Genomic DNA, 47,257 nt, shown 5'->3' on the forward strand with positions numbered 1-47,257 from the left:
GGCCTAACGCCGCGGCTGTTGATCGCCGCCGCCTTGCACCCGTTGCGCGGTTGGGGGAACGTCCGGCAAAATGATTTCGCCGGCAATTTCATGCTTCCACATCGGACGCCCCGACTGCACGCTTCTGGCGTCCAGCAAGCAATGCACAATGCGGATGCCGCCGGCCACGTTTTCAGGACTTTCGACCAGGCTGATGCGCTTGTCACCGACGTCGTAATAAGCCAAGGGGCGCGGTATTCTAATCGCTTGTGGAACGCGGTCCACGGCAACGGTTGCCGTTCCACTTTCGACATCGACGCGCGCCTGGCCCGATTCGATTTTCCGCGCCGCGGCAATGGCTTCCTGCGTGGGAGGCACACCGTTGGCAAAGGTCACCCCCTTGGCAAATTGCCGCTCGGCACGCCAAGTGAGGACCATTTCGTGACCGTCAATGGCGGCCACCGAGTTGAACGAAAGGCCAATGCCGCCGTCGACCGCAATCCAATCGGGCAGGACGATTGGCTGCGTGTGCTTGATCAGTTTTCCACTGGGCGCATCGAGCACGACAATATCCATCGTATTGATTTGTCCTTGGCCGCGCGGCGCTTGGGCAAGCAATTGATCGCCGTCGAGAGCTAATGGATGAAGCGCCTCCTTGCTCTCCCAGATGGCTTGGCCGCTTTCCAGATCGACGGCTTCAACGCCATCGTTCATACTGGAGACATAAGCGATTTTGCCCGCTGTATCGGCAATACCGCCGGGAATGACCACCCAGGGAGTTGACACTGCGGCATTGGAGTATTCATCGGCCACAACCGCCGAAGTTAGCCCGCCCAGAGCGATGACTAGAAGCGCCGCGAAGCCTGCGATAATGATTCGTTGACGAGCTGCCCGCGCTATGCAATGTGTATTCACGACGACATCCTCCATGCAGGTCGTGGCGATTTGATCTTTAGCCCATGGCCTCCGGCCGCGGATAGCCATCCGTTTGAAGGGGCGAATTTTAGCGAGAGTTAGCGATATCCCAAAGGCCAGCTTGATCGACAAATTCCGGCACTTCGGCCGTTTCCACCCGGTGCAAAGTGCTTTTTAAGGGGTCGAAACTGACAGCACGGCGGCCGGCTGCCCATTCGCGCCAGACCAACTGCGGAAATATCCACGCATCGCGGAGATAGCGTTTGGCCAAACGACGGGGTTCTCCCAGCAGGCGATGCAGCCATTCCAGGCCTACGCGCCGCATCCACGCCGGAGCCCGCGGTTTTTCGCCGGCCAGAAAATCAATGGTTGCCCCCACGCACAGCGCCACCGGCGCCGCAATTTGGCTGCGATGTGCATGAACCCACAACTCCTGCTTGGGCGCACCCAAACCAATAATGAGCACGTCGGGGCGAGCCTGGGCAATGTGTCGAAGAATTGCGGCGTTTTCGGTCGGATTTTTTTCGAAACCCAGCGGCGGACTATAAGTGCCGACCACCGTCACCGCCGGCCACTGCTGCTCGATATTTTGAGCCGCCCGCTCCGCAACGCCGGGCGCGGCGCCCAACAGAAACACACGCAGCGGTGAAGGGTCGAGCACGTAGGCGCGGGCTTCGGCATCCACTGTTTCAAACAGTGCCGGCACCAAATCGCTGCCGGGCACGCGTTCCGGGATGGGTCGATGCAGCAATTTTGCGGCGGCCAACACGGGAAAGCCATCAGCCAGCACCAGTGAAGCATCGGCATAGGCCCGCTGCAATCCGACGTGTTTCTGAAACATTACGGCGTGATCGACGTTGGGCGTCACCACGTAGTGGCAGTTTCCGTCACGATTTTGAACCCAATCGAGCAATTGTCCAACAGCATCGGGCATACGGAGGGCATCGAGCTTCATCCCGAATAAATGGACGGTGCTTTTCGTTGTGCGAATGCCGACGGTTTTCATTGTTTCGCAACTTGGTAGACTCATCGTTGTTTCTCGGCTTGGCGTTGGTGCATCGTTTTCCACGCTTGATGTTCTCATCGCTTGAGCGCGCTTCGATAGATTTCGGCCACACCGGCGGCCATGGCGGTATCGGAAAATCGCTCCGCGTGACTGGCCACGGCGTTGGCTCGCAGCGATTGCCAGTCGTGCTTCCCAGTGACAACCGCCGCGATGTTGTTGGCCAATTCCCCGGCGTTGTTCGGTTCTGTCAGCAACCCGTCGTGGCCGTGGCGAATGACATCGGCAATGCCTTCCACGCGGCTGCCGATAGGGGGCACGCCGGAAGCCATGGCCTCAAGCACAGCCATCGGCATGCCTTCCGGCAAGATGCTGGGCAAAACCAGCAGATCAAGCTCGTCCAGTTCGCTGTTGATGTTCTGCCGAAAACCGCGCCATTCAACGAGATTGCCAATGCCCAGCTCGCAGGCCAGTTGCAGCGAATGTTCCTGATACTGCGGCGTTTCAAAGCCGCCAATGACACGCAACTTCACCGGCATCCCCTGGCTGTTCAAAATAGCCAGCGATTCCAGGAGCACTTCTAATCCTTTGCGAGGACGCAAAAGTGCGACCATGCCCACGGTCCAACTATTTTTCGGTGCGCGACGGTTGGCCAAATTACTGCGTTTGGAGACGCCATTGGGAACAAGATGTACTTGTTCCGTAGCAACTCTCCAGCGGCGAATGTAATCTGCCGACGATGGCGATACGGCAATGATGGCTGCTACCCGGGTAAGACTTGCCCGTTCACAGTAGGCCGATAGCCGGGCCAGCCAGCCGCAGCCAACTTCAGTGGCCGTATGGCCATGCACATGATGTACCAGTGGCACGCCGGCCAGCCGCGCCGCAATTTGACCAATGAGCGCGGTCCGCGGCGTGTGCGTGTGGATCAAGTCGAACCGCTGGGCGCGCACAATTCGGGCCAGCCGCCAGGCCGGCCGCAAATCGAATCGGGAGCGCATCGGCAGTGAGAAGAGCGGCGTGTTTTGGCAGTGGCGATCGGTGGGAAAACGATCGGGCTTGATGCAGGCAATCGCCACATCGACGCCAAACTGCGGCAATCGCAGGGCCAACAAGTCTTGCACGCGCTCCGCTCCGGCATAATGTTCGCCATTGACGACGTGCAAAACACGCAGGATATCTGTAGCAGGGGGGGGCGGTGCATTGGCGGGGGCGCCATGCAGACATGGGACATTGCCATCAGGCAAATGCTCTGCAAACGGCACCTTGGTCAACGGCGTCTTGGGCAGTTCAAGCAGCGTCGGGCTCATGGGCATGGGGGTTCCTGCTTATGGAAATCCGACAAGATCTGTGGACAAACCAACGCAAATCGTCTTTCCGTTCAATAGGCCCCCTTGCAAGTGATAACCTTCAGAGGCGTGCGCACGAGGAGCTTAAAATCGGTCCACAGATTTTGGTGGCGCAGGTACCAGATATCCATTCGCACCCAATCTTCGAAGCCGATTTCGCTGCGGCCGCTGACTTGCCAGAGGCAGGTTAAACCAGGCTTCACGGCCAGCCGTCGCCGCTGCCAGGCCTTGTATTTGGCCACTTCCTTGGGGACCGGCGGGCGCGGCCCAACCAACGACATTTGCCCCAACAGCACATTGATCAATTGCGGCATTTCGTCGATGCTGGTTTTTCGCAACCAGCGGCCGAGGCGCGTCACACGGGGATCACAACGGTTTTTGAAAATCGGTCCGTCTTGCTCATTTTGCACTAAATGTTGCAGTTTGTCGGCGTCCAATCGCATGGTGCGAAATTTGAACATCCAGAAGCGTCGGCCACACTGCCCCACACGCTCCTGCCGGAACAATGGCCGGCCCCGGGTTGTCACGACCAGCACGGCAAAAACGGTTAGCAAAATCGGCGACAACAGCACAAGCAATGCTAATGAGCCGACAATGTCCAAGGCTCGCTTCGCAGTTTGATATTCCGGCGATAAATTCCCTTCGGCCCAAATCAGCGGCATTCCGGGAATGTTTGCTTCTACAGCCAGCCGCTGCCGCGATGGCAATTGCCGGGGCACGAATAATCTTGGCCGAGCGGCGGGGATGTGCTGGTCGGCGGTGTGCGGTGGAGATAAAACCGCCACGGTGCCTGCATCGTCGTTCATGAGGCGCTGAATGGATGGCTTCCATTGGCCGAGCTGCCTACTCATACGCTTCAACATGCTTGCTCCTTGGATGACTGCGTAAGGGGAAGTTTGGGCAATCATGAATCCAGAATTGCGGATTCGGCATGTATCCACTCAAAGGCAAAGAGCATGCCCAAGGTGCGTTTCAGAAATCCGCTGTCGGTGTAAACGTTGATGTAAAAAGCGGTTGCGGATTGAAGCCGCCTTGAGCTGGCAGCGTTTTAGATTGTTCCGAGCCACCTCACTGTTTCCGCCAATCAACGTGCTGTTGCCGCCCGGCAACATCTTGGTGAGGCCAAATTCGCAGCCGCTTCAAAGCGATTGAGCCGCCAGCACCGGAACTGGTTTTCTTTGATGTAGCGAAGAATTTTCTTTTTTCGTATTGATTGGGACCGCGTTTGCCGCCAGGCCGGAAACGATCGCGGCGGCCAGAAACATCAGTAGATTAGCGCCATCCATGATGTTTGTATCGTGGAACAACGCGGTGGGCAAATACGCTGCCACGAGCGCCATAAACATGATGCCGGATTGTCTCACTGCGGCCGAAGTGCGGGGGTCGCGATAAATTTTCCAGGCACTGTGAAGCCACAGCAACAGCAAGAGCACAAACAAGCACATGCCCACTAACCCGGTTTCCACCAACAGCGCCAAAAACGCATTGTGCTGCACGTAGGGAATCACTTTTTCCAATGGGAGACTGCTGTTGGAACGGTCAGCCAAATAGGGGAGTTTTTCGCGGTCGTACTGGCCGAAGCCACAACCCCACAACGGCCGATCCAAAAACATTTGATAGGCGACTTCCGCCAGAATGGGCCTGAGCTCGGCCGATTCCTCCGACGCGGCGGCATCTAAATTCACATCGCGTTTGATGTTCCACATGCTGTCCCATTTGGCGGCGAATAGAGTGATTGCTCCCATCGCGCTCAGACACAAAAACAAACGCCGCCACGATCGGGGAACGCTAAAACCTATGAATACGGCGAGACCCAATCCGCCGCCGATCCAGGAACAGCGGGTGAGTGTGGCGTATACCGCTGCCAGGGTTAACGCCGTAAATGCTAATAAGATTAATTGACCAAGGCGGCCCAGCACCGACCAAAAAGTTAGCGCTGCCAGCAGGCCGGCCATCAGATAAATCCCCATTTCGGCCGGATTTAAAAACGGCCCACGCGCGCGACCGAAAAACTCCGTTGTCGGTGAGCAGATGTACGATGGAAACACAGCCCACCACTGGCCCGTGCTTTCGGCCAAAGCGGTGAATGTTAAATAGACGCCGAACAGGGCCAGTGCGCCCCAAGCGCGGCGGACCGTACGATCGTCTAACGGCGATTGCCGCACGATCCAATAAATCATGGCTGGCATCAGCCAGTAAAAAATCCAGTGGGCCGCCGGCGTGGAAGTGGCAGAACCTTTCCAATTGTGAGTAAAGGTGCTGATGCCCAACATAACCAGCAAAGCCAACAACACCCAGTCGGCGCGTCCGGTCGGTTTTGGATCATTGAATCCCCAGCGGCGATGCACGATGTAGGCGATCGCCATTAATCCGATCAGCCCACGATCCGCGCTCAGAGGGAGTCCGCCGTCGGCATGCCAAAACTGATAACCGAAGCAAGCGCTCACAATCATCACGGCTAAGCAACCACCCACTAGTGAGCCGCGCAGCACAAACCAGCCAATCCAAACCAGGGCGGCACAAGCGGCAACGATTGTTAAAAAATCCATCGGCACGTGCTTCCTGAGGCCGAAAGCAAGTTTGCCGCCGCCGCTGGTTTAGCGAACTGGCGTCAACTTTCTCAAAGCCTGCTTTAAGGATAGATCGCGGCCACCGATTTCATGCTCCGACGTGAGTTCTCGATGAGAGGCAAACTTACGAACAGGATGTCCATTGCCCTCAACAGGCGAAAACTCTCCACAGGCCAATGGCGGAATCTCGGCGCCTACCAGAGGCTGCGATTGGGTCGCTTGTCGCACGGCTTCCGATTGTGTCGGATTTACCGTGAGAAACACGATGCCCAAGCCCAAGAGCAAACCGCCCAATATGCCGCCCAATACGATGGTCGTCTTCCCAGGCCCAACGGGCGAATCTCCGGCGACCGGGGCGTCGATAGCGGCAATCAAACTGGCTGTCAGAGCAGCCGCTTGGCTGGCTCGTGATTCGGCCAACTCTTGCTCGGCGGTCTTCAGAATGTCGGCCCGCTGATTACGCTCCGCCACCAGATTGGCGTATTCGGCCCGCATGCCCGCTAAGGTGCTCAATCGCTGCCGAGCGTCGTTCAACTGAGATTTCAAAAGATCAGCCCGAGCTTGGGAAAGTCGCAAATCGGATTGCACGCCGACGATGGCCGAATCGATTTCGGCCCGGACTTTGTCGGCAATTTCCTGTTCGGCAATTTTGGCCGCGACAACCGACGGATGGTCGGCCGTCAGGTTGCCCAGCAGTTGCGAGGTGCGGAGTTGGGCATCGACCAAGCCGTCTTTCAAACGGCGCAGTTCGGGCTGGGCCTCCAACAAGCGATTCGGGGCCGAAGCCAGCGACCGGCCATCGGTTTTTGAGACTTGCAGCAGAGAGAGCAATTCTTGATTGCCGTCGATGGCCTGTTGGGCTTGCCGCAATTCTTGATCCATTTCGTTGATGGAACGGCGCAATGGGCTGTCGCCACCGCCCAGATCGTTGAGCATGCGCAATTCGCCTAGATCGGCCCCGACGCGGCTTTCGATTGCCGTTAATTCTTCGGTGGTGCTATTCAAATCGGTCTTGGCCAAATCGACGGTTTTGCTTAATTCGGCGATCAGACTTTGCGCTTTTTGATTGCGCAGCTCCTGCGATCGCAACTGTAGTTGCCGACAAATTGCGGCGGCCAAATCGACGGCTCGCTGGCGATTTTCCGCTTCGACATTCAAATAAAACACTTCGGTCTTTCCGAATTCGGCTCCTTTGGGCGGCACCAACTTCACGTGGCCTTGCAGCGCGGCGACTGCCGCATCGGTCGGCCAGGACGGGACATTTTTTGATTTTGAATCGGGACCCACTTCGGCCAGCGCGGCGCTTAACACCGAACGGCTGTGGGCCAATTCCAGGATGGTTTCCTGCGTGGTTTTCATGTCGTCGGGCTGCTGAAATTTTCCGGGACGTGCATTGGCGCCCATGGCTTCGTCGCGGGCCATCAACGCTTGCGAAGCTTCCCACGAGACCGGGCGCAACACGGCGTACACCATCGCTAACAGCGGAACCGCCACCAAGGGTGCAATCCAGCGCTTCGGATGTTCGCGCAAAATGCGAAACACTTCGATGGGGGTGATAACTGGCTTGTTGGTCGGCGACATGGGAAGAGTCCTGTGCGGGCTGCTTGGCGAGGGATCGATGAAGCCAACAGGCAAAACACCTGCGGCGATGACTGAGGTAAGCAAAGCCAATGCCGACCATCGTGGAGTGTGTATTTCTGCGGTCGTAAAGAGTCGCAACTCGCGTTTCATCATCCCTTTGCGACGCAACTGGTCGGGTGCTGCGGTGGGTAAAGCGGCGTTGAAGCAAATCGGGCATGTTGATCAATGGCAACGATTTGTTTCCGCCACGCCACATACCGCCAAATTGCAACACCCGTCAATCGGCATGACCGCCGATGATTTTTGTCCACGCGCCGGCAAAACCATTTGCCTTAAACGCTTGGGCGCGGAATGTTTCAGTAATTGACCCGTTCGACAGCAGACCGGCACGGCCACTATGGGCGTACCGCGGCGCACGATATGCAATGCAGTTTGCCGACGCGGTTCCAGCCGTTCGGCTAATCCCCCGCGCACAAGCAATCTCGGCCGAGGCCCGGATCAGGAATTATTAACCGGACCGCAGTCCATGCACATCAACCGCCATTTCGATTTCGCTTCACTCTTGCCGCTGAAGGAGCGTTGGAACGAGCTTTCCGACGGCGTGCCTTTTCGAAGCTGGGAATGGGTAGAAGCCTGGTGGCGGCATTACGCCTGCCATAACGATGGCCGCCCCAAGCGCGATCACGAATTGTTTGTGCTGACCGTGTGGGACGAAAACAATCGTTTGGTAGCCATTGCGCCGTGGTACCGGCAGGTTTCGCGCAGTGGTGCGCGCGTAATCCGCTTTTTGGGCGACGGCGAGGTGTGCAGCGATTATCTCAGCCTGTTGTGTGACCGCGGCGAAGAACAGGCTGTGGCCGCCGCTTTGGCCGACTGGCTGACCATTCAAAATCAGAGTTCCGCGATTGCCGTTAGCCGTTGGGACCGCATGGAATTTATCGGCGTTTCAGACGACGATTTGCCGGTCAGGCTGCTGCTGGCTCAATTGCAGGAAGAGGGGAGCACCGTCCATCGCACCCCCGGGCTGAACACGTGGCGGATCACACTTCCCGGCACTTGGGAAGAATTTCTGATGGTGCTTTCCAAGCCTCACCGCAATCGCTTGCGGCGCGCCGACAAGAACTATTTTCAATCAGGCCTGGTGCAAATTCGTCGAGCGCAAACCGAGGATGACGTTGCTACGTGGTTCGACATCTTGGTCGATCTGCACCAGCGGAATTGGCAGCGACGGGGCATGCCCGGCTGCTTCGCCTCAGAACAGTTTTTAGCGCTGCACGGCGAGTTGTCCCGGCGTTTTTTTCACGATGGGCGAGCCACGCTGACTTGGTTGGAAATGGAAGGCAAACCGTTGGCGGTTGAATATCGGCTACACGGCACGGACATCATGTATGCCTACCAATGCGGCATCGATCCCGAACGATTGAAAGTGCAACCGGGCGAGCTGGCAAACATGGCCTCCATTCGAAATGCGATTGAACGCGGCCAACTTGCGTACGATTTTCTCCGCGGCGACGAACCGTACAAAGCCCATTGGCGTGCGGCGCCGCAGCCGATGTTTACGATCCGTGTGATTCCGCGGCGCGCTTCTTCCCGGCTGCGGCATCAGGCGTGGCTGGCTGGACAGAATGTGAAGCAGTGGATCAAAAGCGGCCTGGAACTGACGCGACTGCGAAAATCGGCATCTAGTGCACACCCACAGCAATCGCCGTAAGGAAACGACCATGAACCTTCGGCAAACTTTTCACCCGTTGCTTCTGGGTGGTTATTGCAACGCCACGTTGCCTTACCGGCGTTGGCTTCGCGCTCGGCTTGCGGCACAAGGGCGGGCGCCAATTCTCGTGCTGTTTTATCACCGCATTGCCGACGATGGGAGCCGACATTGGACGCACTCCAACCGTCTGTTCCAAAAGCAAATTTTCTGGCTCGAGCGACATTGCCAACTGATTTCGCTGGAAGAGGCCCAGCGCCGAATACGCTCCGGTTCCAACGACCGTCTGGCCGCCTGCATCACTTTCGACGATGGCTACTCGGAAAACTGTGAACAAGCCATTCCACTGTTAATTCGTCATGGAATCCCTTGCACGTACTTTGTCAGTTCGCGGCATGTGTTGGATGGGGTCAGGTTCGCACATGATGTAGCCAACAACGGTCGGGGAATTCCGAATACGATTGAGCAACTACGCTGGATGGCCAAAAGCGGCGTCGAAATTGGCGCCCACACGCGTACGCATGCTGATTTGGGCCGCGTCACCGACGAGAGCCAACTGCTTGACGAAGTGATCGCTGCCGGCGAGGAGCTTGAAGCCGCCGTTGACCAACCAATGCGCTATTTCGCGTTTCCATATGGATTGCCGCAAAACCTCAACGCACAGGCAGTCCAGCTCCTGCAGGAGCATGGTTACGAAGCCTTTTGTTCGGCTTACGGCGACTACAACTTTCCCGGCGACGATTCGTTCCACATTCGCCGCTTTCATGCGGACGACATGCTGCGGCTGAAAAACTGGGCCACCATCGACCCGCGTCACCTTAAGCCCACCTTTACGTTCGATTATCGGTTATCGGCACCTGAGTTGCCGTGCAGCGAGATGGCCGAAGCCTGATTTGAAATTACTGCTTTTTCCGCGGGATAGAAAGCGGCGGAAAGAAAAGCAACTGGTCGAACAACTTGTACCCGGTTGAGGTTCAAATGTCGGCGGTGCTCGATATAACCCATGACAAATTGCCCAATCCGCCGACTGCGGCAGCGCCACCGAGCCAGCCAGCGGTGAATGACAATGGTAAATCTGTTGTTCCCCGAGGCGGATTGCGCACCGATAGTTTAGCCGAAAGCGTGGTGGTGCTGCTTACCCTGACGGCGGTGCAGCGCTTTATCGGATTTGTCCGCGGCGTTTTGGTCTGCCGCTGGCTCAGCCCGCAAGACCTGGGCCAATGGGACATGGCTTTTGGGTTCCTAACATTGGGGGCACCCCTAGCCGTTTTGGGCTTGCCTGGCAGCTTCGGTCGTTACGTCGAATACTTTCGACAGCGCGGCCAATTGAATCGGCTGTTAAAGCGGACTGCGATTGTTTGCACCGCGCTGACCGCTGCGGTGGTAAGTGCGATCTGCATTGCACGACCGTGGATTTCGACCATCGTGTTCGGCCGATCCGACGAAAAGCAATTGGTGCTTGCGCTGGCCATTTGCCTGGCAATCGTGATCGCCTTCAATTACCTCACCGAGCTGCTGACCGCCCTGCGCATGGCGCGCGTCACGGCGGTGGTGCAGTTTTTTAACAGCATCATGTTTGCCGGTTTCGGCATATTTTTATTGTTTTCCTGGCGAACTCAGGCCGTGTCTTTGGTGGCCGCTTATGGCATTGCTTGTGCGCTGCAGGTCGCCTGGATGATTTGGTTTTTGCGCCGTCAGTGGCGTCTTGCTCCGCCGGAATCCGCCACAATTGTCGATGCCGACAGCGGCAAATTTTGGTCGAAACTATTGTCGTTTGCCGCCTGGGTATGGGTGGGCAATCTGATGTACAATTTGTTCGATGTGGTGGATCGTTACCTCATCATTCATACGTCCACCGTCGCAGATCCGCTAGCGCTGGTTGGTTCCTACCACAGCTCACGAATTGTTCCCTTGCTACTGGTGACCATCGCCGGTTTGCTAGGCACGATGATTCTGCCTCACCTCAGCCACGATTGGGAATTGGGTCACCGGCAACAGGTCTCCGCCCGGATGAACCTGATTCTGAAGCTGATCGGCCTGTTGCTGTTTGTCGGATCGATTGCCATTTTGCTGGCCGGCCCGTTCATGTTCAACGTGGCGTTCAATGGCAAATACGCGGCGGGCAGAGAAGTTCTGCCGTGGACATTAACGTTCAGCGTGTGGTTCGGCTTGATCAGCATCGCCCAATTGTATTTGTGGTGCGCGGAGCGCGCACGGTTGAGTTGCCTGGCACTGGGAATCGGCCTGCTTGCCAACATTGTCATTAATTTGATTTTGATTCCGCATTTTGGACTGCACGGCGCCGTATGGGCCAGGGCGGCCTCCAACTTATTAACCTTGGCGTTGATTTACCGCTTTAGCGCTTGGCTGGGAATGAAGATTGAACGCTCGCTGTTGATTGTATCGCTGTTGCCGCTGGCGCTTAGTTTTGGACCGTGGGTGGCAATATTCACGTTGATCGCCGTGATTGGTGCAGTCGGCGCTACCAATCAAATTCTCTCCCAGGCGGAAAAACAACGCCTGCTTGTAGTGTGGAACGAGTACATCAGCCGCATGCGCGCCTTTTGGAAAAGCAACTCCGCCAATAAGTTTGGTCCTCGTTTGGCGGCCGCTGATGACTCGCTGACTTTGGCTACGAGAGTTGATGCATACACTCCCGCCGATTCGGGTTACAGCCTTGGGAACAGCGATGTGTCTCATCGCGAAGTTGAATCGCCGCCGCCGCGACCGTTGCGCGTGACGTTTTACAGCACGTCCTTGCACGTCGGAGGTGCGGAAACATTACTATTCAACTTGATTCAACGACTCGATCGATCTCGCTTTGCACCCGAGTTGTGCTGTTTGAAAGAGTTGGGCGAATTGGGGGAAAAATTGTCGCGGGAAATTCCTGTGTATGCCGACTTGTTGCGGCACAAGTTCGATGTGCGCGTGTTGAGACGGCTTACAAGGCTGTTGCGCGAGCGGCAAATCGATGCCGTCGTCACGGTGGGGGCGGGAGATAAAATGTTTTGGGGACGGCTGGCGGCCCGCCGCGCCGGCGTGCCGGTGATCGTATCCGCGTTGCATTCTACCGGTTGGCCCGACGGTATCACCTGGCTGAATCGACGACTCACTCTGCTGACCGATGCGTTTGTGGCCGTCGCCAAGAACCATGCCCAACATCTCATAGAACGAGAGCACTTACCGGCCGATCGGGTATGCCCCATTCCGAATGGCGTCGACACAAGCATATTCTATCCGCGATCGCCCGAAGCCGATTTGCGAAAGCAATTGAAGATTCCCGCGGCTGCGCCGGTGGTAGGCATTGTGGCCGTGCTGCGGCCGGAAAAAAATCACGAGCTGTTTTTGCGGGTCGCCGCGGGTGTGCGGCAGCAATTGCCTGAGGCTCATTTCCTAATCATCGGCGATGGCCCGCGCCGTGCGGAATTGGAGTCGCTGGCCGAAAAACTTGGATTGGGCAATCACGCCCATTTTCTCGGCAAGCGTGCGGACGTGCCGCAGTTGCTGAATTTATTGGACGTGTTTGTGCTCACCTCGCACAATGAGGCCAATCCGGTTTCGATTCTCGAAGCGCTCGCCACGGCAAAGCCTGTCGTGGCCACCAAAGTCGGCTCCGTGCCGGAAACCGTGATCGACGGCGTGACCGGGTTCCTTGTGCCGCCGGGTGGCGAATTGACGATGACCGACCGCTTGACGGAACTTTTGCTTGATCCTGCCAAAGCCCAACGGTTGGGGGCTGCTGGCCGCCGCCATGTGGTGGAAAATTGGTCGCTGGACCGGATGGTCGACGGCTACGAGGAGCTGCTCGAACGGCTGTATTGGCAGAAGCGGGACGCCGTTTCAGATGGTAATTGGCGCTAAAAATATCGTCCCATTAGGCGACCAATTCATGCTGATCCAGAAGCTGTAGGCAAAGCGACCGAATTGCAGCCAACTCTCGCTGAAATTCTTGCTGAGCTTCTTTAGTAGGCAGGGCGTCGAACAAATCCTGCAACTGCACGCCACGGCCCATGATTTCATCTGCCGTTTTGTCTCGCAGTTTTTCTTTCACAAATTGACAGTTGTCGGCATGGTAAAACAACCGTGTCGCATCCAGCGGACTAATTCCGCCATTGGCTAGCGATTCGATAATGCCCAGATTCAACAGCACGAATAAACCACGTCCTGTGGCTTCAGTGTCTGTATTCAGAATCTTTGCAAGTTCTATCGTCTTCATCATGGCATGGTGGTTTGTTTAGGGAAAAACTTTACACCGGCAACCTGTCCGGTACCGTGTTCGAAGTAATGGATTTCACCTGTATTTCCTGGTTTGATGACTTTCTGCCACGAACCCGATAACAACCGCAGCCGCTTATTCCGCACAGGATACTTCAGGGCCGATCCTTTAAGGGGAATCCAATCCGTTGGAACAGAACCCGACGCCTGGACGTTCGGGTAAAGGTTTAATGGCATTTAATTATAGTTCGTTTCAAAAGACTATTTTTGCATTATATCACTCGGTCGACCGAAAACGACATTTTGTAGCGTGCCAAAAAAACTCCAGGAACACGAGAAACAGCAACTCGAAGATCGTCTGTAATTTCGTTGGCGATGATCGCGCCTCGGCATGGCCCATTGCCGAGATGTTTATCAACCCAACCCATGTAATACAATAGCTGCCCAAGTGTTTTGTTGCGCCCTCTAGAAAGCTTCAATTCAATCACAACATATTTTTTGTCACGATCAACCGCAAGCAAATCTATGCGTCCGTCATCAACGTTAAATTCTCTGCCGCTTTCATCACCATTCACATACAGTTGCAGACCGGCTTCGACTCGATCAAGATTCTTGGCTAGGAAATCTCGAAGGTGAGCCTCTAGCGCAAATTCTAACGCATCTTGCTCCTCTTCTTGCTTTTCTGAATTGGACGAAGCATTACCTGATAAATATGCAACGTAGTCTCGCCATATTTTAGTGCTTTGTCGTATTTTTGATTCACCTTGCGGAGACCGTCCAAGTGGCCACTTCTCATCAATAAATTGTGGCAGGAGTCCTCGTTTCTCGAATAACTCGATCATCCTGCCACGCCGAACAGACGAGTCATAACTTCGATCCCATTCGATTTCCATTTCTCTGATGTCTTCGGCATCTTGTGACATACCGTGTTGTTCCGCGAAGTCATATGCCCTTAGCAATGGAAACACCTTCGGTTCCTGATCTTCCATAAGATTTACCCCTTGATGGTTTGTTTCCCAGTGAGTGTGTCTGTTGTGCTCCCAATATAACACCCAACATCAAGACTTCAATTTTGCCACTTTCTCGATCATCTGGCGGTGCTGAGACCCCATAAAAGGCCTTGCAAACCGCAGATTTTGCCACGAATCTTCTTCATTTGCTGTGTGACCCTCTACTGTCTGCCGGCAACGTACTGAACGGTCGCAATTCGCGGCCATAAGGATGAACCGCACCGGGGCGGCGGCTGTTAACCAGGGATGGAACCGAATCATGACCACAGCAGCAATTCTTTTCTTTGTGTACCGGGCGGCGATGAGGGCTTTCCGCACGGCCCCTAAAGCGGGATAATATGCAGCTTTCCGCCACGCTTCCTCGTAATTCCCGACAGGCGGGTCTGCGGCGCTATCGTTGGGCCGTGCCCCCGTCCGATCGGAATCCCATTTGCTGGATGACCGGCACCTTCCTGGCTGCACTCGCCAAGTTTTTAAGCGGCGCCAGCGCCCGTTGGGTTGACTGCCAGCCCGACACCTGCCAGCGCGTTTACTTTGCCAACCACACTAGCCATTTGGACGCGTTGGTCGTGTGGTCGTCGTTGCCCGTGGAGTTGCGAAATATCACCCGGCCCGTGGCCGCCAAGGATTATTGGAACAACGGCTCGCTACGCCGGTATTTCGCCACGAAAGTGTTCGACGCGCTGCTCATCGACCGGACCGAAATCAAAGTCCATAACAGCCCTATCGACATCATGATACGCGAAATGGGGGACACCAAATCTTTGATTGTTTTTCCCGAAGGGGGCCGCAGCATCGACGGCGAAATCGGCGAGTTCAAAAGCGGGTTGTACTATCTTGGCAAAAAACGTCCCGACTTAGAGCTGGTGCCGGTGTACATCGATAACATGAACCGCGTGCTGCCGCGGGGCGAAGTGTTGCCCGTCCCGCTGCTCAGTTGCATCACTTTTGGGCCACCGATTTGGCTGGATAAAGGGGAACCCAAAAACGACTTTCTGCGGCGTGCCAGGGAGGCTGTCCGGCGCTTGAAAGATGTTTGAACGCCGGGCCGCCGAATGTCATGGAATGACCTAACTTTGTCATGGATGCGACCCCTTTTGAATTACGCGATCATACGGCCGGGGGCTTAGCGCTGAATGGGTAAAGCCGTTAAACTCCGTTCGCCTTCAAATCTGCCCTAACGACCCCTGGATTGAACATACCCGCAATGGAAGATTGGAGAACATTATCTCTGGTCGGTGGTGTGTTGGTCTTGCTGACGGTGGCCACCATTGTCGGGCAGTTTCTGAAACGGCACCCCGATACAGGACTGAATGCCGCGGCCGTACGGTCTTTTAATCTCCGGCTGCGCGCCTGGTGGATGATGTGCGCCCTGTTGGCCACGGCCCGGTTTATCGGCAAGGGTTGGACGGTGGCCATGTTCGGCTTTATTTCGTTCGTGGCCCTGCGTGAGTTTATCACCATTACACCGACGCGGCAGGGAGATCATCGGGCGCTGTTTTGGGCCTTCGTTCTGTTCACGCCGCTGCAATATGTTTTGGTGGGCCTTAACGCCTATCAACTTTTCAACGTGCTGATTCCGGTTTACGCGTTTTTATTTGTGCCCGCACGAATCGCCCTTTCGGGAGATTACAAACGTTACTTGGAGCGCGTGGCTAAAATTCAGACCGGATTGATAATTTGCGTTTATTGCCTGAGTTTTGCGCCGGCACTGTTGTACTTAAACATTAAAGAATATGCGGGCTCCAACTACCGCCTGCTATTCTTTTTTATTTTGATGGTGCAGATGGGAGACGCCCTACAATACATTTGGGGCAAACTCATAGGGCGACGGGTGATTGTGCCCAGCATCAGTTCCAACCGCACATGGGAAGGATTTTTGGGCGGAGTGGCCAGCAACACGTTGTTGGGCGCGGCATTGTATTGGGCCACACCGTTTCAACCGTGGCAAGCGGCCGGCATGACGCTGATTATCAGCATCCTAGGATTCTGCGGGGGCCTGACGATGTCAGCCATTAAGCGCGATCGCGGAGTGAAAGATTACGGCACCCTGGTCGAAGGGCACGGCGGCGTGTTAGACCGGATCGACTCGATTTGCTTTGCCGCGCCGGTGTTTTACCACCTCACCTGGTCGATTTTTCCGCCGGGCTAAGCCTCGTTGCCGTTAGCGGGTCCATTGCAGCAGCACTTGGTGCCCTTGTGCGGCGTCATTCGATGTCGAACCGGTGGACGCCAAACTGGGAACATCGCGCTGGGCCAGATATTCCGGATTCTTGGGCGAAGGCGGGGCTGATGAACGCTCGTAAACGCTCCGACTTCCCGCGGCGGAATCTACCGTCGAAGCCACGTCGCTGGAATCGCGTACCGGTCCCCAACCCTGGTCGTCGACAGCGTCTGAGTTTTTACTCCACGATGCCGCCGGATGGTGGCCCGCAATTGGCGCGCTATTCGTGCCACTGGCAAGCGAATCTCGATCATCGCTTTGGGCCCTATACAAGGGGCCGCCGCCTGACGACTCTGGCCGACCGTTAGCGGCCAAACCACCATTGGGCTGTTGTGCCACGAGCGTTGGGCTTCCTTGTTTTACCCAGCCGAGCCATTCATCTTGCAATGCTTGTAAATTCGGATAGCCGTAGTATTTTTGCGTGGCGGCGGGCCAGTTTTCGGATTTCATTCCATCGCCCACAAACTGCAGAAACTTTTGCCGGCCTCCTTGTTCGATTAAATACTGAGCCAACGAATAACCCTCGGAGTACAGCGGAAGCACATCGTGCGGATATTCTTTAATAGCGAACAGCTTGTCGAAGGCGATGCCACGATCAGTGCGTAAAAAGTTGACCAGCATTACCTGCTGTTTATTTCGTTCCGACCAATGCTCTACCGTGGTGCAGGCCCCTTCGTCAGCCCAACGTGGTAATCCCCGTCGAAAATAACTGGCAAAAATCGTGTGTGTGACTTCGTGCGGCAAAACGCTATCTAAAATGCGCTCTTCCGAGCCTTGAATTCTCATGTCCCAATCGCCAACTTCACCATTTGCGAATACAAAACTTGTTTGACCGCCGGCCCCCAAATTCGGCGCCACGTCGGCGTGTATGGGGCACGGGCGCGACCAATTCGGCATCGGCGAACCGATCCAGGTAATCGCCAAATCGTGGCGATAGCGCTCGGCCGCCTGGCCGATTTCTTCGGCCAATTCCGGCGTGGGCGCATCGATGACAAAATTCGCCGTCCGGGTTCCAGCGCCCAACAAGACGCGGGGATTCAGCATAACGGCCACCGCCAACAAAGCGGCGGCGGGAAAGATGCGAGCTTCCATGCTCTGGGTCTCCACAAACAAAACGCGGCGGGAAATTCGCGGCCAGCATCAATGCGGCCACGGCGGGGGGCGGGAAGTATCGTTACAGTCAACCCATTAAAGTTCAACGACCCGCTGTGCGCCGGCTGCCCATGAGCATGTTATGTGCCACGACATGTTTGCATCGACGCTACAATGCACAATCTCGTTCACAACACGCTGCAAGGTATTGCCTTGCACGAATACTGCGGAACTTGTTTAACCTGCAATCTATCAACGTCACAGTTTTCTATTTTGTAAAGGTTGCAAAGTTTACCCGCCCGAGCGCCAAAACTCCTAGAGCGATTTCCTGGCAGGAATTTGGCAAATAATAGCGACTTGACGCTGATGCGTTGAAAATCGGACGTCGGCCGGCCCAGCAGAGCGGTTACGTCTCCGTCCGCACGACTTTTGCTTCGCGCAGCAAGATCTCTGTCAAGGGAGCATTTGCAGCGGGAAATTCGAGAGTGGCAAGTTTCTCTGCCGGCGTCCAGTGAAATGGCGCATTTGGACTCACACGATTACCGCCGGCATCGACCGGGCGGCAGCGAAAAAAATGAACTTCCAACAAGCCGTGATCATAACGATAAAGCGTGGATAGATATTTTCCCAAAACTTGTACGGCGATTCCACTTTCTTCCTGGCATTCTCGCACGGCAGCGGCTTCCGGCGCTTCGGTCGCCTCGACTTTTCCTCCTGGAAACTCTGCTAACCCTGCCAGCGGCGCGCCCAGTGGCCGCCGGCCCACTAAAAACTGCCCTTGATGCTCCACAACAGCAATCGCCACGACAGTCGGTTTTTCTGTAATCGCTGGCATGATGAATGTCGGCTGCAATCGTCTTCTTGACTAATTAACCGCGGGTTACTTTTTGAATTTTTCCAGTAGTCGCCCAGGCGAACCCATGATGTTATAGCCCGCGTCGACATGGAGAATTTCGCCGGTAATGCCTTCCGAAGCCGGCGACAGCAAAAATGCACCGCTGCGGCCCACTTCTTCGTGCGTGATGTTGCGGCCCATGGGAGCCATCATTTGATAAAGCTCTTCCATTCCATCCGATCCGACGGCGCGCGCCGCCAAGGTGCGTAGCGGGCCGGCGCTGATGGCGTTTACTCGCACGCCAGCCGGGCCCAAATCGAAAGCGGCATATTTTACGCATGCGTCTAGCGCGGCTTTGCAGATGCCCATCACGTTGTAACCGGGGACTACCTTTTCGCCGCCGAAGTAAGTCAGCGCCAAAACAGCACAACCGGCATTCATGATCGGTTTGGCGGCGCTACACAACGCCAGTAAACTGTACGCGCTGATATCCATCGCCAGTTTGAAACCCTCGCGGCTGGTCTCGATGGTCGGACGTGCCAAATCGTCGGTATTGGCAAAGGCGATGGAGTGCAACAGAAAGTCGATTTTGCCGAATTCGCTGGCGGCCTTGTCCATGAACAACTTAATATCGGCGTCTTTGCTGACATCCAGTGGCGCCAAAAACTTTGCCCCTGGCTGCGTGTCGGTCAGCTGCGACACACGGCGGCGGTTTCGCTGTCGTTCGTCATCGGGCCGGTCGGGCAAATGGGAAAAACCGCACAAACCGCCCTCGGCCAGAATCTGCTTGGCGATGGCCCAAGCAATGGAGTGTTCGTTGGCCACGCCCAATATCAGGCCTTTTCTTCCATCAAACATCCCCATGATTACCTCCTATCCGATTGTGTGTATCTCTATCTGGCCGTTGAAGATAATGCTTGGATCGCCATCGATCAATGCCCTGGTATCGATAGGTCCATTGTCACCACAATGATACCGATTGTACGATTGTGTATCAGATTTGCCACGATCCAGCGTCAATGTGTCGCGTATTAAATTGAAGCGAGCAAAAACAAGCGCAATCGACTTTAGCCACCATGAATTCGATCTCCTCGGAATCCCGGCACCGGGCCGAAAATACAACGCCAGTTGCAACCGAGCTTCTTTTGCGCGCCGAGCAACCGGCCAGTGCGACCGATTACTTGAACGAAACGCTTCCTCTGTTGCTACCCGCCCTGTCGGCTGATTTAGTCGCTGTAACGTGCGCCGGGTGGGGAAACCAGTGCGTGGCCCAGGCTGGCTTGCAGCAAGCGTGGCCCACGGATTTGGTTGCTGAGTGCTTGGATCGTGAATCGCCTCAAGTCGCCGGACCTTGGCTGGCCGCGCCGTTATCGGCCCGTGAGCATTCTGGCGAAGTGTTGCTGCTGCATCGCAGCGGCATGAACCGAAATTCGGCCATCGCGGCCGACCGGGCGCCGTCGCTGCCGCCAGGTTTGGAATCGATTGCGGCGGCGCTGGGCGCCGGATTGAGAATGGTTCGGGCACGCGGCAAGCTACGCCAGCGCGCTACCCAAGCCGAAACCATTCTTTCCATCGTGCAACAATGGGGCCGCCCACAAGAAATGGAAACGCTATTGAATCAGATGGCCGAGGCATCTACCCAGCTGCTCGAAGCAGACCGGGCCAGCATTTTTCTGTGGGATCGGGCAAATCACTTGCTCGTGGGACGGCCCGCGCTAGGCGTGGCAAGCGGCGAATTGCGTGTGCCCGACGATGCTGGCGTTGTGGGTGAAGTTTTGCGTACTGAGCAACCGCAGCGGATTTCGCACCGTGAAACGCGTGACCTCGTGAATCGGCGCGTTGACACACAATTGGGTTACCAAACTCGCACTTTGGTTGCTGTACCGCTTCGCTCCCCGGCGGGCGAGTTGTTGGGAGTATTTGAGGTCATCAACAAGCGGGCCGGCGATTTTACCGGGGACGATGAAGCTGCGCTGGTGGAATTAGCCTCGCATGCCGCGGTGGCGCTTGAAAACGTTCAAGATCGTCAGCGATTGCTGGAATCGCATCGGCAGATGGTCAACCAAGCGGCGGAAGACGTGCGACTGTTGGGCAACAGCCCGGCCATCGAGGCTTTGCGCTCGACCATCCGCCGCGTGGCCGATACCGATTTGGCTGTCCTGGTGTTGGGTGAAAACGGCACAGGGAAGGAAGTCGTCAGCCAGTTGATTCATTATCGCAGTCCGCGGCGCGACCGGCCGTTTGTCGCCGTCAACTGCGCGGCCATTGCCGAAACGCTGCTGGAAAGCGAACTGTTCGGACACGAAAAAGGCGCTTTTACCGACGCCCACGAATCGCGCCCGGGCAAATTCGAATTGGCTGCCGGCGGCACGCTGCTGCTGGATGAAATCGGCGACTTGAGTCCCGGCGGGCAATCAAAACTGCTACGTGTGCTGGAGGAAAAAGTGGTCGTTCGGGTGGGCGGGTCGAAGCCCATTCCGGTCGACGTGCGAGTGCTGGCGGCCACCAATCAAAGCCTGACCGACATGGTGCGCGCCCGGAAATTCCGCCAAGATTTGTTCTTTCGGTTGAACGTAGTCGTGTTGGAATTGCCGCCGCTTCGCGATCGAGGAGATGATATTCTGCTGTTGGCCGAACACTTTTTATCGGATTTTTGCCGCCGGGCGCGCCGCAAATCGCCCAAGTTTTCCGCTGAATCCCGAAAGCGGCTGCTCCAACATCCCTGGCCGGGCAACGTGCGCGAATTGCGGAATTTGATGGAGCGATTGGCGTTTCTCGTCGTCGGCGACGTAATCGAACCAGGCGATTTGGCCTTCATTTTGTCTCCCTCGCCGGAAACGTCCAATTTGCTGATGGTTGACCAGCCCTTGTCGAGCGCGACGGACCGCTTTCAAATCGAGTATATTCACAAAGCCATCGGCCGCACCGGCGGCAACATGAGCGACGCTGCCGACTTGCTCGGTCTGCATCGCTCCAACCTGTACCGCAAAATGAAACAGTTGGGAATGGAAAGCGGAGGCTGAATCATGCCCAAGACGATTTTCAAGCGGATCATCGACCGCGAGATTCCCGCCAACATTGTGTACGAGGACAACCTGTGCCTGGCATTCCGCGATGTTTCGCCGCAGGCGCCGACCCACGTGCTGGTGATCCCTAAACAAGAAATAGTCAATCTGGACGCGCTGACTGCCGCCGATGTGCCGCTGCTGGCTCATCTGTGGTCGATCATTCCCAAGCTGGCCAAACAACTGGGTCTGAAGGATGGTTACCGCGTGGTGGTGAACAACGGTCCCCACGGGGGCCAGACCGTCGATCATTTGCACTTTCATATTCTTGGCGGCCGGCCCATGCAGTGGCCGCCGGGGTAGGGCGACAGGCAAGGTCTTTTGTAGAGTGGCCGGCGCCTGCGAGTTTTGCGTGGCGGCTTTCGCGCCAAATATTATAAAAGTCCGCCGCGCTAGACGTGTTTTCCGAGCAGACGGCGTGAGTAAAGGCTTCGTGGATCCCCTGCTGCATCACTTGGGGATGGACTTGTTCGTCTATCCACTTTTATCCCAAGGGCAATGAAATGGATTCAACTGCGTCTTCGAAGTGAATTTCTTGCGAATTGGCGATCAACGTGACCTGACCACCGCCAATAACGACTCCCGCGACGGATACATGGTAAATCCAGCCGTCGGTGCCCGTCTTGTCGATATGCAAATCAAGCGTCGAACTTTCTTGGGGAGCAATGGCTACGAAAAAAGGACCGACGGTTGTATCGTTGTCCCATTTATTACCGCCACCAACGGAAACAGGCGCCCCGACCGCGCTATCGCTTCCCCGCGCAACGATAGAAATGCTGACGATATCTTGGTCGTCCTTATCGTCACGGGTGGTATGAAAGGTGACATTTACCCCTGTAATTTGTGCCATTTTTTGTTACCCCTTTTTGCTTGCACTGTTTTAACAATTCATTCGCCACTTCACGCGGTACTTTATTATCGCGTGTGACAGCACGTTGTCACCCCGAACCAAGTTTCAGCAGATTTCTGAATCTTTCTGAGAATCAATTAGCCATCGGTCGGGTCTGTGGCTGGTTTCGTGGGATGGGGGTCGGCGGAAAGAAATTTGTTGAGCGGGAAGTCAGGCTGAGCTTTGATGCCTTCGATGACGGACTGGGCATTGAGCAGGGCGCCGTGCCAGGCGGTGTGGGTGTGCTCTTTGGGAAAGAACGGCTTGACGGCGTCTTGGCCGAGCATGTCGTAATGATCGGCGATGATGCTGTTCAAATCGATGAACAACGCCCCTTCCTGCTGGGCCACGCCTGCGGCCCAACCAGCGTAGGTGTCTTTGGCGCGGCGGACTTTGCCGTCGGTCCATTCATTGCGGGGAATGAGGGAACAGACAATCGGTGTGGCCCCTTTGGCCTTGATGTCGGCAATGTACTTGCGCAGATACCAGCCGTAGGTATGGACGGTTTCGGGCGATCCGTTGATGTTGGCATCGGCGGGGGCGTCTTTGGTTTCGTCGCCTGTGCCGCGGAGCGAACCACGACCGTTGGGACCGCCGCCATCGTTATGACCGAATTGCATCATGACGAAATCGCCGGGCTTGAGGAGGGCAACGACGCGGTCCCAGTGTCCGGCGGTGAGATAGGTGCGGCTGCTGGTGCCGCCGAGGGCCTGGTTTTCGACATTGATTTTTGCTGGATCGAAATAAGCGGCCAGTGGATGGCCCCATCCCCAAAGGCCATCGGAGCCTGTGTCGCGGCCGTTTTTGACGGTGGAATCGCCGATTAGAAACAAGGTGGGCAACGACGGGTTGTAATGCGGATGGAGCACGCCGGTGCGGGGAGCGACGACCGACTTGGTTTGATTGTCGGGAGCTTTGGGTTGCGGGGCGGCGCTGGCCGGCGGTGCGGCGTTGGATGGGGGCGTGGTATTGGCCGTGGGCGTTGAATCATTCTGCGCTTTCGCGAGTGCGACAGTGAACAGCACCGAGGCTACGACCAACGGTTTCCAGCAACGAGTGAATGATTTGAGCATGGAACTCTCCCCTTAAAACATTGAATGAATTCAACCGCTCTTGAACCCCTCACCCCGGCCCACTCCCACAAGGGGAGAGGGAGAAAATGGGCGTGGCACCGGCGATCACGGGACAAGAGGGATTTTTGTTGGATTGTTAAAGTCGCAGTACCGAATTTGCACTCAACCGGCGGACCAGACGGCGCATTTCCAACACGCTTAATGTGGACAGCACCTGGGAAGCGGCCAGGCCGCTGGCGGCGATCACGGAATCGACGGTGGTGGAATCTTCGGGCACGGCGGCCAAAACCTGGCGTTCCAAATCGTTCAGCGCCAGTTCGGCCGGGTGATGGATTTCGCGGCCATCGCTTCGGGCCGGAATCGCTTCGACCAGCGGACCGAGTTCTTCCAGCACGTCGTCGACGGTTTCGACCAGCTTGGCGCCATCGCGAATGAGGCGATGGCAACCGTGGGACATCCGGCTGGTGATGGGGCCTGGGACGGCGAAGACGTCGCGGCCCTGTTCCATTGCATGCCGCGCGGTGATGAGCGCGCCGGAGCGGAGTGAGGCTTCCACCACGAGCACGCCAAGCGAGAGGCCGCTGATGATGCGATTGCGCTGCGGAAACATGCCGCGGAGGGGCTCGAAGCGAGGGGGAGATTCGCTAAGGACGGCGCCGTGGGCGGCAATTTCTTCCGCCAATTGCTGATTTTCCGGCGGATAAACGTTCAATACGCCGCTGGCCAGGACGGCAATGGTGCGGCCGCCGGCAGTAAGTGCGCCACGATGCGCCGCCGCGTCGATGCCCCGGGCAAGGCCGCTGACAATGGTAAAGCCTGCCCGCGCCAGACCGCTTGCCAAGCGCTCGGTTTGCGTGATTCCGTAATGCGTGGCGTGGCGGGAACCGACGATGGCAATGGCCAATGCATCGGCAGGCAACAGTTGCCCGCGCACAAATAACACGCCGGGCGGGTCGGGCAAATCGCGTAACAGCCGCGGATAAACATCGTCCAGCTCGGTGATGATTTGAACTTGCCCGCGGCGGCAGATTTCGATTTCGGCATCCACGTCGATTTGCTCTTGCGCCGAGCAAATGGCGCGGCAGAGCTTTGGTCCCACGCGGTTGACGGCGCGTAAATCGGCTGGGGCGGCGGCCAGCACAGCTTGAGGCGTGCCAAATTTTTCCAGCAGGCTGCGACGCATGAGCGGTCCGACGCCCGGCACCAGGGCCAAACGTAGCGAAGCGATGAGGGCATCGGAGAGCGTGGAGGAATCGCAATCGCGCGGCATGGGGAAGTTGTGCCGAACTGGTTTGCGGGGGCGGAGGACAAGATTCAGCCCTGCGAGGAGCCAACAGTCATTTTAGCGAGCCGTTGAGCAATCGCCAGCCCCGTCGCTACCGGGGGGAATGAGGCAGTTCGGCCGGGACATCGGGGGCATCGGCACTTATCCGCTGCGGGGCGCTAGAGGAGTGAATAGATTCGCGAGAGATGACCACCATCCGCACCAACTCAGCCAACGAGGAGGCCTGCATCTTTTGCAGAATCATGGCCCGCCGCAGCTCCACGGTGCGTAAGCCGAGATCTAAGTCTCGGGCGATGGTTTTGTTCGGGCGGCCTTCAATCAGTTTTTCCAGCACGCGGTGCTCGTCGGAGGTGAGGGTTGTCAAGCGGCGGCGGACTTCGCCGCGCAGCAAGCGTTGGCCGCGCCCGGCGGCTTCGGTTTCCAAGGCCTGCGAGATCGACTCCCACAGTTTTTGATCGCTGCAGGGCTTTTCCAAGAATGTGGTGGCGCCGTTGCGCATGGCGCGCACCGCCGTGGGAATATCGCCGTAACCGGTGATGACGATCAGGGGAAGATCGGTCCCTTCCTGGATCAGCCGTTCCTGCAAGTCCAAGCCCGACATGCCTGTCATGCGGACGTCGACCACGATACAACCCGTTTGGCAGCGATCGAAGCGTGCCAAAAAGTCTTCGGCAGATGCGAAGGTTTCGGCCTGCAAGCCATGAGATTGAATCAAGGCGGCCATGGATTCGCGGGCGGCGGGATCGTCGTCGATGATAAAGACGGGATCAAGGGTGGCTGTAGGCATGATGTGGTTCCTCCTTGAATATCGGCAGCGTAAAATAAAAGGTAGTGCCCTCGGCGGAGTTGGATTCGACCCAGAGCCGGCCCTGGTGAGATTGCACGATGGACTGACAGACCGCCAAGCCTAGGCCCATGCCTTCCGACTTGGTGGAGAAGAAGGGCTCGAACAATTTGGCGACGCGGTCGGCGCCGATGCCGCAGCCGTTATCGTGGACGGCGACTTGCACAGCGTCGTCGACAATTTCGGTGCGTACCAACACGGTTCGGTCGGATATTGAATTTTTTCCCAGCGCTTCGACGGCATTGCGGAGCAAATTGATGAGCACCTGCTGGATTTGGATGGCATCGGCCAGAATCAGCGGGAGATTTTCGGCCAATTCGCAACGTACCAGCAATTGGTGTACGCGGACATCAAAATTGAATAAGAGCAGGCAGTCTCGGACCAATTCGTTGATATTGACGGTCGAGCGCAAGTGAGTCTTGCGGCCGAAGCGCCCGGCTCGGCGAATGATTTCGGCCGCGCGGTTGGCCTGCTGGGAAATTTGCTTGAGCCAATTGAACAAATTGGGGCGTTGCACGAGGGGAGATTTCGCCAACTCGTTAATGCCGGCCTGGGCGAAATTGGCAATGGCATGCAACGGTTGATTGATTTCGTGCGAGATTTCCGAGACCAATCCGCCGATGGTGCAAAGCCGTGTTATGTGAGCCAACTCGGTCATGTTCTGCTGAGCTTGTTCCTGCGAGCGAACGCGATCAGTAACGTCGCGGCAGATGGCCAGAGTGGATTCGACGGAACCGTCTGGGGCGAATTCCGGGAGAAAACGGCTTTCGAAATGCCGCAGGCCCTGGCGGCCGTCATAAGCAAATTCAATGGTCTGCCTGTCGCCGGTATCAAAGACCGCTTGCATGGTTTTGTGCCACAAGCACACCAGATTGTCGGGCATGCCTAAGTCGGCGTTGGATTTTCCTAAAAATTGCTCGGCGGGAATGCCGGTGACGCTTTCAACTGTTCGATTGATGAAGATGTGCCGATACTGGCGATCGAACCTGGCGACGATATCGGGCAAATTATCGGCCAGCGCGCGGAACTCGCGCTCGCTGCGGCGGACGGCGTCTTCTGCACAGCGTTTCTCGGTAATATCCCAAAAAATTCCCTGCGTGCCGATGACGCGACCTTCGGCATCGACGACAGAGGTTTTGACGGTGCGGACCGTGCGGAGGGAGCCATCCGGGGCACGCAGGTCTTCTACGGTTTCCAACGGCGTCCCGGTTTGTACAACACGCTGATCATCGGCGCGATACTTCGAGGCCAACTGCGGGGGGCAATGCTCGAAGTCGGTCATACCCAACACTTGCTCCACCGATTTGCCGATGGCTTCGCAGAAGCGCGTGTTGGCGTACGTGAATCGTCCTTGCAAATCCTTGCGAAACACACACTGCGGGATATTTTCCACGAGCGAACGGTAAAGGGCTTCGGAATCGCGCAACTGCTCTTCGAGCAGGGTTCGTTCGGTGATCAATTCGGCCAAGATGACGACGCCGCCGATTTGCCCATTGGATTTAAACCACGGATGAACCACGGACCTGGAGTAATCTGTGCGACCGTTGAATTCGCAAAAAAATTCATCGTTGCGCCGGACAACTTCGCCCTGCAGCGCGCGGCGGTGGTCATCCTTCCAACGCTGTGGAAAGTTTGGCAGATCCTCGTAGTGATGCCGCCCGATAATATTTTCCGGCGGAATATGAAGATCGGTCACCCAGCGACGGCTGTGAGCCAGATAACGCATTTCTTGATCGAACATCGCCACAGCCGCCGGAACTTGCTCGACAAAATGTCGCAATTGTTCTTCGCTTCCACGCAACACACGATAGGTTTCGTTAAGCTGTTTGCCATGTCGGCGGCTGGATAACGCCAAGCCGGTTATGACGGCGCCGCAGCAGGCTAAAATGACCTCGTTGGCGATGCGAATCCAAAGCTGATTATTTGCCAGCAACTGACTTTCATATTCGACGTCGTAAACCGCCATTACGGCGCAGAACACGAAGTACAGCCAAGTCGCAAGCGGAGGCAAGGACCAGGCCGCCAGGATAATCAGCGGGATATACAGCACCTGGACCACCAACACGGGAACGGCGAGGTCGAGTGCGAAGACCAGCATGGCAGCGGCAACGAGCGCGGAAACTCGCCAACCGGAAAGTGGTGATGTTTTGCCCACGATCTTTCCCTCAGAACCCCCTGATGCTTGTCCCCGCAACGGAAAACCGCAACCAATTTCCAAACAAGCCGAAGCGACCTCCCCGCCCAGTGTAAAACACACGAGTGGATTGCACGAGCAGGTCAAGCCAGATGGGGGGAGTCTACTCAATCGTCTGGCTACTGTCGTTGCGGTTATCCGCAAACTCTGCCCGATGATTTACAAATTTCCACAATCTTCCACCTGTAATGTGGAAATTTGCCCGGTCGAATTTTGCCGGCTTAGCTGTCGCAGATGAGCTTCACTTCTGCCGGATCAATACCGCTAACCACCTCGACGTGTCCCAGGCGCGTGGGCAACACGAATTGCAACTTCCCTTGGCTGGTTTTTTTATCGTGCCGCATTGCCGTGAGCAGGCGGTCGGCATCCGCCTTGGGCGCCGTAACCGGCAAGCGCAACGCTAGGAGTAGGTTTTGTTGCCGCTGGACAAATTCGTCGTTCACACGCTTCAGCCGTTGGGCCAGCCGGGCGGCGCACATCATGCCGATCGAAACCGCTTCGCCATGCAGCAACTGTCCGTACCCTGTCACCGCTTCCAAGGCGTGGGCGAAGGTATGTCCGTAGTTGAGCATGGCGCGGCGGCCGGTTTCTTCGCGCTCGTCGGCTTCCACGACGTCGGCCTTCAATCGGCAGCAGCGAGCAATGATATCTGGCAACACGCCGCCTTGCCGCAAAACCAATGCGGGGGCATCCCGTTCTAGGCGGCCAAAGAATTCGGCATCCATAATCACGCCGTATTTGACGACTTCGGCGAGGCCGGAAAGGTATTCTCGTTCCGGCAGCGTGTGCAAGGTGTCAGTGTCGACGAATACGGCGGCCGGTTGCCAAAACGCCCCGACCATATTTTTGGCTTGCGGCAGGTTGACGCCGACTTTGCCTCCCACCGAACTGTCTACCTGCGCCAACAGCGTGGTGGGTACTTGCACGTATGCAATTCCTCGGCCGTAGCAAGCTGCTACAAAGCCTGCCAAATCGCCCACGACACCTCCCCCAAGCGCCACAATGAGCGATTGCCGATCGGCACCTAGTTCAAGCAACTTATTCCAAAGCCGTTCGGCTTCCGCAAGGCATTTGGTTTGCTCGCCAGCGGGCACACCGACGACATCAACTTTCGCGCCAGTCGCCGCTAAACCATGGGCCACGGGCGCGGTGTGAAGCGGTTCCACTTTGGAATCGGTAATGATGATCGCATGGCCGACCGGCCCGCGCTGACCCAAAAACTTCCCAACGGATGCCAAGATTCGCTGCCCGATGCGAATCTCGTAACCGCGCTGTTGCAAGTTGACGTGAACGGAGACGAAAGATTCAGCCACAGAAGCACGTTCAAAAAGAAATGGGGCATCCTTGGTACCGCAACGCTTTTCCGAGCTACCGCGCAGCCAAACGTTCTAAGTCGGTTTCAGTGACTGTAATTTTGCGACAAAAGCCGGTATGCTGACGCAGGTACGACACGTCGGCACAGTTTTTGGGGTCGGCGTGCAGAGCGGATTCCACACGTGCCCGATCGGCGGGTTCCCAATCTTCATAAGCGTCGGGCCAAATCGTAGCCTGTTCGACCACCAGGGCTTCACGATACGGATCAAATTCGTTGGGCATGGCAACGGCGTGAGGTGCGGGTATCAAACGGAGAAATGTCAGAACATCTAACAAAGTGATTCTTACCCCTTGCCTCGGCCCTCTCCCACAAGGGGAGACGGCGTATTTTTGTTAGATGCCCTAAATATCGCTCTCAGTATACTGACCGGCCAATTCATCGCCAAGGTTCCAGCTTGACGACCCATGTCGAAAATCCGCGGTAAAATAATTATTTTATTGATGTTCGCCGCCGCGGCGAGCATTGCTGGTTTTTCCATCTGGTATAACCAGCGGCAATCGTACCGCGTGATTGCGGCATTGTCGCCGCGGGTGACGCAATTAATTGCTTATGCTCCCCAAGCTGAAATCATGCGGCTTTTGCCCACCAGGGGCGGTGGAGCCGGCGGTTCGACAAGCGATCCGCCCGAAAATTCGGAAATCGTCAACATACAAAATCACACTTATCGAATCAGCACGCAAAAAAATGCTCTTGCCTTGGAGCATTTTACGGACGTCCGCCATTGGCTGTTGCACAACGACAATTACGATTGGAACCCCTCGCCGGACAACAACGTCGGCGGTTGGCAATACCTGGTCGAATTTACCGACGGCGCCAATCAAGCGCGGTTGGCGTTCGACTTGCATCATCAATGCTTGATGCTGCTGCCCGACGGCGCCCCGCTCTGCGTAGTTCCCATGCAAGAGGGACTGCAAGCATTTTTTGATACCCAATTTTTGCCGGTGGAAAATGCCGCCCCCAATACAGATTGATTTCAATCTGCGGTCGATCGGTCTAGGCTCAACCACATCCGTCCGTTTATAATCGCTCCCCGCGCGCCGCCTGTGAATCATAGTTTGGCGGCTTGGAAAGGGGTTCGGCTGCTGGGAAACGGAGTTTCACGATGCGATCGCTGGCGGTGTTGAATCAAAAAGGCGGAGTCGGCAAAACCACCACGGCCGTCAATTTAAGCGCTGCCTTGGCGGCGGCCGGCCACCGAGTGTGCTTGATCGATCTTGATCCGCAAGCGCATGCCACATTGCATTTGGGTCTCACTCCGGGCGAACAGGGCCACTCGATTTACGAAGTGCTTTTGGGCGATACCGCTTTGATTGCAGCACAGCGACAAGTGGTGGAAAACCTGTGGCTGGTCGGTTCGCATATCGATTTAGCGGCCGCGGAGGTCGAATTGGCCGGCGTGGTGGGCCGCGAATCGATCCTACGCGATAAACTTGCCGGCATCAATCATTTGGATACGCCTTTCGATTTTCTTCTCATCGATTGTCCACCATCGCTGGGCGTACTGTCGCTCAATGCTCTCGCCGCCGTCGACGAAGTGTTACTGCCACTGCAGCCGCATTTCCTGGCCCTGCACGGCCTGAGCAAATTGCTGCAAACCATTGACGTGGTTTCGCGCCGGCTGAATCCGGGGTTGAAACTATCCGGCGTGGTGCTTTGCCAGTACGAATCGGCCACGCGGCTGGCCAGCGAAGTGGGCCAGAACGTGATCGACTATTTCGACAGCCAGCGCGATCTACCCACGCCCTGGTCGGCAGCTCAGATTTTTCGAACGCGCATTCGCCGGAACATTCGCCTGGCGGAAGCACCCAGTTTCGGGCAATCGATTTTTCAATACGCGGCCGATTCGCACGGAGCGGAGGATTACCGCCAACTGGCCGAAGAGTTGCTGCGGATGTCTGTGAAAGCATTGCTCGTGAAATCCGCCTGAGCGCGTTGCCGCATAGACTTACTTATCGCACGACCCCCCTTCGTCCCCTTTACACCGAAATGCTGGTAACGGCTTGGAAATCGGGATCGGCGCGGAGTGGATCGAAATCGTGTTCGGTTTCGACCAGAGTGCGAAAGGTGCTATCCAAAGATAAAGCCTGCGACAGATACGCCAGCGACTGCCGCTTGTTGCGCGCCAAACTCCAATAGCAGGCTAAATTGTAGTTCACCACGGCGCTGCCCGGCTCGATGTCGAGCGCTTCTTCCAGCGCTTCGATGGCCAAATCCAAACGACCGGTGCGCTTGTAGCACCAACCCAAAGCCAGCCAGGTGTCGACGTTTTGTGGATCGCTTTCCGCTGCGGCAGAAAGAGGCGCCAGCGCATCTTTGAAGCGCTCCATCATGCGCAGCGCTTGGCCCTTGATCAATTGCACCTGCGGACTTTGCGCGGCCGATTCGCCCAAATGTTCCACGACTTCCAAGGAGCGCTGTGCCAGCCGATCGCGGACAAGTACGGGCAACTCCCATTGATCGGAAAACACCAAGGCCAGGTCGAGATAGCCCTCGGCCTCGCGCACCAATTGTTGTCGCTGTAGTCGATTGATGGAGGACATGGAACAGCACTTTCCCATCAACGTGAAACGCGTTGATGGACCTGAAACCCGGCGGCTGCAGCACCATGACAAGTGGTTTCAAATAGCCTCCCTGCGCGGGTGCGGAGACGTAACCTCAGTGTTGCGCCACGCAGTCGTCTAGTAACTTAATCTTACACGTAAGTGGCCCATTTCCCAAACGCATTGACGGTGCAACACACGTTTTTTTTGCTTTGCTCTGCCGGAATTAACAGCCAGCTAAACTCCAACGATCCGGAAACAAATGCCGGAGCGGAGATGATTCGTTCTTCGCGGCAGGCAATGGGCAATCGATTGCTAACATTGATGAAACTGAACGTAAATCGCGTCGTATCGGGCGGCGGCTTCCGCGCTAGCTTCCCAAGGCGGTTTCTATTTCGGGCGCGTGGCAGGAAATCAACACGGGGTTATTTCCGTCAACAACAATGATGCTCTCTGACTGCGCCGGTAGCGCCTGTACATCGTGTTGCCAATGACGGAAATCGAATCGCCGCAATCTCTTCGGTTCCAAATCTCTAGGACTTGCACAGTTTGGCTCGCTGCTTGCGATTACACCCAATCACCGCTGCATTGGATTCGGATTGCTAATAGCACATTCACGGCCAGTCATTTTAGTTCACGGCCATGGGGAGCGGCCAAGGCCGAGAACAGCGGTCGAAGCTGAAAACGTTCTCGGGAGTTTGTCAAGCATGCGCTGGATTGTCGGAATTATATTTCTGCTGAGCCTTGTCGCGGGGCTAGCCTGCCAGATCGATTTTTCGGGAAGCAGTACGGCCAATCCACCACCCCCTTCCGCTTGGCGACTTACTCCCAACGGTTGGCAAAAAATGGCTTCGCGCACGGTCCAGATTCCGGTCGAGCATGCTCAGGAAGACCCTTCGATTGGACTTCCGCATCCGATCGTGCTGGCGCTGTTCGTGTCGTTGCTGTCGTTGTTGGCTCTGGTGGCATTTAGCCCTTCGCGGCCGACTTCGAATCTCGGCCCCGAGCATGATAGCCCGTCCGAATTAGTCTACATCGAGCTACGCAGCCAAGCATGGCTTAACGGTTGCTAGCCGGAGAGTTTGGAACCGGCATCGTCTTCATCGGCCGCTGCGAGATTGCTCCAACTCGCGATAGATTTGCCGGTTAGGACAATTTCTCTCCACGCCGGCCATTTCTCGCTAACGCATATTTTCGGAAAAATTGTGCGTTTATGTACGCCTGTGCTGTGTCGCTGACACTATTACTCTTAGCGGGCGTAATTCAACGGCTTGGCGTCCGTTATCGGGCGAGCCAAGCTTCTGCTGAGCATTATGTGCCGGCATTTGGCTCGGCAGCAGCCTCATCCTCCCAAGTTTTGAAACAGCCTTTTTAAAAGTCAGATGTCGGTAGGCTCACCCGCTGGAAGCCGTTTTTCACATTTTTCTTGGAGTTCGATCATGCGTTTAACGTTGCGAACCATGCTGGCATACCTCGACGGTATTCTGGAACCGGCCGACCGAGATGAGATTGCCCGGAAAATTGACGAAAGCGAATTTGCCCGCCAACTGGTGCAACGCCTCCGCGATTGCGCGGGCAATCCCCAACTAGCAGCTCCCAAAGTTTCCGCCAAAAACACAGGCTTGGATCCCAACCTCGTTGCCGAGTACTTGGATAACACCCTGGCAGGCGAGCGCGTGCCGGAATTCGAAAAAGCATGCTTGGAATCCGACATCTATCTGGCCGAAGTGGCAGCTTGCCATCAAATTCTTACGATGGTTTTGGCCCAGCCTGCGGATATTGATCTGGAAATGAAGCAACTGATGTACGGGGTGATTCATCAAGCAGCGCAACAGGCGTCAAAGTCGAGTGTAGCGGACCGAGCGGCGGACGAACGCGGCCCAGCGCTACCTGATGATATCTGGGTGAAGCCGCAGCGGCGCAAACCGGAAATTCCTGATTATCTGCGCGAAGGACCCAAGCGCTTCAGGTGGAAGCCGGTGGTAGCCGCCGCACTGTTGTTGTTAATTCTGGTGGTTGCCATCACCATGGTTTTGGGACCGTTGGACCGCACTCATCCGATCGCGCGCTTATTAGGTTTCGGTCCAGCGGCGGAAAACCAGGCGAATCCAGCCGAGGCGGGGAATGAGCACGGCAGCAATACCGAGACTCCAAATACGACGGATCACGCATCGACTTCTGGCACATCGAAGTCGGAACCACGCGATCAGGGCAGCACTACCAAACCTCCAGATGCCCCTTCTACCAATCCGACACCTCTCGCTGGAAGCGCCAATGCGTCCGACAACTCCGGGACCGAAAAAACTGCGTCCGACTCTTCGCAGACTGATACCAAAACCGCAGCGCAACCCTCCAATCCGGCAAGTGACACAACACCCGCAGCCACGGTCACGGCAAACACCGCAGCGTCTGCTGCCGGCACAGTGACACCGCCGGCTGCCGCTGCAAATCCTCTTCCTTCTGCCGGGCTGCCTTCTACGGTACTTCCTTCTACGGGGCCATCTACCACGGCAAATCCGCTCGCGCCGGAACCGGACGCGTCAACAGTCGGTTCAAACCTTAAACCTCCGCCCACCCCAGAACCACCCGCCGGCAACGCTGTTGTTCCACCACAATCTGCGGTTGCCGGACACGAAGCGCCTGGCAATGCCCAGGAGACGACGACGCACGGTCTCATGTTGCCGCCACAAACCCGCGATGCCACCGTGCCCGTCGACAACACGCCGTTGGGTCGGTTTCTGCCGAGCAAGGACGTGGTCCTGTTGAAGTTTGATGCCGCTGCAAATCAATGGTCCCGGGTCCCCTCAGGGGCCTCGGTCACCGCCGGCGAGCAATTGCTGGTATTGCCCACATATCGTCCGACTATCACCCTTTCTACTGGGATTACACTCGAGATTCCCGATGAAACTTTATTACAACTGCAACCGGCCAATACCCAAGGCGTGCCTACGGTGAAATTGGTTTATGGACGGCTAGTCGCGATCACCGCAGGCAAACCTGGACCCCAGCTAAGTTTGGATGCCGGTGGAATGAAAGGGGTGATCTCCTTTGTCGATGCCGAGGCCATGTTGGGAGTGGAGGTGCGTCGATATTACTCCGCCGGATCAAATCCGGAAGTTGAAGAACCGCATGTGGCCGCCGATTTATATGCTGCCCGCGGTCATTTGGAATGGACGGCCGCCGATGGCACTGTTACCGCTCTGGAAGCGCCCCAGCGATGGGTGTTGTCGGCCGATCCGACAGAGGCCGCTGCTGGACCCACGGCCGCGCCAAACATGCCGAAATGGATCGAACCCGAACAGCTCCGGTCGTTCGATGAACAGGCATCGGAATACTTGACGCAGTCGCTATCGGACGATAAACCGCTGCTCGTGGCCTTGGGGGAAATGGTCGAACATCGCAAGGCCGAATACAAGTCGTTGGCCGCACAGTCCCTAGCATTGCTCGACGAGTTTGAACCGCTGGTGGCGACATTCAACGATTCCGAGCAACGCCCGATGTGGAGTGTCGACATAGCCAGTGTTAAGGCGGCGATAGCGCGTGGACCGACCACGGCCATTAAAGTACATGAGGCTTTTGTGAAACAGCGCGGCGATGATTTGGGCAAAGATCTTTACCGGATGTTCTTGGGATATACCAAGGAACAACTGCAAAATGGCGAGGCAGCCAAGTTGGTTGAATTTTTGGACCACGATAATCTCGATTGCCGGGTACTGGCGTTTGCCAACTTGCAGGAAATCACGAACAAAACGCTTCTGTACCGGCCCGATGCACCGGCGGCCAGCCGAGCCCAAGCCTTACGCCGATGGCAAGAAGAACTTCACAACGGCGCCATTGTTCCTCGCGACAATCCGCAGAAATAAAAAGGGCGCCGCATAATTTGAAAAAAATGCAGGGCGGCTGTTCCCACCCGCTGGGCTTTTTTCTCCGGGAAAACGACGGAGGATAAGCGTCGCTCCATCACTCGCAGTTCAAATTAGGCGACGATCAATAAAAACGTCGCCCACCGTTTTTGTGTCCCCCTCAGTCGCTGGGGCAGCGACCATCCTTCCCCCCCTCCGTGGAGCATCCGGATTGAAATCGTGCGGTGCCTCAATTAAATTAGCCCCTCATATGTCACCAAAGCGTTCTCAGTCCCAAACACCTTCGGAGATCGATCGAGACAAATGTCTTGAAATTATCGGCACTTGCGCCTGTTTCAATTTTCGCAAGGCCTCGCGCAGCGTCACGCAATTATTCGACCAAATTCTGGCGCCCATCGGTTTACGATCGACGCAACTGACGATTTTGGTGGCCGCCCAAGTGCTGGGCCCATGCGGACTGGCTCGGCTGGCCCGCGAATTAGTGATGGATCGCTCCACCATCACCCGCAACATTCATCCGCTGGTTCTCCAAGGATTGCTGCAAGTAACCGGCAAAGGTGGACGTGGCGGCAAGACGGTGGAAATTACCGCAGCCGGACAGCAGGCGCTGGTCAGTGCCTTGCCCTATTGGAAAGAAGCCCAAGGGCAATTGCTGAACCGCATGGGACGAGAGCGATTGGACCGAGTCATGGTCGATTTAAGCAACGTGGTCGATGCCACCCGCGCCACAGGCTAATCCAAGCTTTCAACGTAACGGCACCGTTGCTCCGGGCGGGTAGATGCCCGCACTACCAGGAACCGTCACGGGCGTTACCGGCTGTATCCCGCCTGGAACGGCAAATTGCAAGTGCGGATCGGCCAAATCGACATTTGGAAAGCCCGGGTATTCCGGTTTGGTCCACAACGTTAAATTGTCGGGCGGAATGCCATTCACCACCCAGCCGGAAATATCTAAGTGAAACGACAACTGCGTGGTAGGCCATTGCACATCGATGGAATGGGGCAAATTCGCTCCTGATGCCGCATCGCGCTGAAACCCGCTGGCCCGTGCCACGGCCAGCAATTGTCCTTGCGGATTGTACACATCCTGTTCCACTATGGCGCCTTCCCATTGGTCGACGACGGTAATTTGTGTTACTTCGCCAGTCGGCATGGCGCGATGACTGCGGATTTCCACTCTGTCGCCATGCACTGGAAACGGTCCTTCCAGGGGCTGCGTGGTGTCAAACCGCGCCAGACCAGCAGCATCGATCAGCCATTCCGGTTCCACCGGCAGGATCTGTCGGGCATTGGACATGGCAAATTGATCGTGCCGGCACACAAAGGTTGCGGGCGGTTGATTCCGAGCCACCCACAGCCAAAACAGATCGTCATTGCTTCCTAAATCCAACTCCGCGCCAGTGAGCGACGAAGCGCGTAACCGCAATCGACGGGGGGGGGCGAGCGCCACAGTGGCCCTGAGCGAGGGTGCCCCGGGTAAGCTGAGCGTAGCCTGCGTAGATTGCAACGATTGCACTCGGTTCGCATTATCGTTCACCAGGGTAATGATTTGGTCGATCGTGGCGGTGGCCGGCAACATTCGGGGCTGGGTATACCCGCGCACCCATTGGTTGCAGCTGGCCCCGCCGGCGGCAAACAGCGTCATCAGCAGGCCCAGCGCCGTGAGTGCAAAGCTTGCCCTGATGGGGCGTCTTGGTTGTCGCGCTGCTGGTTGGATTTCGAAATTCATGCTTTTTAAGCCTTATGTCGCAAACAACAACCGCGCCAGTTCGTCTTGAATTTCTTTGCTACGCGCCTCATCCGGCGCGACAACGGTTACTCGGTACTCTTGCTCCCGCCGGGGGCAGAACAACACCAATGTTTCATGCTGAGCATTTTCGCGCTTCGTTTCTTCCAGCCGGCACACTCGGCGTCGCACCAACAACAGCGCCAACACGTATCGCATGTCGGCCTTGGCTGGATCGTTGGCGAGTTGTTCCAACAAATCGAGCATCACATCGTTGGGCGCCCAATGAACTCGCACTCCTTCGCGCGCTGGCAGCTGCGATTTCCACCAGCCGACGGCTTTTTCGGACGGCCCGGGCCAGGCCTCGGCTGAGTAATCGTATCGCACCAGGTTGGCTCCCTCGGCCGCCAGCACGGAATAAAATTTCTCGCCTGGCCGTAATTCCCGGCCGGTTGCCGCACAACGGCGAGTACAACGAACGCCCTCGTATTCCATGCGCGAAGTTTCCGTGATCAATCGTCAACCGCCCAAGACATGTTTGAGAATGGCAAAGTTCGAAGTGCATCCATTTCAAGCGGCAAGTTTGCGATAAGTCTCGCTCGGCCGGCGGCTTAGCAGCAGCCGAACAGGCCGGGCGCAAGGGGCGACAATCGTATGCCAAAACTCCGCCCCGCTCAAGACAAAAAAGCCACGGCGTTTGAGGTAGCAGCAGCTAGCTTCCGAGACTGATTTGCATTGCCAAAGGCCGATTTTCTCGATACCAGGACATCGTGCGGCGGAGCCCTTCCTCTAATGAAATCTGGGGCGTCCAGGAAAGCAGCTGACTGGCTTTGCTGATGTTGGCCCAAGTGGCCAACACGTCGGCGGGATGGGCGCTGCGGCGCTCGATAATCGGCTGCCGCCCCACCAATTCTGCGATTTGCGCGATCAGCGAATTGAGCGAAGTCAAACGGTCGCCGCCCAAATTGATGACTTCGAACCCCAGTGGCTTGAGCGCGGCCACGGTGCCGCGGGCCACATCGTCCACATAGGTAAAATCTCGCTGCTGCTGGCCATCGCCGAAGACGGTGATCGGTTCCCCTTCGGATATTTTTCGAATGAAGCGGAAGACGCTCATGTCTGGTCGGCCGGCGGGACCGTAAACCGTGAAATAGCGCAGCACACTTACATCGAGCTTGTGCAAATGATGATAAGTGAAGGCCAACGCCTCGGCCGCTTTTTTCGAGGCGGCATACGGCGAAAGAGGCCGGCTGGTGTCGGCGTCTTCCGAAAACGGCACCTGATTGTGACCGCCGTACAAGCTGGAAGTGGAAGCTAGCACAAATTTCGGCACGCCCTGCCGACGGCACAGTTCCAATAAATTCAGCGTCCCTTCGGCATTCGTGCGCAAATAAACCAACGGATCATCCACAGAGGGCTGAACTCCCGCCCGCGCGCCTAAATTTAACACGGCGGCAAACGGCGATCCGCCCACTGCGCCCCCGTCATACTCGGCAAATATCTTTTCCAGCGCCCCCGAATCGGTCATTTCGATCCGCTGAAATTGAAAACGCGGCAGGGGTGTCAACTGTGCCAGACGCCACTCCTTCAACCGCGGATCGTAGGAGGCGTTGAGATTGTCAACGCCCACCACCGCGTGTCCGGCATCGAGCAGAATTTGGCAAACTTTGGAGCCGATGAAGCCCGCCGCGCCGGTGACCAGATATCGCTGTGCCATGTGAACGATTCCTTAGGGTCGGATCACTTCCATCAGCATGTTACGGCAGTAGGTTCGCAGCAGGCAACATGTGTCGGGAAGAAAGCGGCGGTTGCCGACGAGATAATTGGAAATCCGAGGGACGCGGTTAGGGTTTATTCAGGGCGGCACGATGTGCATCGGTAGCGGGCACGGCATGATGGCCGCTGGCATCGCTCAGGCATTTTCCGCCGATGCTGGCGAACATTCGCCCGTCTACTAAGTAGATAAATACGGACCCGACATACTGGATAATGGCAATTTCCAAAGCTTCCTGGGGCGGGGCATCGGGCCGGGGAAGAATGGCAGCTTCGCCATTGGCCTCGAACATCTCTCTGGACATGGCAATACTTCTAATGGTTTGGGTGGGTGTTCCGAAATTCAGGGAAAAATTGGCATGCGGGTACAGCCGTTTCAGTGAAATTGCAAAACCCGCGCCAGCCGATTTGAACCTAACTTAATAGCGAGAAAAATCCGGATAAGCCACGATTTGTGCAGTTACGCCCCCGCTGCTGATGGAAACCAAATAAGTCGTTCATTGGGTGAACCGCTGTTCGCGGTGCAAGCGGTGGCATACCATGATGGCCGGCGCTGGAGGCTTTCGAACTGCTAGATTGAAGCCAACTTTTTCTCACGGAGTGCAATATTGTCTTCCGCCGCCAAAGCTGTCGCCGCCAAACAAATTATCCGCGTGGGGCACAGTCCCGATCCGGACGACGCCTTCATGTTCCACGCGCTGGCCAACGGGAAGATTGACACCGGGCCGTACGAGTTCCGGCACGAGCTGGTCGATATCGAAACGCTCAACCGCCGCGCTTTTAGCGGCGAGTTGGAGCTCACGGCCGTCAGCATTCATGCCTATGCCCACCTCACAGATCAATACGTGTTGTGTCCCTGCGGCGCGAGCATGGGCGATGGTTACGGTCCAATGGTTGTCGCCCCAAGGCAATACAATATTGAAGATTTGAAACTGCTCACTATTGCTGTGCCTGGCACGCTGACCACGGCGTACCTGGCGTTGCGGCTATGCTTAGGCGGGGAATTCAAACACGTGGTCGTGCCATTTGATCAGATCATTGAAGCCGTCGTGAGTGGCGAATACCAAGGTCGACCCGTCGACGCCGGACTAATTATCCACGAAGGGCAACTCACGTACGGGCAGCGCGATCTCAAACTCGCCGTCGACCTGGGACAATGGTGGCTTGACAAAACCGGTCTGCCGCTGCCGCTGGGTGGAAATGTGCTTCGGCGGAATTTAGGCGCGACTACCATCCGTGAGGTGAACCGATTGTTGAAGGAAAGCATTCGCTACGGATTGGCACACCGCGGGGAGGCGCTGGCGCACGCCCTGCAATATGGCCGCGATTTAGACTCGGCCCAGGCAGATAAATTCGTGGGGATGTACGTCAACGATTGGACGCTCGATTTCGGTCCGCGCGGTCGTGAAGCTGTGCGGCGATTGCTGACCGAGGGGCATACGGCGGGGGTGATTCCCAAGCGCGTGGAACCAGAGTTCGTGGAAACCGATTAACCGCCGAGGCGCGAAGACGCAGTGCAGATTGAAAATCAAGAAACCACCGATGAATGCGGATTAACGCAAATGAATACAAATTGTGATGAGTAGCGATCAGTCAAAACGAACTATGCCCCCGCTGCCAGAGCGGCCGGAGTTGCCGGAGCCGGCATTGGCCAAGCCGCGGGGTTCGCTGTGGACATTGGTCATCGTCACGGCGATGGCCGCGGGGTTTTTCATCAGCCTGTATTTTTTGGCCGGCGAGCTGGGCCCCATTGTGTTGGGCATCGGTCTGATTTTGGGAAGCATCTTCGTGATTGCTTGCCTGCACTATTTGTTGTGGGGTCGGTGGCTGGGCGATTCTATCCGGCGAGAGGTGGAAGCCGAGGAGCAAATCGAACAGGCCAACCTGGCCCAAACTCGTCGCGAACAAACTCCGTGAGAGCTCTTAGACCTTCACGTGGCCGAAGTATTCCGGCTCGTTGCCGACTTTCCATTTGATGTTGCAGCCGATGCTGGGCTTTTGCTTTTCGCTGGGCATTTTCCCGGCCAGCACGGCATCGAGTGCGGCCCGTAAATCGCGGCCGGTGACGGGAATTCCGCTGTCGGGTCGGCTGTCGTCCATTTGGCCGCGATAGACCAGGCGGCGATCTTTGTCGAACACGTAAAAATCGGGCGTGCAGGCGGCTTTGTACGCTTTGGCCACCGCCTGCGTTTCGTCGAACAGATAGGGGAACGTATAACCGCGGCTTTCGGCTTCGTGAACCATTTGCTCAGGCGAATCAGCCGGATGGGTGACCGGATTGTTCGAACTGATTCCCACCACCGCCACGCCTTTGGGTTGATAGTCGCGGGCCAACTGCGCCAAGCCGTCGGCCACGTGTTTGACGAAGGGGCAGTGATTGCAGATGAACATAATCAACAGGGCCGGCGCGGCTTTAAAATCGTCGAGCGAAACCGTTCTCCCATCGACATTGGTCAGTTTGAACGGCGGGGCTTTCGTGCCAAGCGGCAGCATGGTGCTGGGGGTCAGTGCCATGGCGATGATCTCCTATGAAATGCGTGGCTTTTCGCGAAATGTTTGCGACCAATGCCCACTTGCTTTAAAATCTTAGCAAACAGCAGGCCGCCAGCTACCCCCGGCCAGCGTGCTGTTTTTGCGACGCCTGCAGAAGTTTTCTCAGAAATTTGGGAAAACGGATGTAAGAAATCTGGTTCGGGAGCGACTTGGCCAGTGCGGATACAAAACGATTCCCGAAATGGTGCCTCCGATGGTCGATTGGGACGAACTTGTGCGTCGGGAAGGAACCGCCGTTTGGCGGACCATTTATCGCCTGGTTAGAAATCAGGCCGATGCCGACGAGTGCTTTCAGGAAACCTTTGTGGCGGCGCTGGAGCTAGCCAATCGTCAGCCGGTGCGAAACTGGCCGGCGCTTTTGCAATGCCTGGCAACCAGCCGGGCGGTGGATCGGATCCGCAAGCGACTGCGGCGAACGAAGAAAGAGGAACTTGCCGATTTGGCACAAGCGGAGGCCAAACAACCCGGCCCTGTGCAACACGCTGAAGCCGCCGAACGGGCAACCAGGCTGCGCTGGGCTTTGGCGCAAATTCCAGCCCGTCAGGCGGAGATTTTTTGTTTGCACGAATTGGGCGGCTGGAAATACGAGGCCCTGGCTGAACGGTTCGCCATGACGGCCAGCGCCGTCGGAGTGCTGCTGCATCGGACGCGGAAAAAACTGCACGATTTGTTGAATTTGCACGGGGCGTTGTCCCAATCGCTACTGGAACAACGACCGACGTAGGAGCGGAGATTATGTCAGATCATCAAAATCAAAACGACGAAATTTCGAAAGCTGTTATGGCACTCCAAGAATTGCCGGTTCCGGAAGGTCCGTCGCCGGAAACGGTTTCTCGAACTTTGGCGGCGCTGCGTGCGGCCGCCGATCGGCCGCAATCGATTCCGCTGTTTTGCCCAATAAACACTTTGCGTTGGGCTGTTCAGGCAACTGCACTGTTGGGCATTGCGGCCGCGGTGCTGGTGATGTGCCTGGTGTTTTCCAATTTGGGCGGCGGTTCGGTGGCGTTTGCTCAAGTAGCCCAAAAGCTGCATGATGCATTCACGCTGTCTTATGACTCTACCATTACCAGCCCGGGCGAGCAGGAGCCAAAACTGAAATATCGGACATGGTACATGGAGCCGGGAAAGGCGCGGATGGATATGGGCGATACCATCACGATCATGAATCATGCGACGGGCGCCAATCTAGTGCTCAACAACAAACTTAAAACCGCTATTGTTACGCCAGCAAATTCCACGACCAATTCCGCGGTAGGTGATTTGCCAAACCTAATCGATATGTTGCGTTCGCTAGTGGGGAAAAGTTCGCACCCGTTGGGCGAGAAAGAAATGGATGGGCAGAAAGCTAAAGGATTTGTCTGCGACGTGAAAAGCGATTTGCAATATACCATTTGGGTGAATGCCGCCACGGGCGATCCAATTCGTGCGGAGTTTCCGCTCAATATCGGCCCGGTGCAGGGAACGGTGGCCATGACCAACTTCAAGCTGGACCAACCATTGGACCCAGCCCTGTTTAGTGTGGATGTGCCTGAAGGGTACAAGACGGTGGAACTCCCTGCACTAGACAAAAAGATTCTGCAAATCACCCCGACCGAAAACATTGTGGAAATTTTGCGGGTCTACGCCGAAAAATCGGACGGGGAATTTCCCAAACGGCTGGACAATTGGGGTGACTTTGCAACCAAATTCACCAAGGGAATGGATCAGGAACATCCCAATGCAGACGAAATGAAAAAGGTCATGGTCTTCATGCAGCGGGTTGGGGTGTTTGCAGGGAGCTATCTGTTCTCGCACAAAAAAGGAACCGATTACGATTACCTGCCCGGAAGTAAGCTCGGGGAACAGGACCGCATTGTGTTCTGGATCCGAGACGACAAGAACGGCGATTACAAGGCGGTTTATGGCGACTTGCGGATCGAAAAAATCAACAAAGAACAGTTACCGCCGCCGGCAACCATTGAAGCGCCGGAAACCAAAAAGATTCCAAGAAATCCATCTGTGAATGCCACGAAGTCGCAATAAAACCTCGAATAACTGACGTTTAAGCCTTCTACAGCCATTGCGGTTGACTTAAATTACGCCATTTGCCAGAATCGACTTTGCCGCTTGTATGGCTTTTCACCAAGTCGCACAGTGGAGAGTGGAATCTAACTGGCTTTTTCCGACGGCTCATCGTCGGTTTACATATTTGCACTCCGGATGTTGTGTTGTTCCAGGCGCGACGCAGCAAACGTGGGCCGGGCTGTGCAAGAGAAAGAGGCGCCGTTATGGCGACCCGAAGGAAGTATACATCGTTACGCGGTCGGTTCGCCTGGACGCTGGCCTCGGCCGCCGCAATCGGGTTGGTGTCGCTGGTTTCGATCGTGCTTTACCGATCGAGGAAACCGGCGGAGCATGAAGAACCCGGCTTGTTGGCAACCGCTGCACCGCAGCCCGACGCCGAACAGGCAATTTCATCGCCGGCGCCATCGGCCAAGTTTGATGCCGTGCAAGCTGTCGCTACAGACGGGAGCAATGACAACCGACACGGCGACAAAAGCCCGTATTCTGTTCAGATGGCTAGTGGAGAATTTGTCGAGCAAACGCCTGGCTCCATTCCGGCGGGTAACTTTCATTCGCCGCGTTACGGGTATTCCGTTACTTTGAACGGCACGAATTGGACACGCTGGGATGACCTTGCGGCCGTTGTGCCCGAGGCCGAATGGGGCGCACTGTTGAACAACTACGGCCGGTTTTTGGTGATGCCCGTGGTGTTGGCGGACCCGGCGGCGTCGCCGACGGAGATCGATCGCGCGCTATTGGCGCAATTTGGATTTGAGTATCCGAGTCAGCGGCCGACGGAATTGACGAACTTCCAACGGCAGGGGGCCGAAGGGCATCTTTTCCGACTGACACGTCAAGTCAGCGGCCGGGAGAACGTTTATCGGATTTGGATTCTCCGCCGCGATCGTTATGCATATTTAGTGGCCGCGTGGGTCGACCGCACAGCCGCATTCAATGCCAAATCTGCGAATGCGGACGCCGATGAAATTCCGGGCCGTTCCGCAGGTGACGCCAAATTCAACGCGGAAATTGAAGCGCAGCTGGACGATGTGTTAAGTCGCTTCAAATTCGACGATTTGGCCGCTACGGCCGGCGAACCCAACACGTTGAACGAACGACGCGGACTACATCACGCAAGCCATTTGCAGCCGCAGCCGGCCGCGGTCGAAAATTAAGGCGCGTCGCCGACGTGCTGCAATCTTTCCCGAGCCGCCGACGCCCAGGGGCTTTCGGGCGCCAGCAGCAAGAATTCGCGCCAATGATTCAGGGCTTCGTCGTCGCGGTGCAGTTCGTCCAGCGTGCGGGCTAAATGAAAATGCGCATCGGCATAGCCGGAATGAATGGCCAAAGCGCCTTCTAATGCCGCCACCGCAAGTTCATGCTCGCCCAATTCGGCCAGCACGCAACCGAGGTTTGCGCGGGCTTCGACCAAATCTTCGTCCAGCTCGATGGCCATGTAGTAACGTTCCCGAGCGGCGGAAATATCGCCCAACCGATAGAACAACTCGGCCATGGCAAAACAAACGGCTGCGCGGGGTCCGGCGGCCGCCGCATAAGCCCGATAAGCTTCCACCGCCGCCGCCAGGTTGCCCTCGTCTTCCAAGTCGGCGGCCAAAGCGAGCAATTCGTCCGGTCCCAGCGGCGCGGCGGTGGAGCGCAGCGCATCTGCCAGTGAAATAGTCCGCGGCGCCGGTGGGTTTATTTCGGTTGAATTCGCTTCTCCGGCAGCCGAAGCGACGCTGGAATCTTGCGGCAACGAATCGAAATCGAAAAACAACTGGCCGCCGGGGCCAATCAAACCGTCGCCTTGGCGCAGCAGCAGCCGGCTGCCGCGCACAATCACAGAAAGTTGCGCCAGCGGACGTTGGATGTGCGGCACGTAACGGGCCAGCTCGGTCAGCTTGCGTTCGATGGCCGCGGGTGAAACGCCTGCGGCAAGCAACTCGGCTAAGCGCCGGGCCGTGGCGACTTCCTGAAAATCAAAATACGGCAACCGGCGCACTTCCCGCGCCGGTTGGATCAGTCCGCGACGATGCCACCGGCGGACCACCGCCACGGGCACGCCGATCAATTCGGCCAGCATCGCCGGCGTGTACAAACGGCGGATGTTTTGCTCATCGTCGACCAAGCCCAGGCGCTGCCAGAATTCGCTTTCGCCAATCACTTCCACCTGGCCTGCCTCGATGACGGCCCGCATGTTATCGTCAAAGAAATCGGGCGCGCCCGGATCGGCCGTAACGGCCACGTCCTCTCCCACGACAACCAATTGCACGTCGCCAGCGGCTGCTGGAGAATTTGTCTCCGCGGATGGCGTGGTGGACTCGGTCGAGAGATCGGTGGTCGCCGTCTCTGGCAACTGCACCAATAGGCCGCCGCGCTGGCGAATAAGCTGCTGGACATCGCGCTTTGACATTCCGGCCAGGCGGCCGACCACGGCCACGCGCAGCCCGGCTAACTCGGCGGCATCGGCGCCGGCAGCGATTGTCATAAATGCTTCCTGCACGGTGTGGCAATTTTCGGAATGCGGCGAATGGCCGGTGATGCCTCAGTTTCGCGCAGAAGTTGAACGGTGTCAACGAGCGGCGGGCGGACCGCCTCATTGCTGATCATCTGTGCCGCTTGCAAGAATCGGCGTGTGGAAAAGATGTCGACCGGCCGTTGGCTTAGGATACCACTTCCTTGGGCACCACAGGATGCGAGGCCAAAAACACGCTGCAAGGAGCGTTTTGCAATACAAAATGGGCCCAATCGGCTTCCGGTACGTTGGCGTAGGAACGCTTCTCTTCCGACCAGGGCAGAACAATCACGTTGTAGTTGCCATCGCGAGCCAGTCGGACAATTTCCGGGCCAGTTTGTGGCTGCATGGCAACAATTTTTAGTTTGCGGCCCAGTTGCAAAGCACGCTGCTGATCGTCCGCAAGTGAACTGTGTCCGTTGCCCGGATGATGCTCAATGCTCATCGGAGTTACAGCGACCAAATCTAAATCAACATCGGGAGCGAGCATGGTCAACATCCATTCAAAAACATCGCGGCTGGCCGGAGTGCTGTCGTGTGCCATCAGTACGTGCCGCACGCCGATGCCGGCGGCCCGCAGCTCGGCCACGGAGCGGGCTTGCCGTTCCGCCGCCCGAGGAATGCGGTTGCCGCCTTCGAGGTCGAAGGAGACATCGCGATCGGCGCTGACGATGTGGACGGTAAGGCCATGGGGATGCCCTTCGTTCAGGCTGATCCAGTAGAGAGCGATTTGATCGAGTTGTTCCTCGGCCGTGAATTTGTTCGAGGCGCCCAACATGACTTCTTGGGCGCCGACATCTTTGGCAGTGCCCAACACGGCGATGAGCGGATTATTGGTGGGCACGATCAGCGGAATGACGCGCTTGCCCAGGCGTTCGGCGCGATCGACCACGGCGGTCATAAGTTGCCGGTCGTAGGTATCCAGATCGATATCTTCAGCTTTGGAGGCGCCGCCGGGGGGCTCCATTTTCGCGGTCATAACAATCACGTCGGTGGTGAGCGGATCGTTGTCGGCCAGCGCCTTTTCCAACATGAACA

At 56.6% G+C, this 47,257-nt stretch carries 44 protein-coding genes; 18 read left to right on the forward strand and 26 right to left on the reverse strand.

All coding sequences use genetic code 11. From position 1 onward, the window contains the following. Positions 1-3: 3 nt before the first annotated feature. The 6 genes from VMJ32_16540 to VMJ32_16565 all read right to left on the reverse strand — a co-directional run bounded on the left by VMJ32_16540 (position 4) and on the right by VMJ32_16565 (position 7,397). Entirely contained in the window at positions 4-894 is an 891-nt protein-coding gene (locus tag VMJ32_16540) for a hypothetical protein (protein HTQ40632.1), read from the reverse strand. Positions 895-982: 88 nt separating this feature from the next. Continuing rightward, entirely contained in the window at positions 983-1,900 is a 918-nt protein-coding gene (locus VMJ32_16545; protein ID HTQ40633.1) for a WecB/TagA/CpsF family glycosyltransferase, read from the reverse strand. A 74-nt stretch (positions 1,901-1,974) separates the two neighbouring features. Continuing rightward, positions 1,975-3,207: a glycosyltransferase gene (locus tag VMJ32_16550; protein ID HTQ40634.1), complete on the reverse strand. Its 1,233-nt coding sequence runs from the start codon at positions 3,205-3,207 to the stop codon at positions 1,975-1,977. Between the two features lie 71 nt (positions 3,208-3,278). Beyond that, positions 3,279-4,052, reverse strand: coding sequence for a sugar transferase (locus VMJ32_16555; protein HTQ40635.1), 774 nt, complete (start codon positions 4,050-4,052; stop codon positions 3,279-3,281). A gap of 333 nt (positions 4,053-4,385) precedes the next feature. Further along, positions 4,386-5,795: an O-antigen ligase family protein gene (locus tag VMJ32_16560; GenBank protein HTQ40636.1), complete on the reverse strand. Its 1,410-nt coding sequence runs from the start codon at positions 5,793-5,795 to the stop codon at positions 4,386-4,388. Positions 5,796-5,843: 48 nt separating this feature from the next. After that, the gene (locus tag VMJ32_16565; GenBank protein ID HTQ40637.1) at positions 5,844-7,397 is read right to left on the reverse strand and encodes a hypothetical protein; all 1,554 of its coding nucleotides are present in this window, start codon (positions 7,395-7,397) and stop codon (positions 5,844-5,846) included. Between VMJ32_16565 and VMJ32_16570 the strand changes: the two genes are divergently transcribed. The 4 genes from VMJ32_16570 to VMJ32_16585 all read left to right on the forward strand — a co-directional run bounded on the left by VMJ32_16570 (position 7,396) and on the right by VMJ32_16585 (position 12,966). Then, the gene (locus VMJ32_16570; GenBank protein HTQ40638.1) at positions 7,396-7,764 is read left to right on the forward strand and encodes a hypothetical protein; all 369 of its coding nucleotides are present in this window, start codon (positions 7,396-7,398) and stop codon (positions 7,762-7,764) included. The genes VMJ32_16565 and VMJ32_16570 overlap by 2 nt on opposite strands. 159 nt (positions 7,765-7,923) lie before the next feature. Beyond that, the gene (locus VMJ32_16575) at positions 7,924-9,108 is read left to right on the forward strand and encodes a GNAT family N-acetyltransferase (GenBank protein ID HTQ40639.1); all 1,185 of its coding nucleotides are present in this window, start codon (positions 7,924-7,926) and stop codon (positions 9,106-9,108) included. 10 nt (positions 9,109-9,118) lie between these two features. After that, a complete protein-coding gene (locus VMJ32_16580) occupies positions 9,119-9,997 on the forward strand; it encodes a polysaccharide deacetylase family protein (protein ID HTQ40640.1) in 879 nt (292 codons plus the stop codon). An 86-nt stretch (positions 9,998-10,083) separates the two neighbouring features. Next, positions 10,084-12,966, forward strand: coding sequence for a glycosyltransferase (locus tag VMJ32_16585; protein HTQ40641.1), 2,883 nt, complete (start codon positions 10,084-10,086; stop codon positions 12,964-12,966). A gap of 13 nt (positions 12,967-12,979) precedes the next feature. Here the strand turns inward: VMJ32_16585 and VMJ32_16590 are convergent, their stop codons facing one another. Next, a complete protein-coding gene (locus VMJ32_16590) occupies positions 12,980-13,324 on the reverse strand; it encodes a hypothetical protein (protein ID HTQ40642.1) in 345 nt (114 codons plus the stop codon). Between the two features lie 268 nt (positions 13,325-13,592). Continuing rightward, entirely contained in the window at positions 13,593-14,309 is a 717-nt protein-coding gene (locus VMJ32_16595) for an endonuclease NucS domain-containing protein (GenBank protein ID HTQ40643.1), read from the reverse strand. A 458-nt stretch (positions 14,310-14,767) separates the two neighbouring features. Here VMJ32_16595 and VMJ32_16600 point away from each other — a divergent pair, with 458 nt between their 5' ends. Beyond that, a complete protein-coding gene (locus VMJ32_16600; protein ID HTQ40644.1) occupies positions 14,768-15,370 on the forward strand; it encodes a lysophospholipid acyltransferase family protein in 603 nt (200 codons plus the stop codon). 167 nt (positions 15,371-15,537) lie between these two features. After that, positions 15,538-16,482: a phosphatidate cytidylyltransferase gene (locus VMJ32_16605; protein ID HTQ40645.1), complete on the forward strand. Its 945-nt coding sequence runs from the start codon at positions 15,538-15,540 to the stop codon at positions 16,480-16,482. A 12-nt stretch (positions 16,483-16,494) separates the two neighbouring features. Here VMJ32_16605 and VMJ32_16610 read toward each other — a convergent pair whose 3' ends face one another. From VMJ32_16610 to VMJ32_16620, 3 genes are all read right to left on the reverse strand, one after another. Further along, positions 16,495-17,646, reverse strand: coding sequence for a hypothetical protein (locus VMJ32_16610; protein ID HTQ40646.1), 1,152 nt, complete (start codon positions 17,644-17,646; stop codon positions 16,495-16,497). Positions 17,647-18,052: 406 nt separating this feature from the next. Further along, entirely contained in the window at positions 18,053-18,481 is a 429-nt protein-coding gene (locus VMJ32_16615; GenBank protein HTQ40647.1) for an NUDIX domain-containing protein, read from the reverse strand. A gap of 45 nt (positions 18,482-18,526) precedes the next feature. Continuing rightward, complete coding sequence (locus VMJ32_16620) at positions 18,527-19,345, reverse strand: enoyl-ACP reductase (GenBank protein HTQ40648.1); 819 nt, start codon at positions 19,343-19,345, stop codon at positions 18,527-18,529. 212 nt (positions 19,346-19,557) lie between these two features. Between VMJ32_16620 and VMJ32_16625 the strand changes: the two genes are divergently transcribed. After that, a complete protein-coding gene (locus VMJ32_16625) occupies positions 19,558-21,504 on the forward strand; it encodes a sigma-54-dependent Fis family transcriptional regulator (GenBank protein ID HTQ40649.1) in 1,947 nt (648 codons plus the stop codon). Between the two features lie 3 nt (positions 21,505-21,507). Next, positions 21,508-21,849 carry a histidine triad nucleotide-binding protein gene (locus VMJ32_16630; GenBank protein HTQ40650.1) on the forward strand — a complete coding sequence of 114 codons (342 nt, stop codon included), beginning with the start codon at positions 21,508-21,510 and terminating at the stop codon, positions 21,847-21,849. Positions 21,850-22,030: 181 nt separating this feature from the next. Here VMJ32_16630 and VMJ32_16635 read toward each other — a convergent pair whose 3' ends face one another. The 7 genes from VMJ32_16635 to VMJ32_16665 form a co-directional block, all read right to left on the reverse strand. Beyond that, positions 22,031-22,396 (reverse strand): hypothetical protein, encoded by a 366-nt coding sequence (locus tag VMJ32_16635; GenBank protein HTQ40651.1) that lies wholly within the window; start codon positions 22,394-22,396, stop codon positions 22,031-22,033. A gap of 137 nt (positions 22,397-22,533) precedes the next feature. Then, positions 22,534-23,508 carry a rhamnogalacturonan acetylesterase gene (locus tag VMJ32_16640; GenBank protein ID HTQ40652.1) on the reverse strand — a complete coding sequence of 325 codons (975 nt, stop codon included), beginning with the start codon at positions 23,506-23,508 and terminating at the stop codon, positions 22,534-22,536. Positions 23,509-23,644: 136 nt separating this feature from the next. Next, on the reverse strand, positions 23,645-24,778 hold the full coding sequence (gene dprA / locus VMJ32_16645) for a DNA-processing protein DprA (protein ID HTQ40653.1): 1,134 nt from the start codon (positions 24,776-24,778) through the stop codon (positions 23,645-23,647). A gap of 106 nt (positions 24,779-24,884) precedes the next feature. Next, positions 24,885-25,580: a response regulator gene (locus VMJ32_16650; GenBank protein HTQ40654.1), complete on the reverse strand. Its 696-nt coding sequence runs from the start codon at positions 25,578-25,580 to the stop codon at positions 24,885-24,887. Continuing rightward, positions 25,561-27,792 (reverse strand): PAS domain-containing protein, encoded by a 2,232-nt coding sequence (locus tag VMJ32_16655; protein ID HTQ40655.1) that lies wholly within the window; start codon positions 27,790-27,792, stop codon positions 25,561-25,563. Before VMJ32_16655 ends, VMJ32_16650 begins: the two co-directional genes overlap by 20 nt. Positions 27,793-28,052: 260 nt before the next feature. After that, a complete protein-coding gene (gene aroB, locus VMJ32_16660) occupies positions 28,053-29,144 on the reverse strand; it encodes a 3-dehydroquinate synthase (GenBank protein ID HTQ40656.1) in 1,092 nt (363 codons plus the stop codon). Between the two features lie 55 nt (positions 29,145-29,199). Next, a complete protein-coding gene (locus VMJ32_16665) occupies positions 29,200-29,427 on the reverse strand; it encodes a hypothetical protein (protein ID HTQ40657.1) in 228 nt (75 codons plus the stop codon). Between the two features lie 183 nt (positions 29,428-29,610). Here VMJ32_16665 and VMJ32_16670 point away from each other — a divergent pair, with 183 nt between their 5' ends. Together VMJ32_16670 and VMJ32_16675 are read left to right on the forward strand one after the other, a co-directional pair. Next, positions 29,611-30,177 carry a hypothetical protein gene (locus tag VMJ32_16670; GenBank protein HTQ40658.1) on the forward strand — a complete coding sequence of 189 codons (567 nt, stop codon included), beginning with the start codon at positions 29,611-29,613 and terminating at the stop codon, positions 30,175-30,177. Positions 30,178-30,308: 131 nt separating this feature from the next. Continuing rightward, positions 30,309-31,133, forward strand: a complete 825-nt coding sequence (locus VMJ32_16675) for an AAA family ATPase (GenBank protein ID HTQ40659.1) — start codon at positions 30,309-30,311, stop codon at positions 31,131-31,133. Positions 31,134-31,182: 49 nt separating this feature from the next. On the opposite strand, the gene VMJ32_16680 is transcribed toward VMJ32_16675, so the two are convergent. Further along, positions 31,183-31,746 (reverse strand): tetratricopeptide repeat protein, encoded by a 564-nt coding sequence (locus VMJ32_16680; protein HTQ40660.1) that lies wholly within the window; start codon positions 31,744-31,746, stop codon positions 31,183-31,185. Between the two features lie 707 nt (positions 31,747-32,453). On the opposite strand from VMJ32_16680, the gene VMJ32_16685 reads away from it, so the two are divergent. The 3 genes from VMJ32_16685 (at position 32,454) to VMJ32_16695 (ending at position 36,345) form a co-directional block, all read left to right on the forward strand. Further along, positions 32,454-32,819, forward strand: a complete 366-nt coding sequence (locus VMJ32_16685) for a hypothetical protein (GenBank protein HTQ40661.1) — start codon at positions 32,454-32,456, stop codon at positions 32,817-32,819. 366 nt (positions 32,820-33,185) lie between these two features. After that, entirely contained in the window at positions 33,186-35,609 is a 2,424-nt protein-coding gene (locus tag VMJ32_16690; protein ID HTQ40662.1) for a hypothetical protein, read from the forward strand. A gap of 250 nt (positions 35,610-35,859) precedes the next feature. Next, positions 35,860-36,345 (forward strand): MarR family winged helix-turn-helix transcriptional regulator, encoded by a 486-nt coding sequence (locus VMJ32_16695; protein HTQ40663.1) that lies wholly within the window; start codon positions 35,860-35,862, stop codon positions 36,343-36,345. Positions 36,346-36,354: 9 nt separating this feature from the next. On the opposite strand, the gene VMJ32_16700 is transcribed toward VMJ32_16695, so the two are convergent. The 4 genes from VMJ32_16700 to VMJ32_16715 all read right to left on the reverse strand — a co-directional run bounded on the left by VMJ32_16700 (position 36,355) and on the right by VMJ32_16715 (position 39,413). Beyond that, positions 36,355-37,338: a hypothetical protein gene (locus VMJ32_16700; GenBank protein ID HTQ40664.1), complete on the reverse strand. Its 984-nt coding sequence runs from the start codon at positions 37,336-37,338 to the stop codon at positions 36,355-36,357. Positions 37,339-37,350: 12 nt separating this feature from the next. After that, positions 37,351-37,830 carry a hypothetical protein gene (locus VMJ32_16705; protein HTQ40665.1) on the reverse strand — a complete coding sequence of 160 codons (480 nt, stop codon included), beginning with the start codon at positions 37,828-37,830 and terminating at the stop codon, positions 37,351-37,353. Positions 37,831-38,047: 217 nt separating this feature from the next. Further along, the gene (locus VMJ32_16710) at positions 38,048-39,052 is read right to left on the reverse strand and encodes an NAD-dependent epimerase/dehydratase family protein (protein ID HTQ40666.1); all 1,005 of its coding nucleotides are present in this window, start codon (positions 39,050-39,052) and stop codon (positions 38,048-38,050) included. Positions 39,053-39,179: 127 nt separating this feature from the next. Then, complete coding sequence (locus tag VMJ32_16715) at positions 39,180-39,413, reverse strand: hypothetical protein (GenBank protein ID HTQ40667.1); 234 nt, start codon at positions 39,411-39,413, stop codon at positions 39,180-39,182. 303 nt (positions 39,414-39,716) lie between these two features. Between VMJ32_16715 and VMJ32_16720 the strand changes: the two genes are divergently transcribed. Both VMJ32_16720 and VMJ32_16725 read left to right on the forward strand, forming a co-directional pair. Then, positions 39,717-40,601, forward strand: a complete 885-nt coding sequence (locus VMJ32_16720; protein ID HTQ40668.1) for an MqnA/MqnD/SBP family protein — start codon at positions 39,717-39,719, stop codon at positions 40,599-40,601. Positions 40,602-40,713: 112 nt separating this feature from the next. Beyond that, positions 40,714-41,025, forward strand: a complete 312-nt coding sequence (locus tag VMJ32_16725; GenBank protein HTQ40669.1) for a hypothetical protein — start codon at positions 40,714-40,716, stop codon at positions 41,023-41,025. Between the two features lie 6 nt (positions 41,026-41,031). Here VMJ32_16725 and VMJ32_16730 read toward each other — a convergent pair whose 3' ends face one another. After that, positions 41,032-41,622 (reverse strand): thioredoxin family protein, encoded by a 591-nt coding sequence (locus tag VMJ32_16730; protein ID HTQ40670.1) that lies wholly within the window; start codon positions 41,620-41,622, stop codon positions 41,032-41,034. A gap of 220 nt (positions 41,623-41,842) precedes the next feature. Between VMJ32_16730 and VMJ32_16735 the strand changes: the two genes are divergently transcribed. The 3 genes from VMJ32_16735 (at position 41,843) to VMJ32_16745 (ending at position 44,879) form a co-directional block, all read left to right on the forward strand. After that, positions 41,843-42,385, forward strand: a complete 543-nt coding sequence (locus VMJ32_16735) for a sigma-70 family RNA polymerase sigma factor (protein ID HTQ40671.1) — start codon at positions 41,843-41,845, stop codon at positions 42,383-42,385. Positions 42,386-42,396: 11 nt separating this feature from the next. Then, positions 42,397-43,683, forward strand: coding sequence for a hypothetical protein (locus VMJ32_16740; GenBank protein HTQ40672.1), 1,287 nt, complete (start codon positions 42,397-42,399; stop codon positions 43,681-43,683). Positions 43,684-43,928: 245 nt separating this feature from the next. After that, a complete protein-coding gene (locus VMJ32_16745) occupies positions 43,929-44,879 on the forward strand; it encodes a hypothetical protein (GenBank protein HTQ40673.1) in 951 nt (316 codons plus the stop codon). Here the strand turns inward: VMJ32_16745 and VMJ32_16750 are convergent. Together VMJ32_16750 and VMJ32_16755 are read right to left on the reverse strand one after the other, a co-directional pair. After that, positions 44,876-46,192: a MerR family transcriptional regulator gene (locus VMJ32_16750; GenBank protein HTQ40674.1), complete on the reverse strand. Its 1,317-nt coding sequence runs from the start codon at positions 46,190-46,192 to the stop codon at positions 44,876-44,878. The two genes, VMJ32_16745 and VMJ32_16750, sit on opposite strands and share 4 nt — an antisense overlap. 175 nt (positions 46,193-46,367) lie before the next feature. Next, positions 46,368-47,257, reverse strand: an 890-nt coding sequence (locus VMJ32_16755; GenBank protein ID HTQ40675.1) for a universal stress protein, incomplete at its 5' end; no start/stop codon positions are given.

The sequence above is a fragment of the Pirellulales bacterium genome (assembly GCA_035499655.1).
Classification (GTDB): Bacteria; Planctomycetota; Planctomycetia; order Pirellulales; family JADZDJ01; genus DATJYL01.

Excerpts from the sequence above, each read along its gene's own strand:
- VMJ32_16545 (HTQ40633.1), bottom strand. The coding sequence starts at position 1,900 with ATGAAAACCGTCGGCATTCGCACAACGAAAAGCACCGTCCATTTATTC.
- VMJ32_16550 (HTQ40634.1), bottom strand. The coding sequence starts at position 3,207 with ATGAGCCCGACGCTGCTTGAACTGCCCAAGACGCCGTTGACCAAGGTG.
- VMJ32_16555 (HTQ40635.1), bottom strand. The coding sequence starts at position 4,052 with ATGAACGACGATGCAGGCACCGTGGCGGTTTTATCTCCACCGCACACC.
- VMJ32_16560 (HTQ40636.1), bottom strand. The coding sequence starts at position 5,795 with ATGGATTTTTTAACAATCGTTGCCGCTTGTGCCGCCCTGGTTTGGATT.
- VMJ32_16570 (HTQ40638.1), top strand. The coding sequence starts at position 7,396 with ATGGGAAGAGTCCTGTGCGGGCTGCTTGGCGAGGGATCGATGAAGCCA.
- VMJ32_16565 (HTQ40637.1), bottom strand. The coding sequence starts at position 7,397 with ATGTCGCCGACCAACAAGCCAGTTATCACCCCCATCGAAGTGTTTCGC.
- VMJ32_16575 (HTQ40639.1), top strand. The coding sequence starts at position 7,924 with ATGCACATCAACCGCCATTTCGATTTCGCTTCACTCTTGCCGCTGAAG.
- VMJ32_16580 (HTQ40640.1), top strand. The coding sequence starts at position 9,119 with ATGAACCTTCGGCAAACTTTTCACCCGTTGCTTCTGGGTGGTTATTGC.
- VMJ32_16585 (HTQ40641.1), top strand. The coding sequence starts at position 10,084 with ATGTCGGCGGTGCTCGATATAACCCATGACAAATTGCCCAATCCGCCG.
- VMJ32_16590 (HTQ40642.1), bottom strand. The coding sequence starts at position 13,324 with ATGATGAAGACGATAGAACTTGCAAAGATTCTGAATACAGACACTGAA.
- VMJ32_16595 (HTQ40643.1), bottom strand. The coding sequence starts at position 14,309 with ATGGAAGATCAGGAACCGAAGGTGTTTCCATTGCTAAGGGCATATGAC.
- VMJ32_16600 (HTQ40644.1), top strand. The coding sequence starts at position 14,768 with ATGACCGGCACCTTCCTGGCTGCACTCGCCAAGTTTTTAAGCGGCGCC.
- VMJ32_16605 (HTQ40645.1), top strand. The coding sequence starts at position 15,538 with ATGGAAGATTGGAGAACATTATCTCTGGTCGGTGGTGTGTTGGTCTTG.
- VMJ32_16610 (HTQ40646.1), bottom strand. The coding sequence starts at position 17,646 with ATGGAAGCTCGCATCTTTCCCGCCGCCGCTTTGTTGGCGGTGGCCGTT.
- VMJ32_16615 (HTQ40647.1), bottom strand. The coding sequence starts at position 18,481 with ATGCCAGCGATTACAGAAAAACCGACTGTCGTGGCGATTGCTGTTGTG.
- VMJ32_16620 (HTQ40648.1), bottom strand. The coding sequence starts at position 19,345 with ATGGGGATGTTTGATGGAAGAAAAGGCCTGATATTGGGCGTGGCCAAC.
- VMJ32_16625 (HTQ40649.1), top strand. The coding sequence starts at position 19,558 with ATGAATTCGATCTCCTCGGAATCCCGGCACCGGGCCGAAAATACAACG.
- VMJ32_16630 (HTQ40650.1), top strand. The coding sequence starts at position 21,508 with ATGCCCAAGACGATTTTCAAGCGGATCATCGACCGCGAGATTCCCGCC.
- VMJ32_16635 (HTQ40651.1), bottom strand. The coding sequence starts at position 22,396 with ATGGCACAAATTACAGGGGTAAATGTCACCTTTCATACCACCCGTGAC.
- VMJ32_16640 (HTQ40652.1), bottom strand. The coding sequence starts at position 23,508 with ATGCTCAAATCATTCACTCGTTGCTGGAAACCGTTGGTCGTAGCCTCG.
- dprA (HTQ40653.1), bottom strand. The coding sequence starts at position 24,778 with ATGCCGCGCGATTGCGATTCCTCCACGCTCTCCGATGCCCTCATCGCT.
- VMJ32_16650 (HTQ40654.1), bottom strand. The coding sequence starts at position 25,580 with ATGCCTACAGCCACCCTTGATCCCGTCTTTATCATCGACGACGATCCC.
- VMJ32_16665 (HTQ40657.1), bottom strand. The coding sequence starts at position 29,427 with ATGCCCAACGAATTTGATCCGTATCGTGAAGCCCTGGTGGTCGAACAG.
- VMJ32_16670 (HTQ40658.1), top strand. The coding sequence starts at position 29,611 with ATGTCGAAAATCCGCGGTAAAATAATTATTTTATTGATGTTCGCCGCC.
- VMJ32_16675 (HTQ40659.1), top strand. The coding sequence starts at position 30,309 with ATGCGATCGCTGGCGGTGTTGAATCAAAAAGGCGGAGTCGGCAAAACC.
- VMJ32_16680 (HTQ40660.1), bottom strand. The coding sequence starts at position 31,746 with ATGTCCTCCATCAATCGACTACAGCGACAACAATTGGTGCGCGAGGCC.
- VMJ32_16685 (HTQ40661.1), top strand. The coding sequence starts at position 32,454 with ATGCGCTGGATTGTCGGAATTATATTTCTGCTGAGCCTTGTCGCGGGG.
- VMJ32_16690 (HTQ40662.1), top strand. The coding sequence starts at position 33,186 with ATGCGTTTAACGTTGCGAACCATGCTGGCATACCTCGACGGTATTCTG.
- VMJ32_16695 (HTQ40663.1), top strand. The coding sequence starts at position 35,860 with ATGTCACCAAAGCGTTCTCAGTCCCAAACACCTTCGGAGATCGATCGA.
- VMJ32_16700 (HTQ40664.1), bottom strand. The coding sequence starts at position 37,338 with ATGAATTTCGAAATCCAACCAGCAGCGCGACAACCAAGACGCCCCATC.
- VMJ32_16705 (HTQ40665.1), bottom strand. The coding sequence starts at position 37,830 with ATGGAATACGAGGGCGTTCGTTGTACTCGCCGTTGTGCGGCAACCGGC.
- VMJ32_16710 (HTQ40666.1), bottom strand. The coding sequence starts at position 39,052 with ATGGCACAGCGATATCTGGTCACCGGCGCGGCGGGCTTCATCGGCTCC.
- VMJ32_16715 (HTQ40667.1), bottom strand. The coding sequence starts at position 39,413 with ATGTCCAGAGAGATGTTCGAGGCCAATGGCGAAGCTGCCATTCTTCCC.
- VMJ32_16725 (HTQ40669.1), top strand. The coding sequence starts at position 40,714 with ATGCCCCCGCTGCCAGAGCGGCCGGAGTTGCCGGAGCCGGCATTGGCC.
- VMJ32_16730 (HTQ40670.1), bottom strand. The coding sequence starts at position 41,622 with ATGGCACTGACCCCCAGCACCATGCTGCCGCTTGGCACGAAAGCCCCG.
- VMJ32_16735 (HTQ40671.1), top strand. The coding sequence starts at position 41,843 with ATGGTGCCTCCGATGGTCGATTGGGACGAACTTGTGCGTCGGGAAGGA.
- VMJ32_16740 (HTQ40672.1), top strand. The coding sequence starts at position 42,397 with ATGTCAGATCATCAAAATCAAAACGACGAAATTTCGAAAGCTGTTATG.
- VMJ32_16745 (HTQ40673.1), top strand. The coding sequence starts at position 43,929 with ATGGCGACCCGAAGGAAGTATACATCGTTACGCGGTCGGTTCGCCTGG.
- VMJ32_16750 (HTQ40674.1), bottom strand. The coding sequence starts at position 46,192 with ATGACAATCGCTGCCGGCGCCGATGCCGCCGAGTTAGCCGGGCTGCGC.